We start from the raw sequence: 54728 nt of genomic DNA on the forward strand, positions 1-54728 counted from the left end.
AGCGAGGCACCGGCTGCCAAGAAGAAGGAGACGAGCGACAGGAAACCTGTGGCGCCCGCCCGGGCAGACACTTTGGCTTCGGTGCCAGTTCAGCCTGCCGCAGTGGCAACTGCGCCGCTGCCGCCGGTTGCGGCCAGCGTGCCCCTTGCGAACACCGCTCCGCAGCGTCGCCAGACGGCAGCCCAGGAAACGCTGGCCCAGGCGCAGGCCATGTGGAGTGCGGGCTCGCGTGATGCGGCAGTGGACGTGCTGCGCGAAGCGGTGGTTGCGGTCGAGCGTGCCCAGCCTGCAGATGTGACGCTGCTGGCCCAACTGGTACGCGAACAGGTACGCATGGAACTGGCCCTGGGTCGCCCTGGTGCCGTGCTGGCCCTGCTGAGCCGCCTGGAGCCGGTGCTGTCGGGGCAGGCCGACCTGTGGGCGGTGCGTGGCAACGCAGCCCAGCGGCTGGGGCGTCATCAGGAATCCGTGCAGGCTTATCTGGCTGCCCTGCACCTGCGCCCGGGCGAGCCGCGCTGGATGCTGGGAGCAGCGGTGTCACTGGCGGCCCTGGGGCAACTGGAGGCTGCGGCGCAGCAGGCCGAGCAGGCGCGTGCCTTGGGTCCTGTGAGCCCGGAGGTGCTGACTTATCTGCGCCAGGCTGGCGTGCCTTTGCGGTGAGCGCATGCGCGCGGCATGCGGGCACCGGCGTGCTCGCTAGAATGAACTCCGGATTCCGTATCTTGCGCGGGGTTCTCTACTGACCATGCTCAAGCGTATCCGCGTCGACCAACTCATCCTGGGGATGCACATCAAGGAGTTTTGCGGCTCCTGGATGGAACATCCGTTCTGGCGTAGCGGCTTTGTGCTCAAGGACCCCAAGGACCTGGAGCGCATTCTCTCCAGCAGCATCCAGGACGTCTGGATCGACAGCGACAAGGGCCTGGACGTGCCGCCAGGGCAGAGCGCCGTGTCCGAGGCGCAGTCCGAAGCCCAGGTGGAGCAGGAGCTGCAGGCCGTGGCCCAGGCGCAGCGACAGACCGAGCCGGTGACGCTGGCGGCCGAATACGAGCGGGCGGCCCAGATCTGCCTGCAGTCCAAGAAGGCCGTGGTCTCCATGTTCCAGGAAGCCCGCATGGGCAAGACGGTGGACGCTGCCGGTGCCCAGCGTCTGGTCGACGAGATCTCTGACTCTGTTGCGCGCAATGTCAACGCGCTGATCAGCCTGGCGCGGCTGAAGACGGCCGACGACTACACCTATATGCATTCGGTGGCGGTGTGCGCCATGATGATCGCGCTGGCGCGCCAGCTGGGCCTGGACGAGGCGCAGACGCGCTCGGCGGGCCTGGCTGGTCTGCTGCACGACCTGGGCAAGGCCGCCATGCCGATGAAGGTGCTGAACAAGCCCGGCAAACTCACCGAAGATGAGTTCGCCATCATGAAGGGCCATCCGGTCGAAGGGCACAAGATGCTCATGGCCGTGGGCAATGTCGACCCGATCGCCCTGGACGTCTGCCTGCACCATCACGAGAAGACCGATGGCTCGGGTTATCCCAAGGGGCTGAAGGATGAGCAGATCAGCCTGTACGCCAAGATGGGGGCTGTGTGCGATGTGTATGACGCCATCACCTCGAACCGGCCCTACAAGAGCGGCTGGGATCCGGCCGAGTCGCTGCGCAAGATGGCCGAGTGGACCAACGGCCACTTCGACCAGAAGGTGTTTCAGGCTTTTGTGAAGAGCCTGGGTATCTATCCGATCGGTTCGCTGGTGCGCCTGGCGTCCGGGCGTCTGGGGGTGGTGGTGGAGCAGTCGGCCAAGTCGCTGACCACTCCGCTGGTCAAGGTGTTCTACTCCACCAAATCCGAGTTGCGCATTACGCCGGAAGTGATCGACCTGTCGGCACCGACCTGCCATGACAAGATCGCCGGGCGCGAAGACCCGGCGAAGTGGAAGTTCCCCGACCTGGACGAACTCTGGTCGGGGCTGTCGGAGCAGCCCTGGTAGGTCCTGGGCCGGGGGCTTAGCGCTTCTGGTACTGGGTGGCGCCGAACATCATTTCGCGCGCCTTGTCATCGACCAGGGGCTTGCGCAGATCAGCCAGCACCTGCACACCGCGCATCACGGCCGGCCGCAGGCTGATCTCGTCGAACCATTTCTTCAGGTGGGGGTAGTCGGCCCAGTCTATGCCCTGGTTCTGCCAGCTGCGCAGCCAGGGGAAGATGGCGATGTCGGCAATCGTGTACTCGTCGCCGGCGATGTAGCGGTGCGTGGCCAGTTGCTTGTCCATCACGCCATACAGGCGCTTGGTCTCGTTGGTGTAGCGGTTGACGGCGTACTCGATCTTCTCGGGCGCGTAGATGCGGAAATGGTGGGTCTGGCCCAGCATGGGGCCGACGCCGCCCATCTGGAACATCAGCCACTGCAGCACCTCGAACTTCTGGCGATCGCTCCGGGGCAGGAACTTGCCGGTCTTGCTCGCCAGGTAGAGCAGGATGGCACCGGACTCGAACAGCGAGATCGGCTGGCCGTCGGGCCCCTTGTCGTCGACGATGGCCGGGATCTTGTTGTTCGGGCTGATCTTCAGGAACTCGGGTCTGAACTGGTCACCGGCACCGATGTTGATGGGGTGCACGCGATAGGGCAGGCCGCATTCCTCCAGCATGATGTGGACCTTGTGGCCGTTGGGCGTGGCCCAGGAGTAGACGTCGATCATGGGTGCTCCATTGTCATGAAAAAAGGGGCCAGGAAATCCTAGCCCCTTTTATTCTGCGCGGTTTTCAGCAACCGCGTGTGACCGGCATCTCGACCGGCTTGGGGTTGGCCGCGTACTTGCCCAGCTCCAGCTTGGCGATGGCGTTGCGGTGCACCTCGTCCGGGCCGTCGGCGAAGCGCAGGGTGCGGGCATGGGCATAGCTGTAGGCCAGCGGGAAGTCCTGGCACATGCCGCCGCCGCCGTGCACCTGCATGGCCCAGTCAATGACCTGGCAGGCCATGCTGGGGGCGACCACCTTGATCATGGCGATCTCGTTCTTGGCGAACTTGTTGCCGGCCACGTCCATCATCCAGGCGGCCTTGAGCGTGAGCAGGCGCGCCATGTCGATCTTGCAACGCGCCTCGGCGATGCGTTCCTGCGTCACGGTCTGCGCGGCCACCGGCTTGCCGAAGGCCACGCGCGAGGAGGCGCGCTTGCACATGTACTCCAGCGCGCGCTCGGCCTGGCCGATCAGGCGCATGCAGTGGTGGATGCGTCCCGGGCCGAGGCGGCCCTGGGCGATCTCGAAGCCGCGGCCTTCACCCAGCAGGATGTTGGAAGCGGGGACGCGCACGTTCTTGAACTCGACCTCCATGTGGCCGTGCGGCGCGTCGTCGTAGCCCATGACGCTCAGGGGGCGCAGGATCTTGACGCCGGGCGTGTTGGCCGGCACCAGGATCATGCTCTGCTGCGAATGGCGCGGCGCCTCCGGGTCGGTCTTGCCCATGAGGATGTAGATGGCGCAGCGCGGGTCGCCGGCGCCCGAGGTCCACCACTTGAGGCCGTTGATCACGTAGTCGTCGCCCTGGCGTTCGATGCGGGTGGCGATGTTGGTGGCGTCGCTGGAGGCGACTTCGGGCTCGGTCATGGCGAAAGCCGAGCGCATTTTCCCGGCCAGCAGGGGTTGCAGCCATTCCTTGCGGTGCTGGTCGTTGCCGTAGCGCGCGATGGTCTCCATATTGCCGGTGTCGGGCGCCGAGCAGTTGAAGACCTCCGAGGCCCAGTGCACGCGGCCCATGATCTCGGCCAGGGGCGCGTATTCCTGGTTGGTCAGGCCGGCGGCCTGCACACCGGCGATCTCTGCGCTGTCCTTGGGCAGGAAGAGGTTCCACAGGCCGTCCTGCTGCGCCTTCAGCTTCAGCTTCTCGATCAGCTGCAGCGGCGTCCAGCGCTTGCCGGCGGCCGTATTGGCTTCGATCTCGGTATGGAAGGCGTGCTCGTTGGGGTAGATGTGCTCGTCCATGAACTTGAGCAGGCGTGCCTGGAAGTCTTTGGTTTTAGGCGAGTAGTCGAAGTCCATGCTTAGCTCCTTGGGGTGATGCGTTGCGGTGATGCTCAGGCCTGCTGGGCAAACTGCCAGGCCATGGCTGCCATGGGGCGCGCGCCGGCGGCGGATTTCTGTGCCTGTGCGCTGGAAGCGGTGCCGTTCTCGACCCGCTTGGCAATGCCCTGCAGGATGGCGGCGATGCGGAACATGTTGTAGGCCATGTAGAAGGCCCAGTCGGCTTTCAGCGCCTGGGGCTGGGCCAGGCCGGTGCGCTCGCAGTAGAGGCGGATGTACTCATCTTCGGAAGGGATACCCAGCGCCGCCAGGTCCAGCCCGCCGATGCCGCGGAAGGCGCCGGGCGGGATGTGCCAGGCCATGCAGTGGTAGGCGAAGTCGGCCAGCGGGTGGCCCAGGGTGGAGAGTTCCCAGTCCAGCACGGCGATGACGCGCGGTTCGCTGGCGTGGAACATCAGGTTGTCGAGCCGGTAGTCGCCGTGCACGATGCTCACCAGGCTCTCGTCGCGCGCGCTGGCCGGCAGGTGGGCGGGCAGCCAGGCTATCAGCTTTTCCATCTCGGGGATGGGTTGTGACAGGGGGCCGGCACCGTCGGCCGAGGCACGGTACTGCTTGCTCCAGCGGCCGATCTGGCGCTCGACGTAGTTGCCCGGCTTGCCGTAGCCGGCCAGGCCACGCTCGGCGACATTGACCTTGTGCAGGGCGGCGATGACGCGGTTCATCTCCAGGTACATGGCGCGCCGGCCGGCCGGGTCGAAGTCGGGCAGGGACTGTTCCCACAGGATGCGCCCGGGCATGAACTCCATGATGTAGAAGGCGCGCCCGATCACGGACTCGTCCTCGCACAGGCAGAACATGCGTGGCACCGGCACCTCGGTACCGTGCAGGCCGTGCATCACGGTGTACTCGCGTTCGATGGCATGGGCCGAAGGCAGCAGCTTGGCCACCGGCCCGGGCTTGGCACGCATCACGTAACTGCGTGCCGGGGTGATGAGCTTGTAGGTCGGGTTGGACTGGCCGCCCTTGAAGGCTTCCACCGTCAGCGGGCCGGCAAAGCCCTGCAGGTTTTTCTGCAACCAGGCTTCGAGCGCCGCCACGTCGAAGGCGTGGGCGGCGGAGACGGGGCGGGTGCCGACGTATTGCTGTTCGAGTTCGCTCATGGGTGGGGACGGTGGGCCGTGTTCAATGGTCGGATTCGATGATGTGCATCAGCGCATCGCGGTTGCGCACGACCAGGCCACCCGGTTCGATGCGGATGACTTCCTCGCGCTCCATGGCCTTGAGTTCCTGGTTCACGCGCTGGCGCGAGGCCCCCAGCAACTGGGCCAGTTCTTCCTGCGCGAGCTGCAGGCCGATGCGCATCTCGCGGCTGTCGCTCAGCGAGGAGACGCCGTAGCTGCGCAGCAGGTGCAGCAGCTGCTTGGCCAGGCGCGCGCGCAGCGGCAGGGTGTTGAGGTCTTCCACCAGGCCGTAGAGCTGGCGGATGCGGCGCGCGTGCAGTCGCAACAGGGCCTCGTAGAGCTCGACATGGCTGGCCAGGATCTTCTTGAAGTCGGCCTTGGCCACGCACAGGGTAGTGGTGTCGCCATGGGCGTAGGCATCGTGCGTGCGCCGGTCGCCGTCGAAGATGGCCACATCGCCGAACCAGACACCGGGCTCCACATAGGTCAGTGTGACCTGCTTGCCCGAGATCGAGGTCGAGCTCACACGCACGGCGCCCCGGGCGCAGGCGATCCACTCCTCGGGCGGCTCGCCGCGGGCAGCGAGGAGATCGCCGTCCTTGTAGCGTTTGACGTAGGCACATCGCAGGATGTCGTGTCTCAATGAGGGTGACAGGGTCGAAAACCAGCGCCCGGCGTTGATCGCCGTGCGTTCCTCGATGGTAAGTATGGGATCGTCCATGGTCTGTCTTGTGAGTGACTGGCTATCGACTCATTGTCGCGCGCGGGACCGGCGGCGCGTCTTGGGGTTGTCACCTGTGCGTCTGTGGCACAGGTGGGGCCCTCTCACTCGTAGCTGGGCTTCTGCTTGGCCAGAAAAGCGGCGATGCCGCTGCCGGCGTTCGGGTGGTGCAGGTTGCGCACGAAGTGGCTGCCTTCCTGCGCCAGCTGCTGGTTCAGGCTGGCCTGCGGTGCTTCGTTGAGCAGTTCCTTGATGCTGGCCAGCACATTGGGGGCGCGGGCATTCAGGCTCTCGGCCAGCGCCAGAGCCTCGTTTCTGGCCTGGCCCGGCTCGCTGACCCGGTTCACCACGCCCAGGGCGTGCAGGCGCTGGGCCGTCGTGCGTTCACCGCCCATCAGCAGTTCGCTGGCCAGCTGGCGCGGCAGGGCCTGCGCCAGGCTCCAGCTGGCGCCGCCGTCGGGTGATAGGGCCACATTGCTGTAGGCCATCACGAACACGGCATCGCTGGCCGCGACGATGAAGTCGCAGGCCAGGGCCAGCGAGAAACCGGCACCGGCCGCCGCGCCCTCCACGGCGGCGATCACCGGCTTGGGGAAGGTGCGGATGGCCTCGATCCAGTTGTGCAGGCCTTCGATGCTCTCGGCCTGCACAGCCGGGTCGAGTTGGCGGTTGGCCTGCAGGCGGTGCAGGTCGCCACCGGCGCAGAAGAGCGAACCCTCGCCGGTGATGAGCACGCTGCGCACCTCGGGGTTGGTTTCGGCCACGCTCAGGGCCTCGACACCGGCGGCATACATCCCGGGGCCCAGGGCGTTGCGGTGGCCCGGGTTGGAAAGGGTCAGCACCATGGTGCGGCCCTGGCTGGTGCTCAGCAGTTGTGCGCTCATGCCCGCGAGTTTCTCATGACGAGGGACCCCAGGCTCAGTCTTCTTCGTGCAGCAGCGACAGGCCGATGGCCCCGCGCCGGCGCAGCCAGGGGCTGGGGCGGTAGCGCGGGTCGCCATAGACGGTCTGCAGATTGAACAGCACCTCCAGCACATTGGTCGGTCCGTAACGGTTGCCCATGGCCAGCGGCCCCAGGGGGTAGCCCAGGCCCAGGACGACGGCGGTCTCCAGGTCGGTCGGGGTGCAGATGCGCTGCTGGCAGATGTCGGCAGCGATGTTGACGATATGGGCCACCACGCGCTGGGTGACGAAACCACCGCTGTCGCGGATCACGCTGACGGCCTTGCCGTCGCGCGCGAACAGGGCGTGGGCAGCGTCGCGCATGTCGGCTCGCGTGGCGGGGTTGGTGGCGAGGACGCGGCGTTTCGTTGCGGCGTCCTCGATCAGCAGGTCGATGCCCACGGTACGCGCCGGGTCCAGGCGCTCGACCACGGCCACCGTGGTGACGTCGAAGCCCAGCGGGGCGACCAGGGTGAGGGCCGTCATCGAGGGCGACTGACCCGTCTCGATCTTCGCACCCAGGTCCTTGAGCAGTTGCAGCAGTTCGGCGCGCCGTGCCGCACGTGGCGAAACCCAGACCGGAGGCAACTCGCCAACCTGCGGCGTCGGTAGCTCGGGTGCGACCTGGGCCACGTTCCTCTCGTAGCGATAGAAACCCTCGCCGGTCTTGCGGCCCAGCATGCCGCCGGCCAGGCGCTGTGCGGTGATGACGCTGGGGCGGTAGCGCGGTTCCTCGTAGTACTGGTGGTAGATGGATTCCATCACCGGGTGCGAGACGTCCAGCGCGGTCAGGTCCATCAGTTCGAAGGGGCCGAGCTTGAAGCCGGCCTGGTCACGCAGGATGCGGTCGATGGTGGCGTAATCGGCCACGCCTTCACCGGCGATGCGCAGCGCCTCGGTGCCGTAGCCGCGGCCTGCGTGGTTGACGATGAAACCCGGTGTGTCCTGCGCCGTCACCGGGGTGTGGCCCATCTGGCGGGCGTAGTCGGAGAGCGCGGTGCAGATGGCCGGATCGGTCTTGAGGCCGGCGATGACTTCGACCACCTTCATGACCGGCACCGGATTGAAGAAGTGGTAGCCGGCCACGCGCTGCGGACGCTTGAGCCTGGCGGCGATGGCCGTGATCGAGAGCGAGGAGGTGTTGCTGGCCAGCACGGCGTCGGCGCCGACGATGCCTTCGAGTTCGGCGAACAGGGCCGCTTTGACGTCCAGTCGCTCGACGATGGCTTCCACCACCAGGTCGCAAGAGGCCAGGTCCTGCAGGCTGGCGGCCGTCTTCAGGCGCGCCTTGCAGGCCGCCACGGTGTCGGTCTGCATGCGGCCTTTTTCCACCAGCTTGTCCCACTGCTCGCAGATCGACTGCTGTGCTGCCGCCATGGCCGCAGCCTGCTGGTCATGGAGGAGGACGGTGCTGCCGGCCTGGGCGGCGATCTGGGCGATGCCGCGGCCCATGGCGCCGGTGCCGACGACGGCGATGTGTGCGTAGACGGGTTTCATGGCCGGAATTATCGCCGGGCGGTTTGCCTGTCAGAGTCACCTGCCGGACTGCTTCTGCCCTTATCCTCTGCCAGACTGCAGGGACAGATTTCAACAACGACCAGAGGTGACACCATGACCCTGAAGCTTTGCGGGTTCTCGGCCAGCAATTACTACAACAAGATCAAGCTGCAGCTGATGGAAAAGGACATCCCCTTTGTGGAGGAACTGGTCTGGACCGGCCATACCGACAGCCTGCTGGTGGACCGCTCCCCCATGGGCAAGGTCCCGTTCCTGGATACGCCCCAGGGCCCGGTCTCCGAGTCCGGCGCCTGCGCCGAGTACATCGAGGCGACTTATCCGCACAACAAACCCCTGCTGCCGGCGGACCCCTACGCCGCGGCCAAGGTGCGCGAGATCATCATCTATAGCGAATTGCACCTCGAACTGGTGGCCCGCAATCTCTACCCCGAGGCTTTCTTCGGCGGCAAGGTGTCGGACAACGTGAAGGAACGCACCCGCAAGCTGCTCGAGCGCGGTGTGCACGGCTTAACCAAGCTGGTGAAGTTCTCGCCTTTCGTGGCCGGGCCGGAATTCACGCTGGCCGATTGCGCTGCCGTGGCGCATTTGCCCCTGGTCTCAAGTGCCAGCCGGATCATCTATGGCGACGATGTTCTGGCGGACCTGCCCGTGCGCGAGTACGTCAAGATGATGAGCGAGCGGCCGACCCTGCAGAAGGTCAACGCCGACCGCAAGAGCAGTACCGAGCAGATGCTGGCCTTGCGCGCGAAAAAGCCGGCCTGACTCAGCGCTTTACCTTCAGCGCATCCGGGTTCGCGATGTTGCTCGGCTTGCCCTGGATGAAGTTCACGACGTTGTCGAAGGCGGTGCCAAAGTAGAGCTCATAGCTCTCCTGCTCGACATAACCGATGTGCGGCGTGCAGATGCAGTTTTCCAGGCGCAGCAGGGCGTGGCCCTGCAGGATGGGCTCGGACTCGAAGACGTCGATCGCTGCCATGCCGGGGCGGCCGTGGTTGAGCGCGCTGATCAAGGCCTCGGGCTCCAGCAGTTCGGCGCGCGAGGTGTTGACCAGCAGTGAAGTGGGCTTCATCAGCGCCAGATCGGCGGGCGTGACGATGCCGCGCGTGGCCTCGTTCAGGCGCAGGTGCAGGGTCAGTACATCGCTTTGCGCAAAAAAATCTTCGCGGCTGGCTGCTGCTTCCACGCCGTCCTGCCTGGCTTTTTCCAGCGAGGCCTCGCGGCCCCAGACCAGCACACGCATGCCAAATGCCTTGCCGTAGTCGGCTACCATCTGCCCGATCTTGCCGTAGCCCCAGATGCCCAGGGTCTTGCCGCGCAGCACCGTGCCCAGCCCGAAGTTGGGCGGCATGGCGGCGGACTTCAGGCCGGATTGCTGCCAGACCCCGTGTTTGAGATTGCCGATGTATTGCGGCAGGCGACGCATGGCGGCCATGATGAGCGCCCAGGTCAGTTCGGCGGGGGGCCCCGGCGAGCCCGAGCCCTCGGCCACGGCAATGCCGCGCTCGGTGCAGGCTTCGATATCAATGTGGCTGCCCATGCGGCCGGTCTGGGAGATGAGCTTGAGACGCGGCAGCTTTTCTACCAGCTGACGGGTGATGGGGGTGCGTTCGCGGATCAACACCAGCACGTCGGCATCACGCAATCGGACCGAGAGCTGGCCCAGTCCCTTGACGGTGTTGGTGTAGACCTTGGGGGGGTAGTCGGCCAGTTTGCTGGCGCAGGCTAGCTTGCGTACGACGTCCTGATAGTCGTCGAGAATCACGATGTTCATGCCGCTATTGTGCCTTGGCCTCTCCTACGGGCTAACCCGGATGGCGGTGGCGGGAGCGGCTGAATCGGCTCAGGAACGTGCGGCTTCGCAGGCAGCCAGGCGATCGAGTTCGGCGCAGACATCGGCCATGCGGCCGGAGATCACCATGCGGCCCACCTGCGAGCGTGGCTGGCCGGCTTCCATGACGCGTACCACGCGCAGCGGGCGACGGACCGGCGCAACGCAGGCGCGGGTCATGGCGGCTTGCATGCGGACGGAAGACCGCTGCGCAGGCGTGGCGGTGGCAGGGCGCGAGGGAGCAGCGGGGGCCAGCCAGCGCAGCAGGCCTTGCAGGGGAGTCCAGAGGGCGTAGGCGGTGTTCATCGTTGACCTTTCGGGGCGGGACGCAGCGCGTTCACATGAGCATGGTGTTGCGGATCAGGCCGACGGCCAGGCCCTCGATTTCGAAGGGGTCGCCCGGCTCGACCACGATGGTCTGGTAGTCGGGGTTTTCCGGCAGCAGCTCGATCAGGTGCTTGTTGCGACGGAAGCGCTTGACCGTGACTTCGTCGCCCAGGCGCGCCACGACGATCTGGCCGTTCTTGGCATCCTTGGTGGACTGCACGGCCAGCAGGTCGCCGTCCATGATGCCGGCGTCGCGCATGGACATGCCGCGCACCTTGAGCAGGTAGTCGGGCTTGCGCTGGAACAGCGAGCTCTCCACGTAATAGGTCTGGTCCACGTGTTCCTGCGCGAGAATGGGCGAGCCGGCAGCGACGCGCCCGATCAGGGGCAGGGCGATCTGGGACAGGTCCGGCATGGGCAGGGAGAATTGCTTGATGCGCGATTCATTGATGGAGCGCAGCGCCTCGCCTTGCAGGCGGATGCCGCGCGAGGTGCCGCTGACCAGTTCGATCACGCCCTTGCGTGCCAGGGCCTGCAGATGCTCTTCGGCCGCATTGGCCGACTTGAAACCGAGCTCGGTGGCGATCTCGGCGCGCGTGGGCGGGGCGCCGGTGCGCGCGATGGCGCTCTGGATCAGGTCCAGAATCTGCTGCTGGCGGGCGGTCAGCTTGATCGGGTACTGCGGCAGGTCCATCGTCGTGACTCCTGTAGGCGGGATGGAGACAAGGTACTGTCTCGATATCCAGTAACTGTATTTTTAACCAGTTTTCCGGGAAATGCAAGTGGGGCAAGAAAAAATCGTGGTTTTGGGCACCGGCGGCACCATTGCCGGCCTGGCGACCAGCGCCGCCGACAGCCGTGACTACCTGGCCGCGCAGAAGCCGGTGGCCGAGCTGATGACCGGCCTGGCGGCGCCGTCGGGCTTTGCGCTGCTGAGCGAACAGGTGGCCCAGATCGACAGCAAGGACATGGATCTGGCGGTGTGGCGGAAGCTGCTGCAGCGTTGTGTGCACTGGCTGGCGCAGGCCGATGTGCAAGGCCTGGTCATCACCCATGGGACCGATACGCTGGAGGAGACGGCCTTTCTGCTGCAGACCGTGCTGGCACCCCGCAAGCCCGTGGTGCTGACCTGCGCCATGCGCCCGGCCAACGCAGCGGACGCCGATGGTCCGCAGAACCTGCGCGATGCCCTGGCGGTGGCCGCCACGGCGGGCGCGCAGGGCGTGTTGGCGGTTTGCGCCGGCCGCATTCTTGGCGCGCTGGACGTGCAGAAGGTCCACAGCTCGCGGCTCGATGCCTTCAGCGCGGGGGAGGCTGGTGATATCGGGCGGGTGCAGCAGGGACGCGTCGAGCGCCAGCGTGACTGGCCCCAGCCGCGCGTGCCGCAGGAGATGCTGCTGGAAGTCCTGCTGACGGCGCCTGCGTTGCCGCGGGTCGAGATCGTGCTCAGCCATGCTGCGGCCTGTGGCGCCACGGTGGATGCGCTGGTGGATCCGGCCGTCGCCACGCGTTACGGGGCCCCGCCGGTGCGTGGCCTGGTGCTGGCCGGCACCGGGGGTGGCACCGTGCATCACGAACTGGAGGCCGCCTTGCGGCGCGCGCAGGCGGCCGGTGTGCGCGTGCTGCGCAGCACACGCTGTGCGGACGGCTTTCTGCAGCCCCGGCCCAACGAGGAATTCCCCGTGGCGGCGGGCCTGAGCCCGGTCAAGGCGCGACTGGCGCTGATGCTCGAACTCCTGCGCTGAGAGGCGGCCCCGCGTCATGTTCAGCGCCTTGCAATCCAGTGCCTGGGCCTACCCGGCCCTTGAAGTCGTGCACCTGAGCGGCATTGCCTTGCTGATCGGCAACCTCGTGCTGCTGGAACTGCGGGTCTTCGGCCTGGGCGCTGCGCTGCCGATGCGCGAGCTGGCACGCCTGAGCCTGAGCCTGGCCTTGGCGGGGTTCAGCCTGGCCGCGGCCTCGGGCCTGCTGATGTTCGCCAGCCAGCCGGCCGAACTGCTGGCCAACCGCGCTTTCACCCTCAAGATGCTGCTGTTATTGGCGGCGGCGTGTAATGCAGGCTGGTTCCATGGACGGGGTTCCCTGCACAGGCTCGATGGCCTGGCGCGCGTGCAGATGCTGCTGTCCACCCTGATCTGGCTGGCCGTGCTGGTCTGTGGCCGCTGGATCGCCTATCTCTGAGACCACCGGAGTCACGCATGAAACGACGTACCGCCATCAGCCTTGCTCTGCTGCCCGGCCTGCTTCCGCTGGCGCGGGCCCACCATGGCTGGAGCAGCTTCGACCAGGAACGGCCGCTGTACCTGCAGGGGCGCGTGCACAGCGTGCGCTGGCAGAACCCGCATGCCGAGCTGGTGCTGGAACTGCAGTCCCCGCTGACGCTGCCCCCCGATCTGGCGCAGCGCGCCTTGCCGGCGCAGACCGCACCGGTCGACGGCAAGGCCCTGCTGGCCCGGGCTCAGTTGCCGCGTCGCAAGGACCCTCGCTGGGAAATCGAGTTGGCGCCCCTCACCCGTATGCAGGCCTGGAACGTGACGCCGCTCAAGGTGGGCGACGCGATGGGCGTGCTGGGCTTCGCCTTTCAGGAAGAAAAGGGAGCGGCCATCCTGCGTGCCGAATACCTGTTCGTCGGTGCGCGCATCTACGGACTGCGTTCCAGCCCGGCCTGAATGCGGGCGATTGGCGCGGCCCACGGCCGCCAGCATGGCGGGTCGGAGTGAATAAAGTCGCAGATCATGATCCGCGGCCACGTGCAGCGAGGCGCTTTCTTGCCACAATAGCCATGCACCACGGCAACCGGCATGTTCCATCTGATCGACCAAATCGCGACCCTTACCGATCAACGTGATCGTGTGGCGCTCGACACGGCGCTGGTCCACGTGCTGACGGAACTGCTCAGGCCGGTCAGCGTGACCCTGTACATGGTTGTGAGCGACGCCAACGATCAGCGTTGGTTGCCCCAGATCCTGCTGCGGCAGGGGCACGCCCTAGAGGTCAACGATCCCCTGCATGCCGATTTCCGGCTGCTGGAGCGGATCGAGAACGACGCACCACGCCAGCGCTGCCTGGGGGTCAACCTGCCGGTGGTCGTTGAACAGGCAGAGGGCCTGGCGGGAGACTGCCTCACCTGCCTGCCGCTGTTCGCCGGTCATGACATCGGGGAGAAGGGGGCGATCGAGATCCGCTCGGTCGTGCGACTCGATCCCATGGCGCTGGCCAGCATCGAGCGGGTGCTGCGGATCTACCGCAACATGCATAGCATGTTCATGTACAGCGAATGCGATGCGCTGACGGGCCTGCTCAACCGCAAGTCCTTCGAGGAGACCTTCTACCGTTCCTTGCGTGAAGACCCTGTACCGTCGGTCGATCTTGAGTCGCCCCGGGAGGTAGGCAGTCCACCCAGGCGGCGTGTGAGGCTGGGGGAACAGTTCTGGCTGGCCATGGTCGATGTGGACCACTTCAAGCGGGTCAATGACCAGTTCGGTCACCAGATCGGTGACGAGGTGCTGATTCTGGTGGGACGCATCCTCAAGAGCACCTTTCGTGGCTATGACCGCGTCTACCGCTTCGGCGGCGAGGAGTTCGTCGTCCTGCTGCGATGTCCGGACGCCGCGGCGGCCATGCTGACGGTCGAGCGCTTCAGGCAGAAGATGGAACAGTACCGGTTCCCGCAGGTCGGGAGCATCACGGTGAGCGTGGGGCTGAGCAGCATCAGTGCAGCCGATGCGCCGGACGTGGTCTGCAACCGGGCCGACCAGGCGGTGTATTACGCCAAGCGCCATGGCCGCAACCGGGTGTGCAGCTACGACGACCTCGTGCAGCAGGGCCTGTTGCACGAGGACGTGCGCGACGGTGGCGTCGAGCTGTTCTGAGATCAGGACGCAGAAGTGATAAAGGCCGCATCTGCGGCCTTTATTCCTTGCCAGGCGGCGGGGTCAGCCGGCCAGGGCCTGCAGGGCGCGCGCTGTGATGTCCTCCACGCTGCCCATGCCGCTGATGGCGCGGTATTTGGGGGCGGCGGCCGGTTCCTGCTTGGCCCAGCTGCTGTAGTAGTCGACCAGCGGGCGGGTCTGGGCGCTGTAGACGTCCAGGCGCTTCTTGACGGTCTCTTCCTTGTCGTCCTCACGCTGCACCAGCGCTTCGCCGGTCACGTCGTCCTTGCCAGCCACCTTGGGCGGGTTGAACTTGACGTGGTAGGTGCGGCCCGAGGCGGGGTGCGAGCGGCGGCCGCTCATGCGCTCAATGATGGCTTCGAAGGGCACATCGATTTCCAGCACGTAGTCCAGCTTCACGCCTGCGGCCTTCATGGCATCGGCTTGCGGGAGGGTGCGCGGAAAGCCGTCGAACAGGAAACCCTTGGCACAGTCCGGCTGGGCGATGCGTTCCTTGACCAGATTGATGATCAGGTCGTCACTGACCAGGGCGCCCGATTCCATCACGGCCTTGGCCTGCAGGCCCAGCGGCGTGCCGGCCTTCACGGCGGCGCGCAGCATGTCACCGGTGGAGATTTGCGGGATGCCGTATTTCTGGCAGATGTACGCGGCTTGCGTGCCCTTGCCGGCGCCAGGTGCGCCCAACAGGATCAGTCTCATGGATACCCTCGGATGTTTTGGTGTTCTTAGCCAGCGACAGCACCATGGCGGTGCATGTCAACTGCATGACTGAGGCGAGGATAGCATGCCGTAACCGGTATGAAACTTACAGATCCTGGGGCTGTTTCCATCCCCGAGCAGCGACCCTCGGAGCCTTTCAGGCGGCAAGCAGCCGGCGTACGCGTGCCAGGTCTTCGGGCGTGTCCACGCCGGCGCCCGGAGCCTGCGGCGTCACGTGCACGGCGATGCGGTGGCCGTGCCACATGGCGCGCAGTTGCTCCAGGGCCTCGGTCACCTCGATCGGGGCCTGCGCCAGCTTCGGGAACAGGCGCAGGAAGCCGGCGCGGTAGCCATAGATGCCGATGTGGCGCAGCGGGGCCGGATCGGGCAGGGTCTTCACCCCCTTGGCAAAACCGTCGCGCCACCAGGCGATGGGTGCACGGCTGAAGTACAGGGCCAGGTCGCGCGCATCGAGTACCACCTTGACCACATTGGGGTTCACGAAGTCGGCCACCTCGTGGATGGGATGGGCCGCCGTGCTCATGCTGGCTTCGGGGCGCTGGCGCAGCAGTTCGGCCACGGCCGAAACCAGCGCGGGGTCGATCAGCGGTTCGTCGCCCTGCACGTTGACCACCAGCGCGTCATCGGGCAGGCGCAGCAGGTCACAGGCCTCGGCCAGGCGGTCGCTGCCGCTGGGGTGATCGACGCGCGTCAGCACGGCTTCGACGCCATGCTGCGCGCAGGCCTGCAGGATCTCGGGGCTGTCGCCGGCTACCACCACGCGCGTGCCGCCGCTCAGGCCGTTGCTGACACGCTGGGCCACGCGCACGATCATGGGCAGGCCGGCGATGTCGGCCAGGGGTTTGTTGGGCAGGCGGGTCGAGGCCAGCCGCGCCGGAATCAGGACGGTGAGGCTCATGGATTCAAAGCCCCAGTACTTCGTCACTCAGCGTGCGCGCCTCGTTTTCCAGCAGGACCGGGATGCCGTCGCGGATGGGGTAGGCCAGGCGGGCACTGCGCGAGGTCAGTTCCTGTTTTTCCCGGTCGTACGCGAGCGGGCCCTTGGTCACGGGGCAGACCAGCAGTTCAAGGAGTCGGGTGTCCATGGGGCGATGATAGCTGCGTCGCTTCGAGCAGACGGTCGAGTGCTGCGTAAAAAGCCGGTTCGGGTGCGAAGTTCAGGGGCACGGCCAGCGCGTCGGGATGGTGGGCCCAGAGCTTGAGCGCATCCTTCTCGGTGCACAGCAGGGTGTAGTCGCGTTCCAGCGGGCGCTGCCAGTGGGCATAGTCGTCGTGGTCGGGGCGTGCCACCGTGAGGGTCAGCGGCAGGCCCAGCGCCTGCAGCATGTCGAAGAAGGCCTGGGGCCGCGCCGTGCCGGCGACGGCCAGCAGGGGGCGGCCGTCCTGCGCCAGGGCCACCAGGTCCACCCGGCTGCCATCGATGCGCACCGCCTGGGCGGCCAGTGCACGGCGGGCCGTGTAGCCGGTGAAGGCGGGGCGGTTGCCGGTGTGCAGCACCAGGTCCACATGACGCGGCCAGGGTTCGCGCAGCGGGCCGGCCGGCAGCAGGAAGCCGTTGCCCACGCCCCGGTCGTCGAAGACGCAGATCTCGATGTCGCGCGCCAGGGCGTAGTGCTGCAAACCGTCGTCGCTCACCAGCACGTCGGTTTGCGGATAGGCCTGCAGCAGGGCGCGCGCGGCCTCGATGCGGCGCGTGGCCACGAAGACCGGCACACCGGTGTTGCGCCGGATCAGGGCCGGTTCGTCACCCACATCGTGCACGGGGCTGTCGTCGCGGACTTCCCGGCAATCCTGCGTGCGGCGGCCGTAACCGCGCGAGACCACGCCGGGGTGCAGGCCACGGGCCTGCAGGTGCTTGACCAGGGCCAGAACCACCGGCGTCTTGCCGGCGCCACCGGCCACCACATTGCCGACCACGACGACGGGCACCGGCAGCACGTGCCGACGCAGCAAACCGCTGAGGTAAAGACCCTGGCGCAGGCGTACCAGCCCGCCCATGAGCAAGGAGAGCGGCCACAGGGCCCAGGTGAGGGCGCCGCGCCGCTGCCAGCTGTCGATGAGAGTACGTTGCCAGGACGGCTGGGCAGGGCTGGCCATGGCCTTCAGCGACCGCCTGCCTGCGCCGAGGACTGGGTGGCGAAGGTGATCTGCGTCAGGCCGGCACGGCGCGCCGCCTCCATCACGGTCACGACGGACTGGTGGCGCGCGCTGGCGTCGGCGCTGATGATGACCACGGTGTCCTTGCCCGCCTTGGCCGCCTGCAGCAGGGCCGCGACCACGGCTTCCACGCTGCGGCCTTCGACCGCTGCGCGATTGACGGAAAAACTGCCTTCGCTGCTGACGGCGACGATGACTTCCTTGGGGTAGTCGCGCTGGGCGTCGGTATCGGCCACCGGCAGGCGCAACTGCATCTCGGTGAACTTGCTGTAGGTGGTCGACAGCATCAGGAAGATCAGGATCACCAGCAGCACGTCGATGAAGGGGATCAGGTTGATCTCCGGTTCCTCGCGGCTGGGGCGGCGGAAGTGCAGTCTCATGACGGGGTGCGCAGGGTGGCCAGGTGTTGCAGCAGGCGTTCGCCGGCCTGCTCCAGCGTCAGCAGGTATTCATCCACACGGGCCCGGAAGTAGCGCCAGAAGATCAGTGCCGGAATGGCGATGATCAGGCCGAAGGCGGTGTTGTACAGCGCGATCGAGATGCCGTGGGCCAGCTGCGCCGGGTTGCCACCGGTGGCACCACCCGCCGGCGACTGGGAGCCGAAGATCTCGATCATGCCGACGACGGTGCCAAACAGCCCCATGAGCGGCGCCACCGAGGCGATGGTGGCCAGGGCGCTGAGGTAGCGCTCCAGTCGATGGGTCACAAGGCGGCCGCTGCTCTCCAGGGCGTTGCGCAACTCCTCGTCACTGCTGGTCGGTTTGGTTTGCAGGGCCTGCAGGCCGCTGGCCAGCACCTCGCCCAGGGCCGAGTTCTTCTCGAGTTGGGCGATGACTTCGGGCGCGGGCAATGCCGTGCTGGAGGCTTTCAGCACTTCGTCCAGCAGTTGCGGGGGAGCGACCTTGGTGGTCTTGAGACTGAGAAAACGTTCAATGATCAGGGCCAGTCCCAGGATGGAACAGATGATCAGGGGCCAGATCGGCCAACCAGCGGCTTGTATGATGGAAAACAAAGGGATCCTCCACGCGAATGTGCGTTGCGATTATGACCGAGGCCGATGGACGAACCGCTGCTTGCGCATCGCTCATGCCGGTTCCGGCCGGCAGGAGGCAAAGGCAGCCAGGTAGCCCACAGTTCATGTGGATAACTTTGTGCAGAACTGTTGGGTAGGTGCTCCGATGCACCTGTTCATGCGCGTTTGCGACAGAACGATGACAAAAAAGGCAGACAAAAAACCAATGAAATCAAAGGCTTGCACCGAAAAATCAGGCTCGGGGGCGAACTGGGACATGCCCTGTCAGCGGCCCACCTGCTGTGGAGTAGTCCTCTGCAGCCACCCGGGCGCGAACCGCATGGTTGCTCATGTCTGAGTTCGAAAACCCAGTCGGCACGCCGCGTATCTGGCCGGTTGGTGCGCTGTGCCGCGCCGTTGCTGATGCGCTGGATGCGCGCTTCAATCCTGTCGCGGTGCGCGGCGAGATTTCTGGCTTCAACCGCGCGTCCAGTGGGCATTGTTACTTTGCGCTGAAGGATGAAAGCGGGCAGATTCGCTGCGCCATGTTTCGCCGCGCGGCCAGTTTGCTGGACTTTGCGCCGCGCGACGGCGAACTGGTGGAGGTGCGCGGTCGCCTGGATGTCTATGAGCCGCGCGGCGATCTGCAACTCATCGTGGAGTCGATGTCACGCGCCGGCCAGGGGGCCCTGTTCGAGCAGTTCCTCAAGCTCAAGGCCAGGCTGGAAGCCGAGGGGCTGTTCGACGCGGCGCGCAAGCGCGAGTTGCCCCTCCAGCCACGCGGCATCGGCCTGGTGACCTCGCTGGGGGCGGCAGCCCTGCACGACGTGGTCACGGCCCTGCAACGGCGCGTGCCGCACATTCCGGTTTTCCTGGCGCCGGCTGCGGTCCAGGGCGCGGCGGCGCCAGCCGAACTGGTGGCCGCCCTGCAGCGGCTTTATGGCCTGGCGGAGCAGGGCCGCCCGGCGCTGGACGTCATCCTGCTGGTACGCGGGGGCGGCTCCATGGAGGACCTCTGGGCTTTCAACGACGAGCGTCTGGCCCGCACCCTGGCGTTAAGCCCGGTGCCCGTGGTCAGCGGTGTCGGGCACGAAACCGATTTCACGATCGCCGACTTCGTGGCCGACCTGCGCGCGCCCACGCCCACGGCGGCGGCCGAACTGGTGGCCGAGGCCCGCAGCGTCTGGCTGGGGGCTCTGGATCTGATTCAGGCGCGCCTGTCCGATGCGCTGGAGCAGCAACTGGACCGCCAGAGCCAGCGCCTGGACCTGGCGGCCAGCCGGTTGGGCCGCCCTTCGGGGTTGGTGGCCCGGCAGCGCCTGGCACTCTCGGCCCAGGCGCAACGCCTGCGTTATGCCGCAATCCATGCGCTGACCCAGTGCCAGCGTGATCTGCAGCAGTTGGGCAAGGCCTGGCCGCAGTCCACGCAGCGTGGATTGCAGACCCAGCAGCAGCGCCTGGAGCGCGCCGGCCTGCGCCTGCAACTGCTGGACCCGTCGCTCGTGCTGCAACGTGGTTATGCCTGGGTCAGCAATGAACGCCATGAAGCGGTGACCCGTGCGCAGGGGCTGGTTCCTGGCCAGCTCCTGCATCTGCATTTTTCCCAAGGGCAGGCGGATGTCAGCGTCACGGCCATCCGGGAAAAAGGGTAACCGCGTCCTCCCATGACAAAGGGCCGCATCACGCGGCCCTTTGTTCATGCGAGCGGGCGCGTTACAGGCCGCCGTTTTGCTGGGCCACCATGCAGAACAGCATGGGGATGGAGAGCATGGTGTTGAAGCGCGAGGTCAGCATGGCCAGGCGTGCGGCCTTGGCCTTTTCGGCGGCTTCCACCGTCACGATGCCCAAGGCCTTTTTCTGGTTCGGCCAGATGATGAACCAGACATTGAAGGCCATCACCAGGGCAATCCACATGCCGATGCCGATGGCCGTGAAGGGCTTCTGCAGCATCAGGGCGCCGACCAGATAGCCGCTCATCGTTGCCAGCAACAGGCCGGTGACCACCGTGGCCAGGGCAGACCAGCGGAACCAGAACAGGGCGGTCGGTGCGATCACCTTGCTCACCGCCGGTTTCTGCTCGTCCGGGATCTTGGGCATCGACGGGATCTGCACGAAGTTGAAATACCACAGCAGACCGACCCACATGACGCCGCACAGGACGTGCAGCCAGCGCATCACGAAGGTGGCCCAGGCATGGCTGGGACTCACATTGCCGCCGGCCACCAGCACCAGCACTACCAGCAGCACCACACCGGCCAGTACCGATCGGCCCAGGGATTGGAAGATTGCACCCATGGTTGTCTCCTTTTGTTGATTCAGGTCAAGGGTAATTATGGCCTAGCGACCGATCGCGCGAGGAGCACTGGTCGGGCCGGCCACCTTGCCGCCGGCAAGGTTGATGCGGCCGTCTCGCCCGGGCCGAAGAGCGAGTTCTTACAATCAGCGCCTCTGGCCTTTCAACAACAAACCACCGAGGACCTCATGGAACACACCCTGCCCCCCCTGCCTTATGCCATTGACGCCCTGGCACCGCATTACTCCAAGGAAACCCTGGAGTTCCATCATGGCAAGCACCACAACGCCTATGTGGTGAACCTGAACAACCTGCAGAAGGGCACCGAATTCGAGAGCCTGGACCTGGAGTCCATCGTCAAGAAGTCCAGCGGCGGCGTCTACAACAACTCTGCCCAGATCTGGAACCACACCTTCTTCTGGAACTGCATGAAGCCCAACGGCGGCGGTGAGCCCACGGGCGCCCTGGCCACGGCCATCAATGCCAAGTGGGGCAGCTACGCCGCCTTCCGCGAAGCTTTCGTCAAGTCGGCCGTGGGCAACTTCGGTTCCGGCTGGACCTGGCTGGTGAAAAAGGCCGACGGCTCGGTCGACATCGTCAACATGGGCGCTGCCGGCACGCCGCTGACCACCGCCGACAAGGCCTTGCTGACGGTGGACGTGTGGGAGCACGCCTACTACATCGACTACCGCAACCTGCGCCAGAAGTTCGTCGAGACCTTCCTGGACAAGCTGGTGAACTGGGATTTTGTGGCCAAGAACTACGCCTGATATCCGCGTTTTGCTGAGCAAGGGCTCGAAGGGCTGACCTTCGAGCCCTTTTTTTCTGCCCTCGCATGCCCGCGCTGGCGGTCGCCGGCCCGGGTCTGGCAACCAGTCATGTGTCTTTTATAAGACTGATCGATAAAATTTCCGGCTTTTTTTGATGGATATTTTGTATTGCGGGATTTCGATTCAAAAAAAGACAGCGCGGTCAGAGCCCAGAAAGCAAAATCTCTCATCGTCAAAAGCCTGAAGCCGTTCAGAGAAAAAAGGAGCGGTGGCGCCACGACCCGATTTTCTGGAGATAGAACATGAGCACCCAGCAACCCACCATCATCTACACCCTGACCGACGAGGCACCGCTGCTGGCGACCAGTGCCTTTCTGCCCATCATCCGCACCTTCGCTGCGCCGGCCGGTGTCAACGTGGTCACCAGCGACATCTCGGTGGCGGCACGTGTCCTGGCGGCCTTTCCTGAGTACCTGAGCGAGGAGCAGCGTGTGCCGGACGACCTGGCTGAGCTGGGCCGCCTGACCCTGCTGCCCGAGACCAACATCATCAAGCTGCCCAACATCAGCGCCTCGGTGGCGCAGCTGGTAGCCTGCATCAAGGAGCTGCAGTCCAAGGGCTACAAGATTCCCGACTATCCGGAAAATCCGAAGACCGAGGAAGAAAAGGCGCTGCGCACGCGTTATGCCAAGTGCACGGGCAGCGCCGTCAACCCGGTGCTGCGCGAGGGCAACTCCGACCGCCGCGCCCCGGCCGCCGTGAAGAACTACGCACGCAAGAATCCGCATTCCATGGCCGAGTGGAGCCAGGCTTCGCGCACCCACGTCTCGCACATGCACCATGGCGACTTCTACCATGGTGAAAAATCGATGACGCTCGACAAGGCGCGCGACGTGAAGATGGAACTGATCACCAAGAGCGGCAAGACCATCGTGCTCAAGCCCAAGATTTCCCTGCTCGACCGTGAAGTGATCGACAGCATGTTCATGAGCAAGAAGGCGCTGCTCGAGTTCTACGAAAAGGAGATCGAGGACGCGCACAAGACCGGCGTCATGTTCTCGCTGCACGTGAAGGCCACCATGATGAAGGTCTCGCACCCCATCGTGTTCGGCCATTGCGTCAAGATCTTCTACAAGGACGCCTTCGCCAAGCACGGCAAGCTGTTCGACGAGCTGGGCATCAACGTCAACAACGGCATGGTCGATCTCTACAACAAGATCGCCACGCTGCCCCAGTCCAAGCAGGAGGAGATCAAGCGCGACCTGCACGCCTGCCATGAGCATCGCCCCGAGCTGGCCATGGTCGATTCCGCCAAGGGCATCACCAACTTCCATTCGCCCAATGACGTGATCGTGGACGCCTCCATGCCGGCCATGATCCGCGCTGGCGGCAAGATGTATGGGGCCGACGGTCGCCTCAAGGACGCCAAGGCCGTGATGCCCGAAAGCACCTTCGCGCGCATCTATCAGGAGATCATCAACTTCTGCAAATGGCATGGCAACTTCGACCCGCGCACCATGGGCACCGTGCCCAACGTGGGTCTGATGGCCCAGCAGGCCGAGGAGTACGGCTCGCACGACAAGACCTTCGAGGTTCCCGAGGACGGCGTGGCCAACATCACCGATCTGCTCACCGGTGAGGTCCTGATGAGCCAGGACGTGGAGCAGGGCGATATCTGGCGCATGTGCCAGGTCAAGGATGCCGCGATCCGCGACTGGGTCAAGCTGGCCGTCACGCGCGCCCGCAACTCGGGCATGCCGGTGGTGTTCTGGCTCGACCAGTACCGCCCGCACGAGGCCCAGCTGATCACCAAGGTCAAGATGTACCTGCACGAGCACGACACTGCGGGCCTGGATATCCAGATCATGTCGCAGGTGCGCGCCATGCGCTATACGCTGGAGCGTGTCGTCCGCGGCCTGGACACCATCTCGGCCACCGGCAACATCCTGCGCGACTACCTGACCGACCTGTTCCCCATCATGGAGCTGGGCACCAGCGCCAAGATGCTGTCCATCGTCCCGCTGATGGCCGGTGGTGGCATGTACGAAACGGGTGCGGGTGGCTCTGCGCCCAAGCACGTCCAGCAGCTGGTGGAAGAAAACCACCTGCGCTGGGATTCGCTGGGCGAGTTCCTGGCCCTGGCCGTGTCGCTGGAAGAGCTGGGCATCAAGACCGGCAATGCCCAGGCCAAGATCCTCGCCAAGACCCTGGATGCGGCCACGGGCAAGCTGCTCGATCACAACAAGAACCCCTCGCCCAAGACCGGCCAGCTCGACAACCGTGGCAGCCAGTTCTACCTGGCCCTGTACTGGGCCCAGGAACTGGCGGCGCAGAAGGAGGACGCGGCCCTGGCCGCCAAGTTCGTCCCGCTGGCCAAGCAGCTGACCGACAACGAGCAGACCATCGTGGCTGAACTGGCCGCCGTGCAAGGCAAGCCGGCGGACATCGGCGGTTACTACAAACCTGACTTCGCCAAGCTCGACACCGTGATGCGTCCGAGCAAGACGCTGAACGCCGCGCTGGCGACGGTCAAGACTTAAACCAAGCCAGCCAACAGGCAAGCCGGAGGGCCGGCAGCGAAGAAGCGATCAGGATGGCGAAGCCATCGTGATCGCTTTTGTTCTTTTGGCCGGCGCTTGCGGATCAGGGGCGACGTCCAAAGGGCTGCCCCCCCAGCTTGCTGCCAGCCTTGATCCCGCGTTTGGCGAACCAGCCCTGGTTCATCTCCAGCACGTAACGCACCGGTTTGGCGGAGCAGTGTGAGTTCGTGGTCTGCGGCTTCATGTCGGCGAGATTGACGATGGTGCCGTCGTCGGCCACGAAAGCGGCGGTCAAAGGCAGCAGGGTGTTCTTCATCCAGAAGCACTGGGAGGACGGTTGTTCGAAGACGAAGAGCATGCCCTCGCTGGTGGGCATCTCCTTGCGGAACATGAGGCCGGTGGCGCGCTGCTCATTCGTGGCGGCCACCTGGGCTTGAATCAGGTGCATACCTGCCGAAAGCGTGACGCGCGGCAGATGGAGCTGAGGGGACTCCTGCGACCAGCCCAGCCCCGGCAGGGCGAAGAACAGGAAGGACAGGCGCAGGACGAGGCGGTTCATGGAGGGGCGTGAGAGCTGTGGGCCAGGACATTGTCTGTCATTCTCCGGGCGGAGGTGCAGGTCGGCGGCATGGAAATAGAGACTAGAATTTATTCACAAATTCAATCCGACGCGCGCCTGCGGAAAACCCGGGACGGCACCGTCTGTCTATGCAGCCCTCACGGAGTCCCGCTTCCATGTACCAGTACATCCAGGTGCCAAGCCAAGGCCAGAAAATCACCGTCAGCGCCGACATGTCGCTCCATGTGCCGGATGAGCCCGTCATCCCGTATATCGAGGGGGACGGCACGGGGCTGGACATCACGCCGGTGATGCTACGGGTGGTCGATGCGGCCGTGGAGAAGGCCTACGCCGGCCGGCGCAAGATCCACTGGATGGAGGTGTATGCCGGCGAGAAGGCGACCCGGATCTACGGCCCCGATGTCTGGCTGCCGCAGGAAACCCTGGACGTGGCGCGCGAGTATGTGGTGTCCATCAAGGGGCCCTTGACCACACCCGTTGGCGGCGGCATCCGTTCGCTCAACGTGGCCCTGCGCCAGGAGCTTGACCTCTATGTCTGTCTGCGCCCGGTGCAGTACTTCAAGGGCGTGCCTTCGCCGCTCAAGGAGCCCGAGAAGACCAATATGGTGATCTTCCGCGAGAACTCGGAGGACATCTACGCCGGCATCGAGTACGAGGCCGAGTCCGCCCAGGCCAAGAAGCTGATCAAGTTCCTGATCGACGAGATGGGCGTCAAGAAGATCCGCTTCCCCGATACTTCCGCGATCGGCGTCAAGCCCGTGTCCATCGAGGGCACCGAGCGCCTGATGCGCAAGGCCATCCAGTACGCCATCGACAACCACAAGCCCAATGTGACCATCGTGCACAAGGGCAACATCATGAAGTTCACCGAAGGCGGCTTCCGTGACTGGGCCTATGGTCTGGCCCAGAAGGAGTTCGGTGCCGAGCTGATCGACGGCGGCCCGTGGTGCAAGGTCAGGAACCCGAAGTCCGGCAAGGACATCGTCATCAAGGACGTGATCGCTGACGCCTTCCTGCAGCAGATCCTGCTGCGTCCGGCTGAGTACAGCGTGGTGGCCACGCTGAACCTCAACGGCGACTATATTTCCGACGCGCTGGCGGCCCAGGTGGGCGGCATCGGCATCGCCCCCGGCGCCAACCTGTCCGACACGGTGGCCATGTTCGAGGCCACCCACGGCACCGCGCCGAAGTATGCCGGCAAGGACTATGTGAACCCGGGCTCCGAGATCCTGTCGGCCGAGATGATGCTGCGCCACATGGGTTGGAAAGAAGCCGCTGACCTGATCATCTGTTCGCTCGAGCGGTCCATCCTGAGCAAGAAGGTGACCTACGACTTTGCCCGCCTGATGGACGGTGCCACCCAGGTCAGCTGTTCGGGCTTTGGCCAGGTGATGATCGACAATATGTGATCGGCAGGCGTGCGGGCCGACCGCTCCACCAGACTCCCAACCGCCCCCGGCCTGTTGTCGGCGGCGGTTTTTTTCACGACGGACCTGTTTCCAGGCTTGAAGCTTGGCCAGTCCGTCTCCAATTCAACCCCATGCGGGGCGCGCCTGATGCGCGCTCGATAGAATCGATCCATGGCCACGAAATCTCCTGCCAAGCCGCCAGCCCCTCCCGTCCAGCAGCCCCGCCGGGACGAAGGTGGATCAGTGGTGCTTGAGCGTCGGACGCAGAAAGTCAAGCCACCGCAGATGTATCAGGTGGTCATGCTCAATGACGATTACACCCCGATGGAATTCGTGGTGGTCGTGATCCAGGAGTTTTTCAGCAAAGATCTGGAAACGGCAACCCAGATCATGCTCAAGATCCATCTGGATGGCAAAGCGGTCTGCGGTGTCTATACCAAGGATGTGGCCGCGACCAAGGTCGACCAGGTGCTGGATGCGGCGCACAAGGCGGGACATCCGCTTCAGTGTCTGTGCGAGCCGGTGGCCTGAAGAAGTCGAGTAGATGGGGAAAAGTAACTTTTCTTTTAGGCTGGAACTGTTGGACAGTCAGGCGAATCGGATTAAAGTAGATTTGTAAGCAAGGCAAAAGGAAGTCACATGATTGCCCAGGAATTGGAAGTCAGCCTGCACATGGCGTTTGTCGAGGCGCGTCAGCAACGCCACGAGTTCATCACCGTGGAGCATCTGCTGCTGGCCTTGCTCGACAACCCCAGTGCGGCCGAGGTGCTGCGCGCCTGCGCAGCCAATATCGACGACCTGCGCAAGTCGCTGTCGAACTTCATCAAGGACAACACCCCGCAGGTGGCTGGTACCGACGACGTTGACACCCAGCCCACGCTGGGGTTCCAGCGTGTGATCCAGCGCGCCATCATGCACGTGCAGTCCACGGGCAGTGGCAAGAAGGAGGTGACCGGCGCCAACGTGCTGGTGGCCATCTTCGGCGAGAAGGATTCCCATGCCGTCTACTACCTGCACCAGCAGGGCGTGACGCGCCTGGACGTGGTCAACTTCATCGCCCACGGCATCAAGAAGAGCGATCCCCCCGAAACCGGCAAGTCCAGCGAAAGCTCGGGTGAGGCGGAGGAGGGCGCTGCCGCCGAGAAAGGCGACAGCAAGGCCTCGCCGCTGGAACAGTACACCCAGAACCTCAACCAGGCTGCCAAGGAAGGCAAGATCGATCCGCTGATCGGTCGCGAGTACGAGGTCGAGCGCGTGATCCAGATCCTGTGCCGCCGCCGCAAGAACAACCCGCTGCTGGTGGGCGAAGCCGGTGTCGGCAAGACGGCGATTGCCGAAGGCCTGGCCTGGCGCATCGTCCAGAAGGACGTGCCTGAAATCCTGGCCGAGGGCAATGTCTATTCGCTGGACATGGGCGCTTTGCTGGCGGGCACCAAGTACCGTGGTGACTTCGAGCAGCGCCTCAAAGGTGTGCTCAAGTCCCTCAAGGACAAGCCCAACGCCATCCTGTTCATCGACGAGATCCACACCCTGATCGGGGCCGGTGCCGCTTCGGGTGGCACGCTGGATGCGTCCAATCTGCTCAAGCCGGCGCTCTCCAGCGGCCAGCTCAAGTGCATCGGCGCGACCACCTTCACCGAGTACCGCGGCATCTTCGAGAAGGACGCGGCGCTGTCGCGCCGTTTCCAGAAGGTCGACGTGGTGGAGCCCACCGTGAGCGAGACCATCGACATCCTCAAGGGCCTGAAGTCGCGCTTCGAGGAGCATCACAACGTCAAGTACGCCAATGCGGCGCTGCAGGCGGCGGCCGAGCTGTCGGCCAAGTACATCAACGACCGACACCTGCCTGACAAGGCCATCGACGTGATCGACGAGGCGGGTGCCGCCCAGCGCATCCTGGCACCGTCCAAGCGCAAGAAGACGATCGGCAAGACCGAGGTCGAGGAAATCGTGGCCAAGATCGCGCGCATTCCCCCGGCCAACGTGTCCAACGACGACCGCAGCAAGCTGCAGACCATCGAACGTGATCTGAAGAGCGTGGTGTTCGGCCAGGACAAGGCCCTGGAAGTGCTGGCGGCCGCTGTCAAGATGGCGCGCTCCGGCCTGGGCCGTGCCGACAAGCCGATCGGCTCCTTCCTCTTCAGCGGCCCGACCGGTGTGGGCAAGACCGAAGCGGCCAAGCAGCTGGCCTACATCATGGGCATCGAGCTGATCCGCTTCGACATGTCGGAGTACATGGAGCGCCACGCCGTGAGCCGCCTGATCGGTGCGCCGCCTGGTTACGTCGGTTTCGACCAGGGCGGCCTGCTGACCGAGGCTGTCACCAAGAAGCCGCATGCCGTGCTGCTGCTTGACGAGATCGAGAAGGCGCATCCGGACATCTTCAACGTGCTGCTGCAGGTCATGGACCACGGCACGCTGACGGACAACAACGGACGCAAGGCCGACTTCCGCAACGTCATCATCATCATGACGACGAATGCGGGCGCCGAAACCATGAACAAGTCGACCATCGGCTTCACCAACCCGCGCCAGGCCGGTGACGAGATGGGCGACATCAAGCGCCTGTTCACGCCGGAATTCCGCAACCGCCTGGACGCCATGGTCAGCTTCAAGGCGCTGGATGAGAACATCATCCTGCGTGTGGTCGACAAGTTCCTGCTGCAGCTCGAAACCCAGCTGGCCGAGAAGAAGGTGGACGTCACCTTCACCGACAAGCTGCGCAAGCACCTGGCCAAGAAGGGCTTCGATCCGCTCATGGGCGCTCGCCCCATGCAGCGCCTGATCCAGGACACGATCCGCCGGGCGCTGGCCGACGAGTTGCTCTTCGGTCGCCTGACCGACGGTGGCCGTCTGACGGTGGACCTGGACGACAAGGACAAGGACGAGAGCAAGACCGAAGTCCTGCTCGACATCCAGCCCCTGCCCAAGAAGGAAGGCAAGGCCAAGCCTGAAGAGGCCACGGCTGACTGACCGTCAGTCGCCCAAAGAAAAAGCCGGCCCCAGGCCGGCTTTTTCATGCGTGCGGGACGATCAACGGAAGCCCGCGCGATCCAGCATCTGCTGCACCTTGACGGAGTTCTGCCCGACCACGCTGATCGGGATGGTCTCGCTCTTGAAGCCGTTGCCCCCCATGGCCTGCAGGGCCGGGTTGTCCAGCTTCACCCCCTTGGCGGTCGGCCATTCGTTGTTGCCGTTGGCGAAATGCTCCTGTGCCTGCGGGCTCGCCAGGTACTCCAGGAACTTCACGGCATTGGCCGGGTGCTTGGCATGTCTGGCCACGGCACCGCCGGCGATGTTCACATGCGTGCCCCAGCTGGACTGATTGGGGAAGACCACGCCGACGCGTTCGACCACGGCCTGGTCTTCGGGCTTGCTGGAGCGCATCAGTCGCGCCAGGTAGTAGGTGTTGGTCACGGCCACGGCGCACTCGCCCGAGGCCACGGCGCGGATCTGGTCGGTGTCGCCGCCCTTGGGTGCGCGCGCCATGTTGTCCACCATGCCCTTGAGCCAGGCCTCGGTCTTCTGGTCGCCCAGGTGTTCGAGGACGGCACCGAACAGCGAGAGGTTGTAGGGGTGCGAGCCGGAGCGGATGCACAGGCGGCCCTTGTTCTTGACGTCCCCGAGCTCTTCGTAGGTGTCGACGTCCTCGCGCTTGACCTTGATCTTGTCGTAGACGATGACGCGGGCCCGGGTCGAGAAGCCGTACCAAGCCGAGCCGCCGTCGCTGCCTGCTGCGCCGCGCAGTTGCGCCGGAATGGCCGTGTCCAGGACGGCCGATTTGACGGGCTGGAACAATCCCTCAGCCTCGCCGCGCCACAGGCGGGCCGCGTCCACCAGCAGAATCACGTCGGCCGGCGATGCCGAGCCTTCCGCGCGCAGACGGGCCAGAATGCCGGCATCATCGGCGTCGACGCGGTTGATGCGGATGCCGGTGGTGCGGGTGAACTGGCTGTAAAGGGCCTCGTCGCTTGGGTAGTGACGGGCGGAATAGATGTTGACCACCTGTTCCTGGGCCAGTGCCGGGCTGGTGGCGAGCAAGGTAAAGAAGGAGAGGGAGAAAATTCGTTTGAGCATGATGTGCGTGCTTGAATCGGAACCCAGATGATATACAAAATGCAAATCATTCTCAATAAGCATAATGAAATCATGGGATATCAGAGCTGGCGCATGGTGTTGCCAGCGCTGCTCGTCGTGCTGGCCGGATGCGCCGGCCCAGCACTGACGCCGGAGCCCCCTGCGCCGCTCGAGACGAAGCGTGCGCCCCGTATTGGTCTGGCCCTGGGTGGCGGGGCGGCGCGAGGTTTTGCCCATATAGGGGTGATCCAGGTGCTGGAAGAGGCCGGTATCAAGCCGGATCTGGTCGCTGGCACGTCGGCTGGCAGTCTGGTGGCTGCGCTCCATGCCAGCGGGCGCAATGGCAGCCAGTTGCAGCGCATTGCTGAAACCATGGACGAGGCCACCTTTACGGACTGGACCCTGCCGCTGTTCAGCCGAGGCATGTTGCGTGGCGATGCCCTGGCGCGGTATGTCCAGCAGCAGGTGGGGGGGCGCCGTATCGAGGATCTTTTCATGCCGCTGGGTATCCTGGCTACCGATCTGCAAAGCGGCCAGGGGGTGCTGTTCGAGCGCGGGGACGTTGCTACAGCCGTGCGGGCGTCGAGCGCCGTGCCGGCACTGTTCCAGCCGGTACGGATCAGCGGGCGAGATTACGTGGATGGCGGCCTGGTGGCGCCGGTGCCCGTGCGTCAGGCACGCCAGATGGGGGCAGAACTGGTCATCGCCGTGGACATCTCGCAGCAGCCCGAGGCCAATGCGCCCGGTGATGTGTTCCAGATCCTGCTGCAGACCTTCAGCATCATGAGCAAGAGCATCAACACGCTGGAATTGCGTGGCGCTGATCTGGTGGTGGTGCGTCCGGCCCTCAATGGTGTTTCGGGGGCAGACTTTGCCGCCCGCAACCGCGCCATCCAGGCTGGGCGGGCGGCCATGCTGCAGGCCTTGCCGCAGCTGCGCCTGGCGATCGAGGCGGGGATGCGCCCGGTGAGTCCGTCGAAATGAGATAAAAAAAAGCCCCGTCAGGGACGGGGCTTTGAAGGGATCCCTGAACCTGATGGTTACGAAAGGACCCGAGGAGACAAACGGTGGAAAAACAAAAGCTGTTTTGTTTTTCGATGAATCAATTATGTCAGGGTTTTCCCTTGTTGTAAAGGCTGGTCAAGAAGGCCTTTGGAACCAGGGTCTATCCTGTGTTGAAAATTAACGCTTCTTGGCAGTTGCCTTGCCGGCCTCGACGGTGGCAGTGGCCGCCTTGAAGTTCGACTCGGCCAGGGCAGCAGCCTGCTTGGCCGATTTCTGGGCCGTTTCCAGCACATTGTTGGCGGCAGCCACGGCGCTCTTCATCAGGGCAACGGCGGTCTCGGAGCCGGCCGGGGCGTTCTGCGACGTGCTGTCGACCACGTCCAGGAATTTCTTCTGGGCCTCGGCGATCTGGGCTTCGAAGGTCTTGCCGAATTCGGCGCTGGTCACGGCAGCGATGTCATAGATTTCGCGGCTGTAGCTGGCAGCCTTTTCGCTCAGGGGCTGCAGCAGGCCGGATTGCAGGGCCAGCAGCTCTTGCGGGTCCTTGGCGTTCAGCACGGTCTGGGTCTGGCTGGCGGACTCGGCCAGCAGGGCGCGGGAAGCGGCCAGATTCAGTTCAACCAGCTTTTCCACGCCTTCGAAGGCTTTGCCGGTCAGACCAAAGAGGGTTTCAACATTGGCTTTATTAGTGGCCAGAACTTGTTCGACGGTCAGCATACAGAACTCCTTGAAGGATGGGTTGATTAAGAACCACGTTTGCTGCATTGCAGCATGAGACCAATTTTAGGCAGCCTCATCCCGAATGCAAGAGGTTTTTGCTGCTTTGCAGCAATTTAGGCCTGGCACCCTAGAAGCCCTGCGGGGGCGGGACGGGCGTCAAGGCGGCATGGGCAGCGCCTGAAAGGCTGAGGCCGGGGGCTGGCAAAATCAGGGGCAGCATGAATAATCCCACCGAGAAACCGCGGCCGCTCCCGCGCAGCGCCTACCGGGTGTTTCGCCCCATCACGACGCGCTGGATGGACAACGACGTGTATGGCCATGTCAACAACGTCGTCTACTACAGCTGGTTTGACACCGCGGTCAACGCTTGGCTGATCGAGCAGGGCGTGCTGGACATCCACGGCGGCGACACCATCGGCCTGGTGATCGAGACCCAGTGCAACTACTTTGCCTCATTGGCTTTCCCCCAGACGGTGGAGGCCGGCATACGCGTGGCGCGGCTGGGACACTCCAGTGTGCGTTATGAGGTAGGCCTGTATGCCCAAGGCGAGGAATTCGCCGCGGCCCAGGGCCATTTTGTCCATGTCTACGTGGACCGGCAGTCCCGCCGGCCAGCTCCCCTTGCGGCGCCCCTGCGGGCGGCTCTTGAAACCCTGACCTGAACGCCATGACCGTTGATGAAGCGATCCAGACGCGCATGTCCGTGCGCGCCTACACGCCACAAGCTGTGGCGCCTGAAACCATCCAGGACATCCTGCAACTGGCCAGCCGTGCCCCTTCGGGGACCAACACGCAGCCCTGGAAGGTCTACGTGCTGCGGGGTGCCAGCCGCAACAGCCTGGTGGAGAAGGTGTGTGCCGCGCACGAGGCCCTGCGCGCCGATCCGGCGCTGGCCGCCGAATACCGCGAGGAATACGACTACTACCCTGAGAAATGGGTCAGCCCCTACATCGACCGCCGGCGCGAGAACGGCTGGGGCCTGTACGGCCTGCTGGGCATCACCAAGGGCGACAAGGACAGGATGCACGCCCAGCACCAGCGCAATTTCCGTTTCTTCGATGCGCCGGTGGGCCTGATGTTCACGCTGGACCGTGTCATGGGCCGGGGTTCCCTGGTGGACTACGGCATGTTCCTGGAAAACATCATGCTGGCGGCGCGCGCGCGCGGCCTGCACACCTGCCCGCAGGCCGCGTGGAACGGCTTTGCGAAGATCATCCTGCCGCACATCGGGGCGGGTGCGGATGAGATGCTGGTGTGCGGCATGGCACTGGGGCATGCCGACAGCTCTGCTATCGTCAACAGTTTCCATACACCGCGTGAACCGGTGAGCGCCTTCACTCACTGGCTGGACTGAGCTCGCCCGTCGGACAGACTGCACCACAACCTGATTCAAACAAGAGGAGACATCACATGCTGACCCTGCTGGTCATCGTTTTCGTGCTGGCCTACGCGGCCATTGCCCTGGAGCATCCGCTCAAGATCAACAAGTCCGCCTCCGCGTTGCTGGGCGCCGGCCTCCTCTGGACGATCTATGCCGTGGCCACTGGGGACGCCACCAAAGTCGGGGGGGAACTGGGCGAATCGCTCATGGGCACCGCGCAGATCGTCTTCTTCCTGATGGGGGCCATGACCATTGTCGAGGTGGTCGACGCGCACAACGGCTTCGAGGTCATCACCCGGCGCATCAAGACCCAGAAGCTTTCCACGCTGATGTGGATGGTCGGTTTTGTCAGTTTCTTCCTGAGTGCCATCCTGGACAACCTGACCACCACCATCGTCATGGTTTCGCTGATGAAGAAGTTGCTGGACCAGCGTGAGGACCGCCTGTTCTTCGCCGGCATCATCGTCATTGCGGCCAACGCTGGCGGGGCCTGGACGCCGATCGGCGACGTGACCACCACCATGCTGTGGATCGGCGGGCAGATCACGGCAGTGGAAATCATGAAGGGGCTGTTCATCCCGTCGCTGATCAACCTGATCGTGCCGCTGGCCGTGACCAGCTTCGTGCTGGGCTCGCGTCCGGTGATCGCGCCGAAACGTGCCGATGCGGCAGAGGGTCCCGAGACCACCGCCTTCGAGCGCAACCTGATGTTTTTCATGGGCCTGGGCATCCTGGTCGCGGTGCCGGTGTTCAAGACCGTGACGCACCTGCCGCCCTTCATGGGCATCCTGTTCGGCCTGGGCATCCTGTGGCTGGTGGGTGATCTGGTGCACCGGAACAAGGAAGACGATCTGGCCAAGCAGCGCCTGACGCTGGCGCGTGCGCTGACCCGCATCGACATGAGCTCCATCGTCTTCTTCATCGGCATCCTGCTGGCGGTGGCGGTGCTGGAGCACACCCACATCCTGTCGTCCATCGCCCAGTGGCTGGACCACAGCGTGGGCCGCCAGGACATCATCGTCATGCTGATCGGCCTGGTCAGCGCCGTGGTGGACAACGTGCCGCTGGTGGCGGCCTCCATGGGCATGTACAGCCTGCAGCAGTACCCGGTGGACAGTTTCCTCTGGGAGTTCCTGGCCTATTGCGCCGGCACCGGTGGCTCCATCCTGATCATCGGTTCGGCCGCCGGCGTGGCCGCCATGGGCCTGGAGAAGATCGACTTCTTCTGGTACGTGCGCAAGATCAGCGGTCTGGCCCTGATCGGCTACTTCGCTGGCGCCTTGTTCTACATTGCCGAATACCACCTGTTGCACTGAAGTTGCTTCCTCCACCCACATCGCCCATCCCCCGAGACCTGCACCATGAAACCGAAGATCCTTGTAGCCCGTGCCGTTTTTCCCGAGACCATTGCCTATCTGTCGCAGCATTTCGACGTCGAAGCCAACCCCTCCGATGAGGCCTGGACCGGCGCGCAGCTGATCGAGCATCTGCGCGACAAGGATGGCGCCTTCACCACCGGCAGCGTGCGCATCGATGCCGAGGTGCTGGCGGCTTGTCCGAAGCTCAGGATTTGCGCCAACATGGCTGTGGGTTACAACAACTTTGACCTCGACGCCATGACCGCGCGCGGCGTGCTGGGCACCAACACGCCCGACGTGCTGACCGAGACCACGGCCGATTTCGGTTTTGCGCTGGTGATGGCCACGGCCCGCCGCATCACCGAGAGCGAGATCTACCTGCGCGAAGGCAAATGGACCAAGTGGAGCTACGACATGTTCGCCGGCTCCGACATCCACGGCGCCACGCTGGGCATCCTCGGCATGGGACGCATCGGCCAGGGTATCGCCAAACGCGGTGCGCTGGGTTTCGGCATGAACGTGATCTATCACAACCGTTCGCGCCTGGATGCTGCGACGGAGGCCGAGTGCAAGGCACGTTATGTCAGCAAGGAAGAGCTGCTGAAGACAGCCGACCACCTGGTGCTGGTGCTGCCGTACTCGGCCGCCTCGCACCACGCCATCGGCGCGGCCGAGCTGGCCCAGATGAAACCCACGGCCACGCTGGTCAACATCGCGCGCGGCGGCATCGTCGACGACGCGGCCCTGGCCCAGGCCCTGCGTGACAAGCGCATCGCCGCGGCCGGGCTGGACGTGTTCGAGGGCGAGCCCAAGGTGCATCCGGACCTGCTGACCGTACCCAACGTGGTGCTGACGCCGCACATTGCCAGCTCCAGCGTGCCCACGCGCAAGGCCATGGCCAAGCTGGCGGCCGACAACCTGATCGAGTTCTTCAGCAAGGACAAGGGCCTGACGCCGCTGAACCCCCAGGTGCTCAAGGCCTGATTCAGGCCACGCGTGTGCCGGTCTTGCGGAATTGCAAGCCGGCCTGGCGCGTGACCTCGCCCAGCAGCTGCTCGTTGGCTTGCGCATCGCGCAGCCAGCGGGCATCGTTGAGTCCGCGCTCGGTGCTGTTGCGCAGCAGTTCGAGCGCAGCCCCCGAGCCCGGTGTGATGGCGTAGGGCTGCACCCGGTCCAGTGTGGCCAGGATGTGCTCCTTGAGCGGCAGGTGGGTGCCGCTGGCCGGGTCCACGTAGACCGCGTCCAGCCCGAAACGACAGGCCTGGAAGCGGTTGTAGGTATAGACCAGGTAATCGTCCTCCACCGGCTCGAACGGCGCCTCCTTCAGGAACCAGGCGGCCAGGGCCTGCACGTAGCCGGCCAGCGCGGCGGCACGCTCGATGGAGAGCGGCGTGTCGAACACCCGGATCTCGATGGTGCCGTACTCCGGCTTGGGCCGGATGTCCCAGTAGAAGTCCTTCATGCTGCGGACCACGCCGGTGCGTGTCATCTTGTCGAAGTAGGCGTTGAAGTCGTCCCAGTTCAGCACGAAGGGCGCACGCCCCGACAGCGGGAAGGCGAACACCGAGTTCAGGCGCGCCGAATCAAAAGCCGTGTCGTGCCCCTGCACGTAGGGCGAGGAGGCCGACAGGGCAATGAAGTGCGGGATGTAACGCGACATGCGGTGCAGCATGAGCAGGGCGCTGTCGGCGTCCGGGCAGCCCACGTGCACGTGCTGGCCGAAGATGGTGAACTGTTTGGACAGGTAACCGTAAAGTTCGGACAGTTGGCGAAAACGCGGTTTGTCGTAGATGCGCCGCTCGTGCCACTGCTGGAAGGGGTGGGTGCCGCCGCCGACCACGGCGATGTTGAGCTTGTCGGCGCATTGCACCAGGGCATCGCGGATCTGGCCCAGCTCCTCCTGCACGTGCGATGGCGAGTGGCAGATGCCGGTGGAAATCTCGATCATGCTCGAGGTCATCTCCGGCACCACGCTGCCGGGCAGCTTGCGCTTGGCCATCAGACGCAGCATGTCGTCGGCGTAGGGCGCGAGGTCGTAGTCGTGCGTGTTGACGAGCTGCAGCTCCAGCTCCACGCCCAGGGTCAGGGCCTCGGAATGGCTGAAGGGTTCAAGCGGCATCGTTGTTCTCTCCCTCGGGTTTGACGCGCCGGATGGCCGGCGGGCGTCCTGCTTCGCCGGCGCGCTGCAGGGCCAGCATGGCCATGAGCGCACCCAGCACTTCCATGAACAGGATCAGCGGCAGGGCGATGGCGGCCACCGGCTGCCCGATGGCGGGCGCAAATTCGGAAAACTGGGACACCAGCAGCAAGGCCACGGCCGACATGGGCCACATGGCGCTGGCCGTCCACAGGGCCTGCCTCGGGCTGGCGCCGCTGCCCAAACCCGCCAGGGCGATGGCCGCCAGCTTGGCCAGGGCGCGCGCCAGCACCAGGGCGGCGATCAGGCTCCAGGCTTCCCAGTTCCAGGGCGCCTGGGCAGCGGCCATGGAGACCAGCACGAACATCAGGATGGTCAGGATGGCCGAGGCCGTGCCGAACTGGCGCGGCCAAGACCAGGGGCGCGGGTGCAGGGTCTTGAGCAGGACGCCGGCCAGCAGGGCGGCCAGCGGCGCCGAGCCGCCGAAGTGCGCGGCCAGGGCCGTGCCGGCGACGATCAGCGAGAGCTGCAGCACCGCGGTGTTCTCGCTGGTCGGGCTCATGATCTCCAGTGCCTTGCGCAGGGCGTAGGCCAGCAAGGCACCCACCAGCACCGAGGCGACGACCAGCAGGATCACCGGGTAGATGGCATCGGCCAGGGTCGCTTCCGAACGGCCCAGCAGGCGTGCCATGACACCGCCCAGGGCCAGCACGTAAAAGGTGTTGAGTGCTGCCAGGGTGATGACGCGGTCGGTCACGGGGCCGCTGGCGCGCAAATCGCTGGCCACCCGCATCAGCACCGTCGGCGAGGTGGCGACCAGCAGCAGCGCCAGCGGTACATGCAGGACGCCGTCCACGCCGAAAAGCTGCAGCACCCACCAGGCCGCGAGGTAGGTGGCCAGGGCTTCGCCCAGGCTCTGGGCCAGCAGCATGGGGTTGTGGCGCAACCAGCGCAGCGACAGCCGCCCACCGGCCTCGAACAGCACGATGGACAGGCCGAGTTCCACCATGAACTGCGCAATGCCGTCCAGCGGCCAGCTGGCCGTGGTGTAGCCGGAGAAGCCGGCCAGGGCGCCCACGGCCGAATAACCCAGCACCTTGGGCAGGCCCAGGTAACGCTGCAGCAGGTGCCCGGCGGCGGCGGCCAGGGCCAGCAGCAGCGCCCACTGCACGGTGGGCAGGCCGGCCGAAGGCCTGATCCACTCGGACCAGTTGAGCATCAGGTCGATCATCGGCTCTCCTTTTTTGATGGGCCGGCAGCAATGCCGGGCGTCAGAGCGAGGCCAGCGGGGACCTGGCTGCGGTGTCATCGGCCTGCATGGCGTCCAGCAGCAGGTCCAGGTCGGTGTTCAGGCGCCTGAGCACGGCCGGGGGCAGGGTCTGCAGGGCCTGGGGCAGCACGCCGATGTAATGCCCCTGCAGGCGCTGCAGCACCTTTTCGCCAGCGGGTAGCAGATTGAGGTGCAGCACGCGGGCATCGCTGCCATTGCGTGCGCCGATGACCAGCTTGCGTTCGACCAGGGTCTTGACCAGGTTGCTGGCGGTGGACTGGTGGATGTCCATGGCTTGCGCCAGCGCACTGATGCGCAAGCCGGGCTGCTCGCGCAGCAGGCTCAGGGCGCGCAGCTGTGCCGCACCGGTGCCGGTGATCTGTTCGACCTGGCGGAAATGTGTGCGGACCGTGGCGAAGATCTGGCGGAACCGGCGCAGGGCCTGGACCGCAGGGTCGGCGTCCGCGCGGGCCGTTGCCGTGGCCACCTGGCCCGGGCGCCGGGAGCGTGCTGGCTTCATGCGATTTATTATATTTGTACAAATGTATTGGGTGATTGGCCCTCACACCCGACGGGTGATCCCGCTGTGCGTCATGAATCACAATAGGGGCCTGGAGGAAAACGGTTTGAACTCAGTCGTGTTCTGGGCCCTGCTGGTGCTGGGCGTCTTGAATCTGGTGCTGCTGCTGGCCCTCGTGCTGCGTCGCGAGGACACGAAGTCGGCGCAGGCGGGCGAGTTGCTGCGTGCCGAGCTGCAGGCCGGCAGCGAACGGCTGGCGCGTGACTTGCGCCAGGAGATCAGCGAGTCGGCCCGCAGCAGCCGGCTGGAATTGACGCAAAACCTGGCCACCTTCCAGCAGACCCTGGTGCAGCAGGGGGCCGAGGCCACGCGCACGCAGAACACGCAGATCGATGCCTTCGGCCAGCAACTGGCCTTGTTGCAGAAGACCCTCTCCGACACGCTGACGCTGCAGCTTTCCAACCTGAGCGAATCCAACGCCCGGCGCATGTCCGAGGTGCGCGCCACGCTGGAGGCGCAGCTGGCCCAGCTGCAGCAGACCAATATCGCCAAACTCGACGAGATGCGCGCCACGGTCGACGAGAAGCTGCAGACCACCTTGCACGCCCGGCTGGGTGAGAGCTTCAAGCAGGTGGCCGAGCGTCTGGAGCAGGTGCACAAGGGCCTGGGCGAGATGCAGACCCTGGCCGCCGGCGTCGGCGACCTCAAGCACCTGCTGACCAATGTCAAGACCCGCGGCATGTTCGGCGAGGCCCAGCTGGCCGGCCTGCTGGAGCAGGTCTTCGTGCCCGACCAGTACGCCGCACAGATCGCCACGCGACCGGGCAGCAAGAACGTGGTGGACTTCGCCATCAAGTTGCCGGGCAAGTCCGACGACGGCTCGCCGTTGTGGCTGCCCATCGACGCCAAGTTCCCGAACGAGGACTACGAGCGCCTGCTCGACGCGCAGCAGCGCGCCGATGTGCTGGCAGCGGAAGCGGCCGCCAAGGCGCTGGAGGCGCGCATCCGGCTCGAGGCCAAGTCGATTGCCGAGAAGTACATCGAACCGCCCTACACCACGGATTTCGCCATCCTCTTCCTGCCCACCGAAGGCCTGTACGCCGAAGTGCTGCGCCGGCCGGGCCTGATGGAGTCCCTGCAGCGCGAGCACCGCATCACGCTGGCCGGCCCGACCACACTGCTGGCCATGCTCAGCTCGCTGCAGATGGGTTTTCGCACGCTGGCGCTGGAGAAACGTTCCAGCGAGGTCTGGCAGGTGCTGGGTGCGGTCAAGACCGAATTCAACAAGTTCGGCGACGTGCTGGCCAAGGTCAAGACACAGACCGAGACCGTGCTCAATACGCTGCAGCAGGCCGAGACCCGCAGCAATGTCATGAAGCGTGCGCTGCGCCAGGTCGAGGCCCTGCCCGAGACGCAGGCGCAGGCCCTGTTGCCCGTGGACAAAGAGGCTGACGAAGGGTGAGGGGCGTTACAGCAGCCCCGCGTTTCATGCTGGCGCGCCTGATCGGCGGACACATCTGCCTGCACGCCTGCATGGCCGGCCTGCGCATGGCGGCACCGCTGCTGGCGCTCAAGCAGGGCTACAGCGCGATGGCGGTGGGCGTGCTGATGGCTCTGTTCGCATTGACCCAGGTCTTTCTGGCCCTGCCGGCCGGTCGTTATGCCGACCGCCACGGCCTGCGCCGGCCCATCGCCTTCAGCGTGATCGCTGCGACGGCGGGCACGGCACTCGCCGCCCTGTTCCCCGTGTTTCCCATGCTCTGCCTGGCCGCACTGCTCAGCGGCGGCGCCACGGGGGCAGCGTCGATAGCCCTGCAGCGCCATGTGGGCCGCGCCGCACGCGATGCCACCGAGCTCAAGCAGATGTTCAGCTGGCTGTCCATCGGGCCGGCCACCTCCAACTTCCTCGGTCCCCTGGCCGCCGGCCTGCTGATCGATCATGCCGGCGTCTGGCTGGGCGGTGAGGCGGGGGACCTGAACGGCTACCGCATCGCCTTCCTGCTGATGGCCTTGCTGCCGCTGCTGACCTGGTGGTGGGTGCGGCGCACACCCGATCTGCCCTCGGCTGCTACACCGGCCGAGCAGGGCAAACGCCGGGCCTGGGACCTGCTGCGCGATCCCATGATGCGCCGCCTGCTGCTGGTGAACTGGTTTCTCTCATCCTGCTGGGACGTGCACACCTTCGTATTGCCGGTGCTGGGTCACGAGCGTGGCTACAGCGCCTCGACCATCGGCATGCTGCTGGGCTCCTTTGCGCTGGCCGCCACGCTGGTGCGCCTGGCCATGCCCTGGCTGGCCGAGCATCTGCGCGAGTGGCTGGTGATCAGCGGCGCCATGCTGGCCACGGCCCTGCTGTTCGGCGTCTACCCCTTCATGCCCAGCGCGCTGGGCATGGGCGTGTGCTCGGTGCTGCTGGGTCTGGTGCTGGGTTCGGTGCAGCCCATGATCATGAGCACCCTGCACCAGATCACGCCGACCGACCGGCACGGCGAGGCGCTGGGCCTGCGCCTGATGTCGCTCAACGGCTCCAGTGTGGTCATGCCGCTGCTCTTCGGCAGCATCGGGGCCGTGGTGGGGGTGTCGCTGGTGTTCTGGGTGGTGGGGGCCGTGGTGGGACTGGGCAGCCACACCGCCTGGAAGTTGAGGGCGCCCTCACCGCTGCGCGCCGCGTGAGCCTGGCCCCGAGGGGTGGCTTGGCGACGCCTCAGGGTGTCGGGCCATCCTCCAGCCGGTAGAAGGACTGGATCGCCTCCCAGGCGTCTTCAGGCGTATCGACGAAGCTGAACAGCTCGGTGTCCTCGGGCGAGATCACGCCTTCCTCGATCAGCAGGTCGAAGTTGATCAGCCGTTTCCAGAAATTGCTGCCATGGAGCACCACGGGCACCGGCTCGGACTTGCCGGTCTGCACCAGCGTGAGGATCTCGAACAGTTCATCGAGCGTGCCGAAGCCGCCGGGAAAGGCCACCAGCGCCTTGGCACGCATCATGAAGTGCATCTTGCGCAGCGCGAAGTAGTGGAACTTGAAGCACAGGCTGGGCGAGATGTAGGGGTTGCCCGACTGCTCGTGCGGCAGGGCGATGTTCAGGCCCACGTTGAGGGCGCCCGCTTCGTGCGCGCCGCGGTTGGCCGCTTCCATGATGCCCGGGCCGCCGCCGGTGCAGATGTAGAGGCGCTCGCTGTGCGACAGGTGTCTGCTGTGCTCGGCGACCAGGCGCCCGAACTGGCGGGCCTGATCGTAGCGCTGGGCATTGCGCATGTCGCGTTCGGCGCCTTGCAGGGCTGTGGCGTCCCCGCTGGCGCGTGCGGCGTCCAGCCGGGCCTGCGCCGTCTCGGGCGAGGGAAAGCGTGCGCTGCCGAAGACCACGATGGTGTTGGTCACGCCTTGTTCCTGCTGTTCCAGGTCGGGCTTGAGCATCTCCAGCTGGAAGCGGATGCCGCGTGTTTCACGGCGCAGCAGGAATTCGGGATCGGCAAAAGCCAGGCGGTAGGCATCGGCCTGCAGGGGCATGCCGGCATCGGCATGGGCTTTCAGGTCGGCCCAGGCATCGGCCAGGGTGCGGGTGCTGAGATCGCGCGTGGTCTTCATGGAAGTCTTACTCGCTGGTGAGGGTGGACGCAATGGCGCTTGCCATGCTCACGGCATTGCTGGGGTGTGCGATGCAGTCGGTGCTCCAGACCTGGCGGATGCCGGCGTCCCAGAGCAGGGCTCCGGCATCGCCGGCAAAGAGTGCGTGCGTGACGGCCACGTCGACCGAGGCCGCACCGGCGGCCAGCAGGCCGCGGGCCGCCTGGGCCAGGGTGTGGCCGCTGCTGGCGACGTCGTCGAGCAGCACAATGGCGCGGCCGCGCACGTCCAGCGCCGGCAGGGCGATCTCGACATGGCGGTCACCATGGCGGACCTTGCGGCAGACCGCGTGATCGAAACCGTGGCGTGCTGCGGCTTGCGCGACCCACTGGGCCGCCTCTTCGTCGGGGCCGATCAGCAGTGCGCCCGGGCGTTGCCGCGCGATCAGGTCGGCCAGCAGCGGAGCGCCGCTGAGCACCACGGTGCGCGGCACCGGCACGGCTTCCTCAAGCGTGGTCACGCGGTGCAGGTGCGGGTCCACGGTGATGACGGCATCGAAGAGGCCGGCCAGGAAGCGACCCACGATGCGCTGGCTCACGGCTTCGCCGGGTGTGAAGGCGATGTCCTGGCGCATATAGGCCAGGTAAGGGGCGACCAGGGTCAGTTGCGCGGCGCCTAGCGTGCGGGCCGTCTGCGCGGCGAGCAGCAACTCGACCAGCTTTTCATTGGGCTGGGCCAGCGTGCGCAGGAGCACCACGTGCGCTGGCAGCGTGGCCGGCAGGCGCAGCTTGAATTCGCCATCCGGGAACCGGTGGCGTGTGATGCAGGCGTGCGGGATGCCCGCTGCGCCGGCGATGCGCGCGGCGCTCTCGGTCTCGTCTTCAAAGTGCAGCAGCAGGGCAGGACGCATCTTCAGAACTCCACAAACACGTGCGGCACGTCCTCGGCCCGGCCGATACGGTAGCCGCTGGAACGTGCGCAGGCCTGGCGCGCGAACTCCAGGTCGGCCGGGTAGCTGGCGTGCACGCGGTAGAGCACGTCGCCGTCCTGCACCTCGTCACCGAGTTTGGCGCAAAGGTCGACGCCGGCTTCCTTCACTTTCGGTGCGCCGGCGAAGCGTGCGATGCGCGCCAGTTGCAGGTTGTCGATGCCGCTGACCACGCCAGCGCCATGCGCGCGGATCTCGAAGCTGAGCCGGCCCAGTTGCGGATGGCTGGGGTCGAAGTGATGGCTGCCCTGGGCTTCGATGATGTCGTTCATCTTCTTCAGGGCGCGGCCCGAGTCGAGGATGTCGCGCGCGATGGCAAAACCGTCTCCGCCGCGCACATCGGGGTCGGCCTCCAGCATGCGGCCGGCCAGGCGCAGCGCCTTCTGGCGCAGGTCCATGGGAGCGCGCGGGTCGTTCTCCAGCACACGCATCACGTCGCGCGCCTCCAGCACGGGGCCGATGCCGAAGCCGATGGGCTGGCGGCCATCGGTGATGACCACGTCGAGCGAGAGTTTCATGCGTCGGGCCACGTACTCGAAGAGACGGCGCAGGCGTTGCGCCTCGGGCATGGAACGTACCTTGGCCGTGGGGCCGATGGGAATGTCCAGCACCAGATGGCTGGAGCCCGCGGCGATCTTCTTGGACAGGATCGATGCCACCATCTGCCCCGGCGAATCGAGCGCCAGCGGCCGCTCGACCGAGATCAGCACGTCGTCGGCAGGCGAGAGGTTGGCCGTACCGCCCCAGGCCAGGCAAGCGCGGTGCTGGCGGATGATTTCCTGCAGGCGCTCGACCTGCAACTCCACCTCGGCGAGTACTTCCATGGTGTCGGCCGTGCCGGCGGGCGAGGGGATGGCGCGCGAGGAGGTCTTGGGGCAGAGCATGCCGTGCGCCGCCACGATGGGCACCACCAGCATGGAGGTGCGGTTGCCGGGGATGCCGCCGATGCAGTGCTTGTCGACCACCAGCGGCTCCTGCCAGTCGAGCCGGCGGCCGGCCTCGACCATGGCCTCGGTGAGGAAAAGCACCTCCTCGCGGTCGAGCTCGTCGCGGTTGGCGGCGACGACGAAAGCCGTGAGTTCGATCTTGGAATAGTGGTGTTCGGTGATGTCGCGCACGATGGCACGGAAGTCGTCCAGTGTCAGGCGCTCGCCGGCCAGCTTGCGGTGCAAGGCGCCGATGGATTCCGGCGGTTCGGCCTGGGCGACCGTGACGGTGTGGCCGTTTTCCACGGAGAGTTGTTCAAATGCCGCCTTGGACAGGCCGAGCTCGCCACAAGCCACGATGGAAGCGTCATCGACCACGTTGAGTGTGGCCAGGATGCTGTGGCCGTTGGTGCGCACCTCGACCTTGGACAGGGCCTTGAAGCCCTCGGCCCGGTAGACCTCGCAGTCGCGGTGCATGTAGGCCACGTTCTCGTGGTAGGTGTCGATCAGCACGCGGCGCAGGGCCAGGCGCGACGGTTCGCCGCCTGTCCCCGGGCCGATGGCGCTGGTCGTGGTCTGAGCTTCGTTCATGCGGATAGCCTACACCGAATCGGGCACCAAAAAACAAAAGGCTCCCGAAGGAGCCTGGTGAGGTCAGAGGCGGAAAGACTCAGACGCGCTTGCGGTATTCGCCGGTGCGGGTGTCGATCTCGACCTTGTCGCCCTGGCTCACGAACAGCGGCACGGGCACTTCGAAACCGGTGGCAATCTTGGCCGGCTTGAGTACCTTGCCGGAGGTGTCGCCCTTGACGGCGGGCTCGGTCCAGGTGATCTCGCGCTCGACGCTGGTGGGCAGTTCCACCGAGATGGCCTTGCCGTCATAGAACACCACTTCGACCGCCATGCCGTCTTCCAGGTAGTTCAGGGCGTCGCCCATGTTTTCGGCTTCGACTTCGTACTGGTTGTAGTCGGCGTCCATGCAGACGTACATGGGGTCGGCGAAGTAGGAGTAGGTGCAGTCCTTCTTGTCCAGGATGACCTGGTCCATCTTGTCGTCGGCCTTGAACACGACTTCGGTGCCGAAGTTGGCGATCAGGCTCTTGAGTTTCATGCGCACGGTGGCCGAGTTGCGGCCGCCGCGGCTGTATTCGGTCTTGAGCACGACCATCGGGTCCTTGCCGTGCATGATCACGTTGCCGGCGCGGATTTCCTGAGCGATTTTCATAAGTTTTCCAATGAGTTGGCCGCTCAATGCCCCGAGTAAACCGGTGTTCGTGCGGCAGGTAAGGGGAATCCCACAGGCTGAGGCCGGATGGATTCCGCAAAGCCTTGAATTTTAACGTTTTTTCAGGCCGTTGCAGGCTATCTGTGGACGTGTGCCACAAATTCAAGCAGTTGGACGAGCAAGTCGCGTTCGGCGAGCAGCAACTGGCGCGCCTGGATGGCCTTGGCGCTCCAGGCCTCCAGCTCCGGTACCGGCAGCGGGCCGGTGTCCACGCCGTTCCAGGTGTGGTGGAACGCGCGCAGCGAGGCTGGCGCCTCCAGCCAGTCCAGCCAGGCTTCCAGCTTGGCGTGGTGGGCGTCGTCGTGCTGCGGGTAGATGTGCCAGACCAGGGGTTTGCCGGCCCACAGGGCCCGCACGAGCGAATCCTCGCCGCGCACGAAGTTCAGGTCGCAGGCCCACAGCAGGTGGTCGTAGTCGTCCTGCGTCAGGTAAGGCAGGAAATGCAGTGCCAGGCCGGCCGGGCGCGCGCAGGCCTGTACCGCGGCCGCGGCGCGGCCGGCGGTGACCAGCAGTTGCACCGGCTGCCCGGCCAGCTGGGCCAGCAAGGCGGGCAGGGCGGCGGGTTCGTAGCAGAACAGCGAGACCTGGCGGGTGCCCGGCTGCAGGGGAATGCCGTGCCGGGCCAGCCAGGCGGCGCGGTCGAAGCGGGCCTGGCGTTGCAGCAGATCGGGCTCGCGCAGCAGGCCACCGGTGCGCGGCGTGAAGCCGGGATAGAAAAAACGCCTGGTGAGGCCCCGGCCCGGGCCGTGCATGATGGGGGAAGGCAGGCCATGGCTGCGCTCCACATAGTCCTCGGCCGAGAGGTATTCCAGGTTGATCCAGCGGGCGGGCCGGCCATCGGCGGCGCGCCATTGCACGTACAGCGCGACGAAGGCCTCCGGGATGTCGCAGCCGAAGGCCTCGACCAGCACGTCGCCGGGCTCCAGGTCGTCCAGGGCCAGCGGTTCGGTCCAGGGGTGCACTTCAACTCCGGGGCAGCCCTGCGGTGCCATCCAGCTCAGCGCGCTGGCATCGTCCACCCACAGGCGCACGGCCTGGCCGCGGCCCGCCAGCTGGCGGGCCAGCCGCCAGCACACGCCGATATCACCATGGTTGTCGATGACCTTGCAGAAGATGTCCCAGCGCAGGGCGGATGCGGGCAGGGTCGTCATGCACGGGATTGTGCCCGCTTTGGCCATCGTCCAGAGCGCGGGGCACAATCACGCGATGAGCCCGAATCACACTTTTCTCTGGCACGACTACGAGACCTTCGGCCTGAGCCCGCGCCGTGACCGGCCCGCGCAGTTTGCCGGCATCCGCACCGATGCCGAGCTGAACGAGGTGGGCGAGCCGGTGATGATCTACTGCCAGCCCGCCAACGACTATCTGCCCGACCCCGCCTCGTGCCTGATCACGGGTATCACCCCCCAGCAGTGTCTGGCGCGCGGCCTGCCCGAGCACGCCTTTGCCACCCGGATCGAGCAGCTGCTGGCCCAGCCCGGCACCATCGGCGTGGGCTACAACACCATCCGGTTCGACGACGAAGTCACGCGCTTCATGCTGTGGCGCAACCTGATGGACCCCTATGCGCGCGAATGGCAGAACGATTGCGGCCGCTGGGACCTGCTCGACGTCGTGCGCATGGCCTATGCGCTGCGGCCCCAGGGCATCCAGTGGCCACGCCACGGCGATGGCAAGCCCAGCTTCAAGCTCGAAGACCTGGCGCGCGCCAACGGCCTGCTGCACGAGTCCGCGCACGATGCCTTGTCCGACGTGCGCGCCACCATCGCCCTGGCGCGGCTGATCCGCGCCGCGCAGCCCAAGCTGTTCGAGTTCTGCCTGGGCCTGCACAAGAAGGATCGGGTGGCGGCCGAGCTGGGCTTGCCCACCAGCGCGCAGGCGGCCCAGCCCTTTTTGCATGTGTCGGGCATGTTCCCGCCCGAGCGCGGCTGCCTGGCCATCATGTTCCCGCTGGCGACCCACCCGAGCAACAAGAACGAGTTGCTGGCCTGGGATCTGGCGCATGACCCCAGTGAATTGGCCCTGCTCGACGTGGCCACGCTGCGCCTGCGCCTGTTCAGCAAGACGGCAGAGCTGCCCGAAGGCGTGCAGCGCCTGCCGCTCAAGTCGGTGCATCTCAACAAATCGCCCATGGTGGTGCGCCATCTGAAGACCTTGACGGATGAAATGGCCGCCAGGTGGGGGGTGGACATGGACGCGGCGCTGCGCAACGCCGAGCAAGCGCGCGGCCTGCCCGACATGAGCGCCATCTGGCCGCAGGTGTTTGCGCGCCCCGAGGAAGCCGCACCCGACGTGGATGAAGACCTCTATGGCGGCTTCATCGGCAACGCGGACCGGCGCCGGCTCAATCAGCTGCGCGTGCTCGATCCCGCCGAACTCGCCCATCGTCGCGCCGGCTTTGACGACCACCGGCTCGGCGAACTGCTGTTCCGCTACCGTGCCCGCAACTTTGCCGAAACCCTGAGCGCCGAAGAGGCGCAGCGCTGGCAGGCGCACCGGTCGGCGCGCCTGCTCGACGGCGAGGCCGGCGCCCGCTCCGTGGATGAGTTCCTGGCCGCGCTGGACACCTGCGCGCAGACGGCGGATGCGCGCGGTGGGCAGATCCTGGCCGACCTGTCCGAGTACGCGCAGGCGATCACACCCGAGCCCCTGTAGGCCATCTCATGACGGACGTTCATTCGGAATCCCTGCTGAACGAGGTGGCGGCGCTGCCTTCGCTGCCCGGCGTCTACCGCTACTTCGACGCCGAGGGTGGCCTGCTCTATGTGGGCAAGGCGCGCAACCTGAAGAAGCGCGTTTCCAGTTATTTTCAGAAAAGCCACGACGGCACCCGCATCGGTCACATGGTGGGCAAGATCGTGCGTCTGGAGACCACGGTGGTGCGCTCCGAGGCCGAGGCCCTGCTGCTGGAAAACAACCTGATCAAGACGCAGCACCCGCGCTACAACATCCTGTTCCGGGACGACAAGAGTTATCCCTACTTGAAGATCACCGTGGCCCAGCCGTCCGACGGCCAGGCCGCCCCGGCCTGGCCACGCGTGGCGTACTACCGCGGCGCGGTGGAGAAGAAGCACCACTACTTCGGCCCTTACCCGAGCGCCTGGGCCGTGAAAGAGGGCATCCTGCTGCTGCAGAAGGTGTTCCGCCTGCGCACCTGCGAAGACACGGTATTTGCCAATCGCACGCGACCCTGCCTGCTGTACCAGATCAAGCGCTGTTCCGGCCCCTGCGTGGGCCTGGTGAGCCCCGAGGCCTACGCGCAGGACGTGGCACATGCAGAAGGCTTTCTGCGTGGCGAGACGCAGCTGGTGCTGCAGCAACTCGAGGGCCGTATGCAGGCGCATTCGGAAGCGCTGGAGTTCGAGCAGGCGGCCGAGCTGCGCGATCAGGTCGCGGCGCTCTCCAATGTGCTGCACCAGCAGAGCATGGACAACGTGGACGACCGCGACGTGGACATCCTGGCCGTCAAGGTGCAGGGCGGACGCGCCTGCGTGAACCTGGCCATGGTGCGCGGCGGCCGCCACCTGGGCGACCGCGCCTATTTCCCCGTGCATGTGGAGGATGCCGCCCTGCTGGCCAGCGAGGACGACAGCGGCGCCGTGCCGGTCGAGGTCCAGGTGCTGGAGGCCTTCATCGCCCAGCACTATGTGGAGGTGCCGGCCGTGCCCACGTTGATCACCAGCGAGCCGGTTGGCAAGGGCCTGATCGAGGCCCTGTCGCAGCAGACTGGCATCAGGATCCGCGCCGTGCACCAGCCGCGCGAGTTGCGTCGCAGCTGGCTGGAGATGGCGCAGACCAATGCCGCTCTGCAACTGGCCCGTCTGCTGGCCGAGGAGGGCTCGCAGCAGGCGCGCACACGTGCGCTGGCCGAGGCCCTGGCCTTACCGCAGGACAGTCTGGACGAGTTTCGCATCGAATGCTTCGACATCTCGCACACGGCGGGCGAATCCACCCAGGCGTCCTGCGTGGTGTTCCATCACCACAAGATGCAGAACAGCGAGTACCGGCGCTACAAGATCGATGGCATCACGCCGGGGGACGACTACGCCGCCATGCGGCAGGTGCTCACGCGGCGCTACGCGCGCCTGGCCCAGGCCCTGCGTGAAGGCGGTGAGGGTGAAGGCGGCATGGCCACCGAGGGGACCGACCGCCTGCCCGATCTGGTGCTGGTTGACGGCGGCAAGGGCCAGGTGTCGATGGCGCGTGAGGTCTTCGAGCAGCTGGGCCTGGACCTGGGGCTGATCGTCGGGGTGGAAAAGGGCGAGGGCCGCAAGGTCGGCCTCGAAGAGCTGGTGTTTGCCGACGGGCGCGAGAAGGTCTACCTGGGCAAGGACTCGGCGGCGTTGATGCTGGTGGCGCAGATCCGCGACGAGGCACACCGCTTTGCCATCACCGGCATGCGCGCGGCCCGCGCGCGCGTGCGCACGGGCGGCAGCAAGATCGAGGAGATCCCCGGTGTCGGTCCCAAGCGGCGCGCCCGGCTGCTGCAGCGCTTTGGCGGCGTGCGCGGCGTGGCGTCTGCCAGTGTCGAGGACCTGGCCTCGGTGGACGGCATTTCGCACGAACTGGCCGAGGCCATTTACCGCGCCTTGCACTGAAGCGTCGAGCGATCGCGGGCGGGTCTGCAGGCCATGCCACAATCAGGTCCATGTTTTTCACCATCCCCACCCTCATGACCTGGACGCGCATCGTCGCGATCCCCCTGATCGTGGGGGTGTTCTACCTGCCCCTGGAGCCCGCCACGCGCAACCTGATCGCCACGGTCATGTTCGTGGTGTTCGCGCTGACCGACTGGCTCGACGGCTACCTGGCGCGCAAACTCAACCAGATTTCCTCCTTCGGCGCTTTCCTTGACCCGGTGGCCGACAAGTTCCTGGTCTGCGCCAGCCTGCTGGTGCTGGTGCACCTGCAACGCGCCGATGTCTTTGTGGGGCTCATCATCATCGGCCGCGAGATCGCGATCTCGGCCCTGCGCGAATGGATGGCCCAGATCGGCGCCTCACGCAGCGTGGCCGTGCACATGCTGGGCAAGGTCAAGACTACGGTGCAGATGGTGGCCATTCCCTTCCTGCTGTTCGACGGCATGCTGTTCGGCCTGATCGATACGCACCGGTGGGGCACCGGCCTGATCTGGCTGGCGGCCGTCCTGACGGTCTGGTCCATGGTCTATTACCTGCAGAAAGCCCTGCCGGAAATCCGTGCCCGCGTGAAATGAAGCCTGGACGCGATGAGTCACCGCAGCGACAGTGAGGCCCTGCTGCGGGCCATGCCGCTGGTCTTCGTGCTGATCTGGAGCACCGGCTTCATCGTGGCGCGCTACGGCATGCCCCATGCGCCGCCACTGGGTTTTCTGGCCTGGCGCTACGTGCTGTCCATCCTCTGTTTCCTGCCCTGGATCCTGCTGGCCCGCGTGGCCTGGCCGGCCACGCGCACGCAATGGCTGCATCTCTCCGTGACAGGGGTGCTCATGCATGCGGGTTATCTGGGCGGCGTGTGGGCGGCGGTGAAGGCTGGCATGGGTTCGGGATTGGTGGCCCTGGTCGTCGGCCTGCAGCCTGTGCTGACCGCCATCTGGCTGTCGGCGCGCGGCTCCTCGGTCACGGGCCGTCAATGGGCCGGGCTGGCGCTGGGCTTTGCCGGACTGGCGCTGGTGGTGGCCCGCAAGTTCGGGCAAGGCGGTGAAGCCGACCTGCTCAATTTCTCGCTGGCGGTGCTGGCCCTGCTGAGCATCACCACCGGCACGCTTTATCAGAAACATTTTGTTGCGCCTTGCGATGTGCGAAGCGCCAATGCGGTGCAGCTCATCGCGGCACTCGCAGTCACACTGCCGCTGGCTCTGGTACTCGAGACCGAAACCCTGCGCTGGACACTCATGACCGGCAACGTGAACTGGGAGCTGGTCGCGGCCATGGCCTGGTCGGTGCTGGGGCTGACGCTGGGCGGCAGTTCACTGCTTTACCTTTTGATACAGCGTGGCGCAGCCACCAGCGTGACCAGCCTGCTCTACCTGGTGCCCCCGACCACGGCCCTCATGGCCTGGCTGCTGTTCAATGAGCCGATCACACTGCTGACCATCACGGGGACGGTGCTGACGGCAGTTGGCGTGAGCCTGGTGGTGCGGCCAGCGCGCTGATGCGGTGCGCCATCCGCTCATGCGGGTGAGTGGCAACTACGGGACTCTTTCTCTGCGGCGAAAAGTATTGACGCACCGGACGAGAAAAATTTATTTGTGAAGATCAGCGGGGAGGAGCATGAAAAATACGTCTAGAATTCGCCCCCGCGCTGTTGTAATGCCGCATGCCATGTTGACACGGGTACCATCCCTCGCTCTAATCGCATGCAGCAGTGCAAGCTGCAGGCCCAGCCACCCGACACCGGTTCGCCCGACCGGACCGGCAAGCCAAAATTTCTGACAAGACACACTGACCAACGCAGTTTCCATACAAGGGGATATTTGTGAACAAGACCGAACTGATCGAGCACATCGCCAAGCATGCCGACATTTCCAAGGCCGCCGCGACCCGCGCTCTGGAGTCCACCATTGGTGCCGTCAAGACCACGCTGAAAAAGGGTGGCTCCGTTTCCCTGGTGGGTTTTGGCACTTTCGCCGTCGGCAAGCGTGCCGCCCGCACCGGCCGCAATCCCCGCACCGGCGCAGCGATTAAAATCAAGGCCGCCAAGGTGCCGAAGTTCCGTCCGGGCAAGGCCCTGAAGGATGCACTGAACTGACCTGACCTGTTTCGGTGGGGTGCTTAGCTCAGTTGGCAGAGCGGCTCCTTTACACGGAGTAGGTCGGCGGTTCGACCCCGTCAGCACCCACCATCCAGGCAAAGGCGAACACACTGTTCGCCTTTTTTCTTTTTTTGTTGGAGAGCGCTCCCATGTTTGACTACGTACGCAAGCACACCAAGATCATGATGGTCGTCCTGTTCCTGGTGATCATTCCGTCTTTCGTGCTGGTCGGCATCGATGGCTACACCCGTTTCCGCGAGCAGGACCAGACGGTGGCCCGCATCGGCAGCGTCGAGATCACCCGTGGCGAATGGGAGGCGGCGCACCGCGAAGAGATCGAGCGCGTACGCCAGCTGATGCCCACCATCGATGCCAAGCTGCTCGATTCCGAGCAGGCGCGCTACGGCACGCTGGAGCGTCTGGTGCGCGAACGCGTGCTGGCGCAGGCCGCACAGGCGGCCCACCTGGGTACCAGCGACGCACGCCTGGCGCGCGAACTGCAATCCATCCCCGCCATTGCCGAGCTGCGCCGCCCCGATGGCACGCTCGACATGGAGCGTTATCGCCAACTGCTGGGCCGCCAGGGCATGAGCCCCGAGATGTTCGAAGCCCGCATGCGCAGCGACCTGGCGGCACGCCAGGTGCAGGCCGGCGTGGCTCAGACCGCCTTCATCCAGGCCGTGCCCGCCGATCTGGCGCTCAGCGCCTACTTCGAGCGGCGTGAAGTGCAGCTGGCACGTTTTGCCGTGGCCGATTTCGCCGCACGCGTCAAGCCCGAAGACAGCGAGCTGGAAGCCTTCTACCAGGCCAACCAGGCCCTTTTCCAGGCGCCCGAGCAGGCCAGCATCGAGTACATCGTGCTGGACATCGATGCCGTGCGCAAGACGATCAAGCTCAATGAGCAGGACGTGCGCAGCTATTACGAGCAGAACGCTGCGCGCCTGAGCGGCCCCGAGGAGCGTCGTGCCAGCCACATCCTGATCTCCGCGGCCAAGGACGCCTCCGCCGCCGAGCGCCAGAAGGCGCGCGAGCGCGCGCAGGAGCTGCTGGCCCAGGCCCGCAAGGCGCCCGACAGTTTTGCCCAGCTGGCGCGCAAGCACTCGCAGGATCCGGGTTCGGCCCCCAACGGCGGCGACCTCGACTTCTTCCCGCGCGGCGCCATGGTCAAGCCTTTCGAGGAGGCCGCCTTTGCCCTGAAGAAGGGCGAGATCAGCGAAGTGGTCGAGTCCGACTTCGGCTTCCACGTCATCCGTGTGACCGACATCAAGGCGCCCAAGCAGAAGAGTTTTGTCGAACTGCGAGCCAGCCTGGAAGAGGACCTGAAAAACCAGCAGGCGCGTGCGCGTTACGCCGAAGCCGCCGAAGCCTTCACCAACGGTGTCTACGAACAGTCCGACAGCCTCAAGCCCGTGGCCGACAAGCTCAAGCTCGAGATCCAGACCGCCAGCGGCCTGGGTCGCCAGCCCGTGCCTGGCGCCAAGGGCGTGCTGGCCAGCGCCAAGTTCCTGGAGGCGGTTTTCAGCCCCGACAGCGTGAACAACAAGCGCAACACCGAAGCGGTGGAGATCGCCCCCAGCCAGCTGGCGGCGGCGCGCATCACCCGCCACACGCCGGCGCGCACGCTGCCGCTGGCCGAGGTGCGCACCGTCGTGCGCGAGCGTGTCGTGCAGGCGCGTGCTGCCGAACTGGCGCGCCAGGAAGGCCAGCAGAAACTGGCGGCCTGGAAGGCCAACCCGGCGGGTGCCGCCGCGGCCACCACCCAGGTGGTGTCGCGCGACCAGACGCAGAACCTGCCGGCGGCCGTGGTCGACGCCGTGCTGCGTGCCGATACGGCCCAGTTGCCGCAGTGGGTGGGGGTAGACCTCGGTGCCCAGGGTTATGTCGTGGCCCGCATCATCAAGCGCGTGGAGCGTGTTGCCCCCGCGGCCGATGCCCAGCGTCAGGACCGCGCCCAGTACGCCCAGTGGTGGATGCAGGCCGAGGGCCAGGCCTACTACCAGCTGCTGCAGGAACGCCTCAAGGTGCAGATCAAGGTGCCGCGCCCGGCGAATGCCCTGCCTGCGGCACGCGGCGCCTCGTGAGCGACTGAGTTATAATTTCCGCCTTACGGTGGCTGTAGCTCAGTTGGTAGAGTCCAGGATTGTGATTCCTGTCGTCGTGGGTTCGAGTCCCATCAGCCACCCCAAATAAGAAAATGCCCGCATGCGCGGGCATTTTTGTTTTTAGCGTCGTCGCAAAACGGCATGCGCCACTTCGCACGCGCTTCAGTTCACCAGCACCAGCTTGCCCTTCACGTCGCGCGCCCCCATGCGCGCGTAGGCGGCCTTGAGTTCGCCCATGGGCAGGGTGCTGTCGATCACGGGTTTGACCAAGCCCCGCCCGTACCACTGGGCCAGGGCCATCATCATGGCGGCGTTGGCCTGCGGTTCGCGGCGCGCGAATTCGCCCCAGAACACGCCAACGATGGAGGCGCCCTTGAGCAGGGGCAGGTTCAGCGGCAGCTGGGGAATCGGGCCGGCGGCAAAACCCACCACCAGGTAACGACCGCGCCAGGCGATGGAGCGCAGGGCCGGCTCGGCCAGGTCGCCACCCACGGGGTCGTAGACCACGTCGGGGCCCTTGCCGCCGGTCAGGGCCTTGAGCTGTTCGCGCAGGTCCTGGGTGCTGTAGTTGATGGTCTCGTCGGCGCCGATGGTCTTGCACAAGGCGCACTTGTCGTCGCTGGAGGCGGCGGCGATCACGCGCGCACCCATGGCCTTGGCGATCTGGATCGCGGCGGTGCCCACGCCGCCGGCCGCACCCAGCACCAGCACCGTCTCACCGGCCTGGAGTTGGGCCCGGTCCACCAGCGCGTGGTGC

General features: G+C 65.5%; 55 protein-coding genes and 2 tRNA genes (1 of these 57 cut by a window edge). 28 read left to right on the top strand and 29 right to left on the bottom strand.

All coding sequences use genetic code 11. The features are described from left to right. Both AO057_RS10125 and AO057_RS10130 read left to right on the top strand, forming a co-directional pair. Window positions 1–660: tetratricopeptide repeat protein (locus tag AO057_RS10125; RefSeq protein WP_371258271.1), on the top strand; the 660-nt coding region annotated here is incomplete at its 5' end. An 85-nt stretch (window positions 661–745) separates the two neighbouring features. Next, window positions 746–1984: an HD-GYP domain-containing protein gene (locus AO057_RS10130; RefSeq protein WP_057675524.1), complete on the top strand. Its 1239-nt coding sequence runs from the start codon at window positions 746–748 to the stop codon at window positions 1982–1984. 16 nt (window positions 1985–2000) lie between these two features. On the opposite strand, the gene AO057_RS10135 is transcribed toward AO057_RS10130, so the two are convergent. The 6 genes from AO057_RS10135 to AO057_RS10160 all read right to left on the bottom strand — a co-directional run bounded on the left by AO057_RS10135 (window position 2001) and on the right by AO057_RS10160 (window position 8355). Beyond that, entirely contained in the window at window positions 2001–2693 is a 693-nt protein-coding gene (locus AO057_RS10135; RefSeq protein ID WP_057675526.1) for a glutathione binding-like protein, read from the bottom strand. 64 nt (window positions 2694–2757) lie between these two features. Beyond that, window positions 2758–4032 (bottom strand): acyl-CoA dehydrogenase family protein, encoded by a 1275-nt coding sequence (locus tag AO057_RS10140; protein WP_057675528.1) that lies wholly within the window; start codon window positions 4030–4032, stop codon window positions 2758–2760. A 35-nt stretch (window positions 4033–4067) separates the two neighbouring features. Further along, on the bottom strand, window positions 4068–5174 hold the full coding sequence (locus tag AO057_RS10145) for a phosphotransferase (protein ID WP_057675530.1): 1107 nt from the start codon (window positions 5172–5174) through the stop codon (window positions 4068–4070). A 22-nt stretch (window positions 5175–5196) separates the two neighbouring features. Beyond that, entirely contained in the window at window positions 5197–5916 is a 720-nt protein-coding gene (locus AO057_RS10150; RefSeq protein WP_057675532.1) for a Crp/Fnr family transcriptional regulator, read from the bottom strand. 104 nt (window positions 5917–6020) lie between these two features. After that, on the bottom strand, window positions 6021–6800 hold the full coding sequence (locus tag AO057_RS10155; RefSeq protein ID WP_057675534.1) for an oxepin-CoA hydrolase, alternative type: 780 nt from the start codon (window positions 6798–6800) through the stop codon (window positions 6021–6023). A 34-nt stretch (window positions 6801–6834) separates the two neighbouring features. Further along, window positions 6835–8355, bottom strand: coding sequence for a 3-hydroxyacyl-CoA dehydrogenase (locus AO057_RS10160; protein WP_057675537.1), 1521 nt, complete (start codon window positions 8353–8355; stop codon window positions 6835–6837). A gap of 114 nt (window positions 8356–8469) precedes the next feature. Between AO057_RS10160 and AO057_RS10165 the strand changes: the two genes are divergently transcribed. After that, window positions 8470–9138 (top strand): glutathione S-transferase, encoded by a 669-nt coding sequence (locus AO057_RS10165; RefSeq protein WP_057675539.1) that lies wholly within the window; start codon window positions 8470–8472, stop codon window positions 9136–9138. 1 nt (window position 9139) lies between these two features. Here the strand turns inward: AO057_RS10165 and AO057_RS10170 are convergent, their stop codons facing one another. From AO057_RS10170 to lexA, 3 genes are all read right to left on the bottom strand, one after another. Then, entirely contained in the window at window positions 9140–10147 is a 1008-nt protein-coding gene (locus tag AO057_RS10170; RefSeq protein ID WP_057675541.1) for a D-2-hydroxyacid dehydrogenase family protein, read from the bottom strand. A 69-nt stretch (window positions 10148–10216) separates the two neighbouring features. Continuing rightward, window positions 10217–10510 (bottom strand): hypothetical protein, encoded by a 294-nt coding sequence (locus AO057_RS10175; protein WP_057675543.1) that lies wholly within the window; start codon window positions 10508–10510, stop codon window positions 10217–10219. Between the two features lie 31 nt (window positions 10511–10541). Continuing rightward, window positions 10542–11225, bottom strand: coding sequence for a transcriptional repressor LexA (lexA, locus tag AO057_RS10180; protein ID WP_057675544.1), 684 nt, complete (start codon window positions 11223–11225; stop codon window positions 10542–10544). Window positions 11226–11331: 106 nt separating this feature from the next. Here lexA and AO057_RS10185 point away from each other — a divergent pair, with 106 nt between their 5' ends. The 4 genes from AO057_RS10185 to AO057_RS10200 all read left to right on the top strand — a co-directional run bounded on the left by AO057_RS10185 (window position 11332) and on the right by AO057_RS10200 (window position 14403). Further along, window positions 11332–12276, top strand: a complete 945-nt coding sequence (locus AO057_RS10185) for an asparaginase (RefSeq protein WP_371258272.1) — start codon at window positions 11332–11334, stop codon at window positions 12274–12276. A 16-nt stretch (window positions 12277–12292) separates the two neighbouring features. Beyond that, entirely contained in the window at window positions 12293–12712 is a 420-nt protein-coding gene (locus AO057_RS10190) for a hypothetical protein (RefSeq protein WP_057675548.1), read from the top strand. 17 nt (window positions 12713–12729) lie between these two features. After that, a complete protein-coding gene (locus AO057_RS10195) occupies window positions 12730–13200 on the top strand; it encodes a DUF6152 family protein (protein WP_057675550.1) in 471 nt (156 codons plus the stop codon). Window positions 13201–13332: 132 nt separating this feature from the next. Then, window positions 13333–14403 (top strand): GGDEF domain-containing protein, encoded by a 1071-nt coding sequence (locus tag AO057_RS10200; RefSeq protein ID WP_057675552.1) that lies wholly within the window; start codon window positions 13333–13335, stop codon window positions 14401–14403. A gap of 63 nt (window positions 14404–14466) precedes the next feature. Here the strand turns inward: AO057_RS10200 and adk are convergent, their stop codons facing one another. The 6 genes from adk to AO057_RS10230 all read right to left on the bottom strand — a co-directional run bounded on the left by adk (window position 14467) and on the right by AO057_RS10230 (window position 18313). After that, window positions 14467–15123, bottom strand: coding sequence for an adenylate kinase (gene adk, locus AO057_RS10205; protein WP_057675554.1), 657 nt, complete (start codon window positions 15121–15123; stop codon window positions 14467–14469). A 157-nt stretch (window positions 15124–15280) separates the two neighbouring features. Beyond that, a complete protein-coding gene (gene kdsB, locus AO057_RS10210) occupies window positions 15281–16042 on the bottom strand; it encodes a 3-deoxy-manno-octulosonate cytidylyltransferase (RefSeq protein WP_057675556.1) in 762 nt (253 codons plus the stop codon). Window positions 16043–16046: 4 nt separating this feature from the next. Further along, window positions 16047–16229: a Trm112 family protein gene (locus tag AO057_RS10215; protein WP_057675558.1), complete on the bottom strand. Its 183-nt coding sequence runs from the start codon at window positions 16227–16229 to the stop codon at window positions 16047–16049. Then, complete coding sequence (gene lpxK / locus AO057_RS10220; protein WP_057675560.1) at window positions 16210–17241, bottom strand: tetraacyldisaccharide 4'-kinase; 1032 nt, start codon at window positions 17239–17241, stop codon at window positions 16210–16212. Before lpxK ends, AO057_RS10215 begins: the two co-directional genes overlap by 20 nt. A 5-nt stretch (window positions 17242–17246) precedes the next feature. Then, window positions 17247–17681 (bottom strand): ExbD/TolR family protein, encoded by a 435-nt coding sequence (locus tag AO057_RS10225; protein ID WP_371258273.1) that lies wholly within the window; start codon window positions 17679–17681, stop codon window positions 17247–17249. After that, window positions 17678–18313: a MotA/TolQ/ExbB proton channel family protein gene (locus tag AO057_RS10230; protein WP_057675562.1), complete on the bottom strand. Its 636-nt coding sequence runs from the start codon at window positions 18311–18313 to the stop codon at window positions 17678–17680. The genes AO057_RS10225 and AO057_RS10230 overlap by 4 nt, the downstream gene beginning before the upstream one ends. Window positions 18314–18663: 350 nt before the next feature. On the opposite strand from AO057_RS10230, the gene xseA reads away from it, so the two are divergent. Continuing rightward, the gene (gene xseA, locus AO057_RS10235; RefSeq protein ID WP_057675564.1) at window positions 18664–19965 is read left to right on the top strand and encodes an exodeoxyribonuclease VII large subunit; all 1302 of its coding nucleotides are present in this window, start codon (window positions 18664–18666) and stop codon (window positions 19963–19965) included. Between the two features lie 61 nt (window positions 19966–20026). Here xseA and AO057_RS10240 read toward each other — a convergent pair whose 3' ends face one another. Next, window positions 20027–20608: a urate hydroxylase PuuD gene (locus tag AO057_RS10240; RefSeq protein ID WP_057675567.1), complete on the bottom strand. Its 582-nt coding sequence runs from the start codon at window positions 20606–20608 to the stop codon at window positions 20027–20029. 186 nt (window positions 20609–20794) lie between these two features. On the opposite strand from AO057_RS10240, the gene AO057_RS10245 reads away from it, so the two are divergent. Next, window positions 20795–21376, top strand: a complete 582-nt coding sequence (locus AO057_RS10245) for a superoxide dismutase (protein WP_057675568.1) — start codon at window positions 20795–20797, stop codon at window positions 21374–21376. Here the strand turns inward: AO057_RS10245 and AO057_RS17805 are convergent. After that, window positions 21367–21654, bottom strand: a complete 288-nt coding sequence (locus tag AO057_RS17805; RefSeq protein ID WP_156404532.1) for a hypothetical protein — start codon at window positions 21652–21654, stop codon at window positions 21367–21369. The two genes, AO057_RS10245 and AO057_RS17805, sit on opposite strands and share 10 nt — an antisense overlap. Before the next feature lie 24 nt (window positions 21655–21678). On the opposite strand from AO057_RS17805, the gene AO057_RS10250 reads away from it, so the two are divergent. Further along, entirely contained in the window at window positions 21679–23916 is a 2238-nt protein-coding gene (locus tag AO057_RS10250) for an NADP-dependent isocitrate dehydrogenase (protein ID WP_057675570.1), read from the top strand. 103 nt (window positions 23917–24019) lie between these two features. Here AO057_RS10250 and AO057_RS10255 read toward each other — a convergent pair whose 3' ends face one another. Further along, window positions 24020–24475 (bottom strand): DUF192 domain-containing protein, encoded by a 456-nt coding sequence (locus AO057_RS10255; RefSeq protein WP_057675572.1) that lies wholly within the window; start codon window positions 24473–24475, stop codon window positions 24020–24022. A 176-nt stretch (window positions 24476–24651) separates the two neighbouring features. Between AO057_RS10255 and icd the strand changes: the two genes are divergently transcribed. From icd to clpA, 3 genes are all read left to right on the top strand, one after another. Beyond that, window positions 24652–25905 (top strand): NADP-dependent isocitrate dehydrogenase, encoded by a 1254-nt coding sequence (icd, locus tag AO057_RS10260; RefSeq protein ID WP_057675574.1) that lies wholly within the window; start codon window positions 24652–24654, stop codon window positions 25903–25905. 171 nt (window positions 25906–26076) lie between these two features. After that, window positions 26077–26436 (top strand): ATP-dependent Clp protease adapter ClpS, encoded by a 360-nt coding sequence (gene clpS, locus AO057_RS10265; protein ID WP_057675576.1) that lies wholly within the window; start codon window positions 26077–26079, stop codon window positions 26434–26436. 108 nt (window positions 26437–26544) lie between these two features. Then, entirely contained in the window at window positions 26545–28878 is a 2334-nt protein-coding gene (clpA, locus tag AO057_RS10270; protein ID WP_057675578.1) for an ATP-dependent Clp protease ATP-binding subunit ClpA, read from the top strand. Between the two features lie 60 nt (window positions 28879–28938). Here the strand turns inward: clpA and AO057_RS10275 are convergent, their stop codons facing one another. Next, entirely contained in the window at window positions 28939–29982 is a 1044-nt protein-coding gene (locus tag AO057_RS10275; protein ID WP_057677251.1) for an extracellular solute-binding protein, read from the bottom strand. Between the two features lie 93 nt (window positions 29983–30075). On the opposite strand from AO057_RS10275, the gene AO057_RS10280 reads away from it, so the two are divergent. Beyond that, complete coding sequence (locus AO057_RS10280) at window positions 30076–30966, top strand: patatin-like phospholipase family protein (RefSeq protein WP_057675580.1); 891 nt, start codon at window positions 30076–30078, stop codon at window positions 30964–30966. Window positions 30967–31164: 198 nt separating this feature from the next. On the opposite strand, the gene AO057_RS10285 is transcribed toward AO057_RS10280, so the two are convergent. Beyond that, window positions 31165–31704, bottom strand: coding sequence for a phasin family protein (locus AO057_RS10285; protein ID WP_057675582.1), 540 nt, complete (start codon window positions 31702–31704; stop codon window positions 31165–31167). A 221-nt stretch (window positions 31705–31925) separates the two neighbouring features. On the opposite strand from AO057_RS10285, the gene AO057_RS10290 reads away from it, so the two are divergent. Genes AO057_RS10290 through AO057_RS10305 form a run of 4 tightly spaced genes read left to right on the top strand, consistent with a single transcriptional unit; the run spans window position 31926 to window position 35430 of the window. Further along, the gene (locus AO057_RS10290) at window positions 31926–32369 is read left to right on the top strand and encodes an acyl-CoA thioesterase (protein WP_057675583.1); all 444 of its coding nucleotides are present in this window, start codon (window positions 31926–31928) and stop codon (window positions 32367–32369) included. 5 nt (window positions 32370–32374) lie between these two features. Further along, window positions 32375–33061, top strand: a complete 687-nt coding sequence (locus AO057_RS10295; protein WP_057675585.1) for a nitroreductase — start codon at window positions 32375–32377, stop codon at window positions 33059–33061. Window positions 33062–33117: 56 nt separating this feature from the next. Next, window positions 33118–34404 carry a sodium:proton antiporter NhaD gene (gene nhaD / locus AO057_RS10300; RefSeq protein ID WP_057675587.1) on the top strand — a complete coding sequence of 429 codons (1287 nt, stop codon included), beginning with the start codon at window positions 33118–33120 and terminating at the stop codon, window positions 34402–34404. Between the two features lie 45 nt (window positions 34405–34449). After that, window positions 34450–35430, top strand: a complete 981-nt coding sequence (locus AO057_RS10305) for a 2-hydroxyacid dehydrogenase (RefSeq protein ID WP_057675589.1) — start codon at window positions 34450–34452, stop codon at window positions 35428–35430. Between the two features lies 1 nt (window position 35431). Here the strand turns inward: AO057_RS10305 and AO057_RS10310 are convergent, their stop codons facing one another. From AO057_RS10310 to AO057_RS10320, 3 genes are read right to left on the bottom strand one after another with little or no spacing between them, the layout of a single operon-like run. Next, window positions 35432–36565: a YbdK family carboxylate-amine ligase gene (locus AO057_RS10310; RefSeq protein ID WP_057675591.1), complete on the bottom strand. Its 1134-nt coding sequence runs from the start codon at window positions 36563–36565 to the stop codon at window positions 35432–35434. Continuing rightward, window positions 36555–37814 carry a cation:proton antiporter gene (locus AO057_RS10315; protein ID WP_057675593.1) on the bottom strand — a complete coding sequence of 420 codons (1260 nt, stop codon included), beginning with the start codon at window positions 37812–37814 and terminating at the stop codon, window positions 36555–36557. The genes AO057_RS10310 and AO057_RS10315 overlap by 11 nt, the downstream gene beginning before the upstream one ends. 40 nt (window positions 37815–37854) lie before the next feature. After that, complete coding sequence (locus tag AO057_RS10320) at window positions 37855–38373, bottom strand: MarR family winged helix-turn-helix transcriptional regulator (protein ID WP_082605507.1); 519 nt, start codon at window positions 38371–38373, stop codon at window positions 37855–37857. Between the two features lie 106 nt (window positions 38374–38479). Here AO057_RS10320 and rmuC point away from each other — a divergent pair, with 106 nt between their 5' ends. Next, window positions 38480–39835 (top strand): DNA recombination protein RmuC, encoded by a 1356-nt coding sequence (gene rmuC, locus AO057_RS10325; protein WP_240480768.1) that lies wholly within the window; start codon window positions 38480–38482, stop codon window positions 39833–39835. Window positions 39836–39861: 26 nt separating this feature from the next. After that, entirely contained in the window at window positions 39862–41046 is a 1185-nt protein-coding gene (locus AO057_RS10330) for an MFS transporter (protein ID WP_057675595.1), read from the top strand. Between the two features lie 31 nt (window positions 41047–41077). Here AO057_RS10330 and AO057_RS10335 read toward each other — a convergent pair whose 3' ends face one another. The 5 genes from AO057_RS10335 to earP form a co-directional block, all read right to left on the bottom strand. Continuing rightward, window positions 41078–41959: an LOG family protein gene (locus AO057_RS10335; protein ID WP_057675597.1), complete on the bottom strand. Its 882-nt coding sequence runs from the start codon at window positions 41957–41959 to the stop codon at window positions 41078–41080. Window positions 41960–41966: 7 nt separating this feature from the next. Further along, window positions 41967–42848 carry a ribose-phosphate diphosphokinase gene (locus tag AO057_RS10340; protein WP_057675599.1) on the bottom strand — a complete coding sequence of 294 codons (882 nt, stop codon included), beginning with the start codon at window positions 42846–42848 and terminating at the stop codon, window positions 41967–41969. Between the two features lie 2 nt (window positions 42849–42850). Next, window positions 42851–44443, bottom strand: coding sequence for a thymidine phosphorylase family protein (locus AO057_RS10345; protein ID WP_057675601.1), 1593 nt, complete (start codon window positions 44441–44443; stop codon window positions 42851–42853). Window positions 44444–44522: 79 nt separating this feature from the next. Beyond that, entirely contained in the window at window positions 44523–45077 is a 555-nt protein-coding gene (gene efp, locus AO057_RS10350) for an elongation factor P (RefSeq protein WP_057675603.1), read from the bottom strand. Window positions 45078–45214: 137 nt separating this feature from the next. Continuing rightward, window positions 45215–46288, bottom strand: coding sequence for an elongation factor P maturation arginine rhamnosyltransferase EarP (gene earP / locus AO057_RS10355; RefSeq protein WP_082605508.1), 1074 nt, complete (start codon window positions 46286–46288; stop codon window positions 45215–45217). A gap of 55 nt (window positions 46289–46343) precedes the next feature. On the opposite strand from earP, the gene sbcB reads away from it, so the two are divergent. From sbcB to AO057_RS10395, 8 genes are all read left to right on the top strand, one after another. Then, a complete protein-coding gene (sbcB, locus tag AO057_RS10360; protein WP_057675608.1) occupies window positions 46344–47792 on the top strand; it encodes an exodeoxyribonuclease I in 1449 nt (482 codons plus the stop codon). A gap of 8 nt (window positions 47793–47800) precedes the next feature. Beyond that, window positions 47801–49735 (top strand): excinuclease ABC subunit UvrC, encoded by a 1935-nt coding sequence (gene uvrC / locus AO057_RS10365; protein ID WP_057675611.1) that lies wholly within the window; start codon window positions 47801–47803, stop codon window positions 49733–49735. A 50-nt stretch (window positions 49736–49785) separates the two neighbouring features. Continuing rightward, window positions 49786–50352: a CDP-diacylglycerol--glycerol-3-phosphate 3-phosphatidyltransferase gene (gene pgsA, locus AO057_RS10370; protein WP_057675613.1), complete on the top strand. Its 567-nt coding sequence runs from the start codon at window positions 49786–49788 to the stop codon at window positions 50350–50352. A gap of 12 nt (window positions 50353–50364) precedes the next feature. Beyond that, entirely contained in the window at window positions 50365–51270 is a 906-nt protein-coding gene (locus tag AO057_RS10375; RefSeq protein ID WP_057675615.1) for a DMT family transporter, read from the top strand. A 323-nt stretch (window positions 51271–51593) separates the two neighbouring features. Continuing rightward, a complete protein-coding gene (locus AO057_RS10380; protein ID WP_057675617.1) occupies window positions 51594–51866 on the top strand; it encodes an HU family DNA-binding protein in 273 nt (90 codons plus the stop codon). A gap of 17 nt (window positions 51867–51883) precedes the next feature. Beyond that, a tRNA-Val gene (locus AO057_RS10385) sits at window positions 51884–51959 on the top strand. A 59-nt stretch (window positions 51960–52018) separates the two neighbouring features. Next, window positions 52019–53950, top strand: coding sequence for a SurA N-terminal domain-containing protein (locus AO057_RS10390; protein WP_057675619.1), 1932 nt, complete (start codon window positions 52019–52021; stop codon window positions 53948–53950). Window positions 53951–53978: 28 nt separating this feature from the next. After that, window positions 53979–54054: transfer RNA gene (locus AO057_RS10395), tRNA-His, on the top strand. Window positions 54055–54133: 79 nt separating this feature from the next. Here the strand turns inward: AO057_RS10395 and AO057_RS10400 are convergent. Continuing rightward, window positions 54134–54728, bottom strand: the 3' portion of a protein-coding gene (locus AO057_RS10400; RefSeq protein ID WP_057675621.1) for an NADPH:quinone oxidoreductase family protein. It continues 380 nt past the right edge of the window; only the last 595 of its 975 coding nucleotides appear in the window; its start codon lies beyond the right edge, outside the window; the stop codon is at window positions 54134–54136.

Origin of the sequence: Curvibacter sp. PAE-UM (assembly GCF_001432305.1) — a bacterium.
Lineage (GTDB): Bacteria > Pseudomonadota > Gammaproteobacteria > Burkholderiales > Burkholderiaceae_C > Hylemonella.

What these genes read in the sequence shown, in the direction of transcription:
- AO057_RS10190 (WP_057675548.1), top strand. Translation starts at nt 12,293, where the DNA reads ATGTTCAGCGCCTTGCAATCCAGTGCCTGGGCCTACCCGGCCCTTGAA.
- AO057_RS10240 (WP_057675567.1), bottom strand. Translation starts at nt 20,608, where the DNA reads ATGGGTGCAATCTTCCAATCCCTGGGCCGATCGGTACTGGCCGGTGTG.
- AO057_RS10330 (WP_057675595.1), top strand. Translation starts at nt 39,862, where the DNA reads ATGCTGGCGCGCCTGATCGGCGGACACATCTGCCTGCACGCCTGCATG.
- AO057_RS10335 (WP_057675597.1), bottom strand. Translation starts at nt 41,959, where the DNA reads ATGAAGACCACGCGCGATCTCAGCACCCGCACCCTGGCCGATGCCTGG.
- clpS (WP_057675576.1), top strand. Translation starts at nt 26,077, where the DNA reads ATGGCCACGAAATCTCCTGCCAAGCCGCCAGCCCCTCCCGTCCAGCAG.
- adk (WP_057675554.1), bottom strand. Translation starts at nt 15,123, where the DNA reads ATGAGACTGATCCTGTTGGGCGCACCTGGCGCCGGCAAGGGCACGCAA.
- sbcB (WP_057675608.1), top strand. Translation starts at nt 46,344, where the DNA reads ATGAGCCCGAATCACACTTTTCTCTGGCACGACTACGAGACCTTCGGC.
- AO057_RS10145 (WP_057675530.1), bottom strand. Translation starts at nt 5,174, where the DNA reads ATGAGCGAACTCGAACAGCAATACGTCGGCACCCGCCCCGTCTCCGCC.
- AO057_RS10140 (WP_057675528.1), bottom strand. Translation starts at nt 4,032, where the DNA reads ATGGACTTCGACTACTCGCCTAAAACCAAAGACTTCCAGGCACGCCTG.
- AO057_RS10305 (WP_057675589.1), top strand. Translation starts at nt 34,450, where the DNA reads ATGAAACCGAAGATCCTTGTAGCCCGTGCCGTTTTTCCCGAGACCATT.
- icd (WP_057675574.1), top strand. Translation starts at nt 24,652, where the DNA reads ATGTACCAGTACATCCAGGTGCCAAGCCAAGGCCAGAAAATCACCGTC.
- AO057_RS10200 (WP_057675552.1), top strand. Translation starts at nt 13,333, where the DNA reads ATGTTCCATCTGATCGACCAAATCGCGACCCTTACCGATCAACGTGAT.
- AO057_RS10340 (WP_057675599.1), bottom strand. Translation starts at nt 42,848, where the DNA reads ATGCGTCCTGCCCTGCTGCTGCACTTTGAAGACGAGACCGAGAGCGCC.
- AO057_RS10310 (WP_057675591.1), bottom strand. Translation starts at nt 36,565, where the DNA reads ATGCCGCTTGAACCCTTCAGCCATTCCGAGGCCCTGACCCTGGGCGTG.
- AO057_RS10135 (WP_057675526.1), bottom strand. Translation starts at nt 2,693, where the DNA reads ATGATCGACGTCTACTCCTGGGCCACGCCCAACGGCCACAAGGTCCAC.
- AO057_RS10250 (WP_057675570.1), top strand. Translation starts at nt 21,679, where the DNA reads ATGAGCACCCAGCAACCCACCATCATCTACACCCTGACCGACGAGGCA.
- AO057_RS10290 (WP_057675583.1), top strand. Translation starts at nt 31,926, where the DNA reads ATGAATAATCCCACCGAGAAACCGCGGCCGCTCCCGCGCAGCGCCTAC.
- nhaD (WP_057675587.1), top strand. Translation starts at nt 33,118, where the DNA reads ATGCTGACCCTGCTGGTCATCGTTTTCGTGCTGGCCTACGCGGCCATT.
- lpxK (WP_057675560.1), bottom strand. Translation starts at nt 17,241, where the DNA reads ATGGCCAGCCCTGCCCAGCCGTCCTGGCAACGTACTCTCATCGACAGC.
- AO057_RS10195 (WP_057675550.1), top strand. Translation starts at nt 12,730, where the DNA reads ATGAAACGACGTACCGCCATCAGCCTTGCTCTGCTGCCCGGCCTGCTT.
- pgsA (WP_057675613.1), top strand. Translation starts at nt 49,786, where the DNA reads ATGTTTTTCACCATCCCCACCCTCATGACCTGGACGCGCATCGTCGCG.
- AO057_RS10245 (WP_057675568.1), top strand. Translation starts at nt 20,795, where the DNA reads ATGGAACACACCCTGCCCCCCCTGCCTTATGCCATTGACGCCCTGGCA.
- AO057_RS10155 (WP_057675534.1), bottom strand. Translation starts at nt 6,800, where the DNA reads ATGAGCGCACAACTGCTGAGCACCAGCCAGGGCCGCACCATGGTGCTG.
- AO057_RS10160 (WP_057675537.1), bottom strand. Translation starts at nt 8,355, where the DNA reads ATGAAACCCGTCTACGCACACATCGCCGTCGTCGGCACCGGCGCCATG.
- AO057_RS10390 (WP_057675619.1), top strand. Translation starts at nt 52,019, where the DNA reads ATGTTTGACTACGTACGCAAGCACACCAAGATCATGATGGTCGTCCTG.
- AO057_RS10345 (WP_057675601.1), bottom strand. Translation starts at nt 44,443, where the DNA reads ATGAACGAAGCTCAGACCACGACCAGCGCCATCGGCCCGGGGACAGGC.
- AO057_RS10150 (WP_057675532.1), bottom strand. Translation starts at nt 5,916, where the DNA reads ATGGACGATCCCATACTTACCATCGAGGAACGCACGGCGATCAACGCC.
- AO057_RS10175 (WP_057675543.1), bottom strand. Translation starts at nt 10,510, where the DNA reads ATGAACACCGCCTACGCCCTCTGGACTCCCCTGCAAGGCCTGCTGCGC.
- AO057_RS10280 (WP_057675580.1), top strand. Translation starts at nt 30,076, where the DNA reads ATGGTGTTGCCAGCGCTGCTCGTCGTGCTGGCCGGATGCGCCGGCCCA.
- AO057_RS10170 (WP_057675541.1), bottom strand. Translation starts at nt 10,147, where the DNA reads ATGAACATCGTGATTCTCGACGACTATCAGGACGTCGTACGCAAGCTA.
- AO057_RS10375 (WP_057675615.1), top strand. Translation starts at nt 50,365, where the DNA reads ATGAGTCACCGCAGCGACAGTGAGGCCCTGCTGCGGGCCATGCCGCTG.
- lexA (WP_057675544.1), bottom strand. Translation starts at nt 11,225, where the DNA reads ATGGACCTGCCGCAGTACCCGATCAAGCTGACCGCCCGCCAGCAGCAG.
- AO057_RS10130 (WP_057675524.1), top strand. Translation starts at nt 746, where the DNA reads ATGCTCAAGCGTATCCGCGTCGACCAACTCATCCTGGGGATGCACATC.
- AO057_RS10295 (WP_057675585.1), top strand. Translation starts at nt 32,375, where the DNA reads ATGACCGTTGATGAAGCGATCCAGACGCGCATGTCCGTGCGCGCCTAC.
- uvrC (WP_057675611.1), top strand. Translation starts at nt 47,801, where the DNA reads ATGACGGACGTTCATTCGGAATCCCTGCTGAACGAGGTGGCGGCGCTG.
- AO057_RS10225 (WP_371258273.1), bottom strand. Translation starts at nt 17,681, where the DNA reads ATGAGACTGCACTTCCGCCGCCCCAGCCGCGAGGAACCGGAGATCAAC.
- earP (WP_082605508.1), bottom strand. Translation starts at nt 46,288, where the DNA reads ATGACGACCCTGCCCGCATCCGCCCTGCGCTGGGACATCTTCTGCAAG.
- clpA (WP_057675578.1), top strand. Translation starts at nt 26,545, where the DNA reads ATGATTGCCCAGGAATTGGAAGTCAGCCTGCACATGGCGTTTGTCGAG.
- AO057_RS10165 (WP_057675539.1), top strand. Translation starts at nt 8,470, where the DNA reads ATGACCCTGAAGCTTTGCGGGTTCTCGGCCAGCAATTACTACAACAAG.
- AO057_RS10315 (WP_057675593.1), bottom strand. Translation starts at nt 37,814, where the DNA reads ATGATCGACCTGATGCTCAACTGGTCCGAGTGGATCAGGCCTTCGGCC.
- xseA (WP_057675564.1), top strand. Translation starts at nt 18,664, where the DNA reads ATGTCTGAGTTCGAAAACCCAGTCGGCACGCCGCGTATCTGGCCGGTT.
- AO057_RS10275 (WP_057677251.1), bottom strand. Translation starts at nt 29,982, where the DNA reads ATGCTCAAACGAATTTTCTCCCTCTCCTTCTTTACCTTGCTCGCCACC.
- AO057_RS10215 (WP_057675558.1), bottom strand. Translation starts at nt 16,229, where the DNA reads ATGGACACCCGACTCCTTGAACTGCTGGTCTGCCCCGTGACCAAGGGC.
- AO057_RS10255 (WP_057675572.1), bottom strand. Translation starts at nt 24,475, where the DNA reads ATGAACCGCCTCGTCCTGCGCCTGTCCTTCCTGTTCTTCGCCCTGCCG.
- efp (WP_057675603.1), bottom strand. Translation starts at nt 45,077, where the DNA reads ATGAAAATCGCTCAGGAAATCCGCGCCGGCAACGTGATCATGCACGGC.
- AO057_RS10320 (WP_082605507.1), bottom strand. Translation starts at nt 38,373, where the DNA reads ATGAAGCCAGCACGCTCCCGGCGCCCGGGCCAGGTGGCCACGGCAACG.
- kdsB (WP_057675556.1), bottom strand. Translation starts at nt 16,042, where the DNA reads ATGAGCCTCACCGTCCTGATTCCGGCGCGGCTGGCCTCGACCCGCCTG.
- AO057_RS10285 (WP_057675582.1), bottom strand. Translation starts at nt 31,704, where the DNA reads ATGCTGACCGTCGAACAAGTTCTGGCCACTAATAAAGCCAATGTTGAA.